Annotated in this window: 58 protein-coding genes (1 of these 58 running past the window's edge); 24 read left to right on the forward strand and 34 right to left on the reverse strand. The window is 67.5% G+C overall.

Features of this window, described 5'->3' with window-relative positions; genetic code table 11:
- Window positions 1-220: 220 nt before the first annotated feature.
- Together LFM09_RS45195 and LFM09_RS45200 are read right to left on the reverse strand one after the other, a co-directional pair.
- A complete protein-coding gene (locus LFM09_RS45195) occupies window positions 221-2,056 on the reverse strand; it encodes an ABC transporter ATP-binding protein (RefSeq protein WP_414102809.1) in 1,836 nt (611 codons plus the stop codon).
- On the reverse strand, window positions 2,053-3,750 hold the full coding sequence (locus tag LFM09_RS45200) for an ABC transporter ATP-binding protein (RefSeq protein WP_414102810.1): 1,698 nt from the start codon (window positions 3,748-3,750) through the stop codon (window positions 2,053-2,055). The genes LFM09_RS45195 and LFM09_RS45200 overlap by 4 nt, the downstream gene beginning before the upstream one ends.
- Before the next feature lie 200 nt (window positions 3,751-3,950).
- On the opposite strand from LFM09_RS45200, the gene LFM09_RS45205 reads away from it, so the two are divergent.
- Window positions 3,951-4,175, forward strand: coding sequence for a hypothetical protein (locus LFM09_RS45205; protein WP_414102811.1), 225 nt, complete (start codon window positions 3,951-3,953; stop codon window positions 4,173-4,175).
- Here LFM09_RS45205 and LFM09_RS45210 read toward each other — a convergent pair.
- The 8 genes from LFM09_RS45210 to LFM09_RS45245 form a co-directional block, all read right to left on the reverse strand.
- Window positions 4,165-4,584, reverse strand: coding sequence for a hypothetical protein (locus LFM09_RS45210; RefSeq protein WP_414102812.1), 420 nt, complete (start codon window positions 4,582-4,584; stop codon window positions 4,165-4,167). The genes LFM09_RS45205 and LFM09_RS45210 overlap by 11 nt on opposite strands.
- Window positions 4,550-4,969 (reverse strand): hypothetical protein, encoded by a 420-nt coding sequence (locus LFM09_RS45215; RefSeq protein WP_414102813.1) that lies wholly within the window; start codon window positions 4,967-4,969, stop codon window positions 4,550-4,552. Before LFM09_RS45215 ends, LFM09_RS45210 begins: the two co-directional genes overlap by 35 nt.
- A gap of 56 nt (window positions 4,970-5,025) precedes the next feature.
- The gene (locus LFM09_RS45220) at window positions 5,026-5,439 is read right to left on the reverse strand and encodes a hypothetical protein (RefSeq protein ID WP_414102814.1); all 414 of its coding nucleotides are present in this window, start codon (window positions 5,437-5,439) and stop codon (window positions 5,026-5,028) included.
- Window positions 5,439-5,852 (reverse strand): hypothetical protein, encoded by a 414-nt coding sequence (locus LFM09_RS45225; protein WP_414102815.1) that lies wholly within the window; start codon window positions 5,850-5,852, stop codon window positions 5,439-5,441. Before LFM09_RS45225 ends, LFM09_RS45220 begins: the two co-directional genes overlap by 1 nt.
- A gap of 64 nt (window positions 5,853-5,916) precedes the next feature.
- The gene (locus LFM09_RS45230; RefSeq protein WP_414102816.1) at window positions 5,917-6,252 is read right to left on the reverse strand and encodes a hypothetical protein; all 336 of its coding nucleotides are present in this window, start codon (window positions 6,250-6,252) and stop codon (window positions 5,917-5,919) included.
- Window positions 6,253-6,268: 16 nt separating this feature from the next.
- Window positions 6,269-7,219, reverse strand: a complete 951-nt coding sequence (sepH, locus tag LFM09_RS45235) for a septation protein SepH (protein ID WP_414102817.1) — start codon at window positions 7,217-7,219, stop codon at window positions 6,269-6,271.
- 101 nt (window positions 7,220-7,320) lie between these two features.
- On the reverse strand, window positions 7,321-8,475 hold the full coding sequence (locus tag LFM09_RS45240; RefSeq protein ID WP_414102818.1) for a sensor histidine kinase: 1,155 nt from the start codon (window positions 8,473-8,475) through the stop codon (window positions 7,321-7,323).
- A complete protein-coding gene (locus LFM09_RS45245) occupies window positions 8,472-9,131 on the reverse strand; it encodes a response regulator transcription factor (RefSeq protein WP_414102819.1) in 660 nt (219 codons plus the stop codon). The genes LFM09_RS45240 and LFM09_RS45245 overlap by 4 nt, the downstream gene beginning before the upstream one ends.
- 89 nt (window positions 9,132-9,220) lie before the next feature.
- On the opposite strand from LFM09_RS45245, the gene LFM09_RS45250 reads away from it, so the two are divergent.
- Genes LFM09_RS45250 through LFM09_RS45265 form a run of 4 tightly spaced genes read left to right on the forward strand, consistent with a single transcriptional unit; the run spans window position 9,221 to window position 12,556 of the window.
- Window positions 9,221-9,718, forward strand: coding sequence for a hypothetical protein (locus LFM09_RS45250; protein ID WP_414102820.1), 498 nt, complete (start codon window positions 9,221-9,223; stop codon window positions 9,716-9,718).
- Entirely contained in the window at window positions 9,715-10,767 is a 1,053-nt protein-coding gene (locus LFM09_RS45255) for a peptidoglycan-binding protein (protein ID WP_414102821.1), read from the forward strand. The genes LFM09_RS45250 and LFM09_RS45255 overlap by 4 nt, the downstream gene beginning before the upstream one ends.
- Window positions 10,764-11,414 carry an ABC transporter ATP-binding protein gene (locus LFM09_RS45260; protein WP_414102822.1) on the forward strand — a complete coding sequence of 217 codons (651 nt, stop codon included), beginning with the start codon at window positions 10,764-10,766 and terminating at the stop codon, window positions 11,412-11,414. The genes LFM09_RS45255 and LFM09_RS45260 overlap by 4 nt, the downstream gene beginning before the upstream one ends.
- 29 nt (window positions 11,415-11,443) lie before the next feature.
- Complete coding sequence (locus LFM09_RS45265) at window positions 11,444-12,556, forward strand: ABC transporter permease (protein WP_414102878.1); 1,113 nt, start codon at window positions 11,444-11,446, stop codon at window positions 12,554-12,556.
- A gap of 50 nt (window positions 12,557-12,606) precedes the next feature.
- Here the strand turns inward: LFM09_RS45265 and serC are convergent, their stop codons facing one another.
- The 6 genes from serC to LFM09_RS45295 form a co-directional block, all read right to left on the reverse strand.
- Window positions 12,607-13,734, reverse strand: a complete 1,128-nt coding sequence (serC, locus tag LFM09_RS45270; RefSeq protein WP_414102823.1) for a phosphoserine transaminase — start codon at window positions 13,732-13,734, stop codon at window positions 12,607-12,609.
- Between the two features lie 279 nt (window positions 13,735-14,013).
- Entirely contained in the window at window positions 14,014-14,898 is an 885-nt protein-coding gene (locus tag LFM09_RS45275) for a hypothetical protein (protein WP_414102824.1), read from the reverse strand.
- A 164-nt stretch (window positions 14,899-15,062) separates the two neighbouring features.
- Entirely contained in the window at window positions 15,063-15,665 is a 603-nt protein-coding gene (locus tag LFM09_RS45280; RefSeq protein WP_414102825.1) for a response regulator, read from the reverse strand.
- Window positions 15,662-16,717: a sensor histidine kinase gene (locus LFM09_RS45285; protein ID WP_414102826.1), complete on the reverse strand. Its 1,056-nt coding sequence runs from the start codon at window positions 16,715-16,717 to the stop codon at window positions 15,662-15,664. The genes LFM09_RS45280 and LFM09_RS45285 overlap by 4 nt, the downstream gene beginning before the upstream one ends.
- Entirely contained in the window at window positions 16,696-17,493 is a 798-nt protein-coding gene (locus LFM09_RS45290; protein WP_414102827.1) for an ABC transporter permease, read from the reverse strand. The genes LFM09_RS45285 and LFM09_RS45290 overlap by 22 nt, the downstream gene beginning before the upstream one ends.
- Window positions 17,490-18,314 (reverse strand): ABC transporter ATP-binding protein, encoded by an 825-nt coding sequence (locus LFM09_RS45295; protein WP_414102828.1) that lies wholly within the window; start codon window positions 18,312-18,314, stop codon window positions 17,490-17,492. The genes LFM09_RS45290 and LFM09_RS45295 overlap by 4 nt, the downstream gene beginning before the upstream one ends.
- 144 nt (window positions 18,315-18,458) lie before the next feature.
- Here LFM09_RS45295 and LFM09_RS45300 point away from each other — a divergent pair, with 144 nt between their 5' ends.
- From LFM09_RS45300 to LFM09_RS45335, 8 genes are all read left to right on the forward strand, one after another.
- Window positions 18,459-19,058 (forward strand): urease subunit gamma, encoded by a 600-nt coding sequence (locus LFM09_RS45300; RefSeq protein WP_414102829.1) that lies wholly within the window; start codon window positions 18,459-18,461, stop codon window positions 19,056-19,058.
- A complete protein-coding gene (locus LFM09_RS45305; protein ID WP_414102830.1) occupies window positions 19,055-20,737 on the forward strand; it encodes an urease subunit alpha in 1,683 nt (560 codons plus the stop codon). Before LFM09_RS45300 ends, LFM09_RS45305 begins: the two co-directional genes overlap by 4 nt.
- Window positions 20,734-21,345 (forward strand): urease accessory protein UreF, encoded by a 612-nt coding sequence (locus LFM09_RS45310; protein WP_414102879.1) that lies wholly within the window; start codon window positions 20,734-20,736, stop codon window positions 21,343-21,345. The genes LFM09_RS45305 and LFM09_RS45310 overlap by 4 nt, the downstream gene beginning before the upstream one ends.
- Window positions 21,335-21,970, forward strand: a complete 636-nt coding sequence (gene ureG, locus LFM09_RS45315; protein ID WP_414102831.1) for an urease accessory protein UreG — start codon at window positions 21,335-21,337, stop codon at window positions 21,968-21,970. Before LFM09_RS45310 ends, ureG begins: the two co-directional genes overlap by 11 nt.
- A 10-nt stretch (window positions 21,971-21,980) precedes the next feature.
- Entirely contained in the window at window positions 21,981-22,682 is a 702-nt protein-coding gene (locus tag LFM09_RS45320; protein ID WP_414102832.1) for an urease accessory protein UreD, read from the forward strand.
- 155 nt (window positions 22,683-22,837) lie between these two features.
- Complete coding sequence (gene pdxH, locus LFM09_RS45325) at window positions 22,838-23,494, forward strand: pyridoxamine 5'-phosphate oxidase (RefSeq protein ID WP_414102833.1); 657 nt, start codon at window positions 22,838-22,840, stop codon at window positions 23,492-23,494.
- Window positions 23,495-23,878: 384 nt separating this feature from the next.
- Complete coding sequence (asnB, locus tag LFM09_RS45330; RefSeq protein ID WP_414102834.1) at window positions 23,879-25,813, forward strand: asparagine synthase (glutamine-hydrolyzing); 1,935 nt, start codon at window positions 23,879-23,881, stop codon at window positions 25,811-25,813.
- A 57-nt stretch (window positions 25,814-25,870) separates the two neighbouring features.
- Entirely contained in the window at window positions 25,871-27,133 is a 1,263-nt protein-coding gene (locus LFM09_RS45335; protein ID WP_414102835.1) for an MFS transporter, read from the forward strand.
- Here the strand turns inward: LFM09_RS45335 and LFM09_RS45340 are convergent.
- On the reverse strand, window positions 27,117-27,914 hold the full coding sequence (locus tag LFM09_RS45340) for a hypothetical protein (protein ID WP_414102836.1): 798 nt from the start codon (window positions 27,912-27,914) through the stop codon (window positions 27,117-27,119). The genes LFM09_RS45335 and LFM09_RS45340 overlap by 17 nt on opposite strands.
- 125 nt (window positions 27,915-28,039) lie before the next feature.
- Between LFM09_RS45340 and LFM09_RS45345 the strand changes: the two genes are divergently transcribed.
- On the forward strand, window positions 28,040-29,434 hold the full coding sequence (locus LFM09_RS45345; protein WP_414102837.1) for an APC family permease: 1,395 nt from the start codon (window positions 28,040-28,042) through the stop codon (window positions 29,432-29,434).
- Window positions 29,435-29,513: 79 nt separating this feature from the next.
- On the opposite strand, the gene LFM09_RS45350 is transcribed toward LFM09_RS45345, so the two are convergent.
- The gene (locus tag LFM09_RS45350) at window positions 29,514-30,293 is read right to left on the reverse strand and encodes an MBL fold metallo-hydrolase (RefSeq protein WP_414102838.1); all 780 of its coding nucleotides are present in this window, start codon (window positions 30,291-30,293) and stop codon (window positions 29,514-29,516) included.
- A gap of 38 nt (window positions 30,294-30,331) precedes the next feature.
- Here LFM09_RS45350 and LFM09_RS45355 point away from each other — a divergent pair, with 38 nt between their 5' ends.
- Window positions 30,332-31,225, forward strand: coding sequence for an aldose 1-epimerase family protein (locus tag LFM09_RS45355; RefSeq protein WP_414102839.1), 894 nt, complete (start codon window positions 30,332-30,334; stop codon window positions 31,223-31,225).
- Between the two features lie 249 nt (window positions 31,226-31,474).
- The gene (locus LFM09_RS45360) at window positions 31,475-32,686 is read left to right on the forward strand and encodes an amidohydrolase (RefSeq protein WP_414102840.1); all 1,212 of its coding nucleotides are present in this window, start codon (window positions 31,475-31,477) and stop codon (window positions 32,684-32,686) included.
- On the opposite strand, the gene LFM09_RS45365 is transcribed toward LFM09_RS45360, so the two are convergent.
- Complete coding sequence (locus tag LFM09_RS45365; protein ID WP_414102841.1) at window positions 32,683-33,822, reverse strand: acyl-CoA dehydrogenase family protein; 1,140 nt, start codon at window positions 33,820-33,822, stop codon at window positions 32,683-32,685. The genes LFM09_RS45360 and LFM09_RS45365 overlap by 4 nt on opposite strands.
- An 82-nt stretch (window positions 33,823-33,904) precedes the next feature.
- On the opposite strand from LFM09_RS45365, the gene LFM09_RS45370 reads away from it, so the two are divergent.
- From LFM09_RS45370 to LFM09_RS45385, 4 genes are all read left to right on the forward strand, one after another.
- A complete protein-coding gene (locus LFM09_RS45370) occupies window positions 33,905-34,495 on the forward strand; it encodes a TetR/AcrR family transcriptional regulator (RefSeq protein WP_414102843.1) in 591 nt (196 codons plus the stop codon).
- A 6-nt stretch (window positions 34,496-34,501) separates the two neighbouring features.
- A complete protein-coding gene (locus LFM09_RS45375; protein WP_414102844.1) occupies window positions 34,502-35,446 on the forward strand; it encodes a carbohydrate kinase family protein in 945 nt (314 codons plus the stop codon).
- 222 nt (window positions 35,447-35,668) lie between these two features.
- Window positions 35,669-36,982, forward strand: coding sequence for a citrate synthase (locus tag LFM09_RS45380; protein WP_363781741.1), 1,314 nt, complete (start codon window positions 35,669-35,671; stop codon window positions 36,980-36,982).
- Window positions 36,983-37,043: 61 nt separating this feature from the next.
- Window positions 37,044-38,288 (forward strand): cryptochrome/photolyase family protein, encoded by a 1,245-nt coding sequence (locus LFM09_RS45385; protein WP_414102880.1) that lies wholly within the window; start codon window positions 37,044-37,046, stop codon window positions 38,286-38,288.
- Here LFM09_RS45385 and LFM09_RS45390 read toward each other — a convergent pair.
- Genes LFM09_RS45390 through LFM09_RS45400 form a run of 3 tightly spaced genes read right to left on the reverse strand, consistent with a single transcriptional unit; the run spans window position 38,281 to window position 40,787 of the window.
- Entirely contained in the window at window positions 38,281-38,697 is a 417-nt protein-coding gene (locus tag LFM09_RS45390; RefSeq protein WP_414102845.1) for a hypothetical protein, read from the reverse strand. The genes LFM09_RS45385 and LFM09_RS45390 overlap by 8 nt on opposite strands.
- A gap of 3 nt (window positions 38,698-38,700) precedes the next feature.
- Window positions 38,701-39,882 (reverse strand): ABC transporter permease, encoded by a 1,182-nt coding sequence (locus tag LFM09_RS45395; protein ID WP_414102846.1) that lies wholly within the window; start codon window positions 39,880-39,882, stop codon window positions 38,701-38,703.
- Entirely contained in the window at window positions 39,879-40,787 is a 909-nt protein-coding gene (locus LFM09_RS45400; protein ID WP_414102848.1) for an ABC transporter ATP-binding protein, read from the reverse strand. Before LFM09_RS45400 ends, LFM09_RS45395 begins: the two co-directional genes overlap by 4 nt.
- A gap of 129 nt (window positions 40,788-40,916) precedes the next feature.
- Here LFM09_RS45400 and LFM09_RS45405 point away from each other — a divergent pair, with 129 nt between their 5' ends.
- Genes LFM09_RS45405 through LFM09_RS45415 form a run of 3 tightly spaced genes read left to right on the forward strand, consistent with a single transcriptional unit; the run spans window position 40,917 to window position 43,401 of the window.
- Window positions 40,917-41,369 carry a YbaB/EbfC family nucleoid-associated protein gene (locus LFM09_RS45405; RefSeq protein WP_414102849.1) on the forward strand — a complete coding sequence of 151 codons (453 nt, stop codon included), beginning with the start codon at window positions 40,917-40,919 and terminating at the stop codon, window positions 41,367-41,369.
- 20 nt (window positions 41,370-41,389) lie between these two features.
- Window positions 41,390-41,695: a type VII secretion target gene (locus LFM09_RS45410; protein WP_414102850.1), complete on the forward strand. Its 306-nt coding sequence runs from the start codon at window positions 41,390-41,392 to the stop codon at window positions 41,693-41,695.
- Window positions 41,692-43,401, forward strand: a complete 1,710-nt coding sequence (locus LFM09_RS45415) for a WXG100 family type VII secretion target (RefSeq protein ID WP_414102851.1) — start codon at window positions 41,692-41,694, stop codon at window positions 43,399-43,401. The genes LFM09_RS45410 and LFM09_RS45415 overlap by 4 nt, the downstream gene beginning before the upstream one ends.
- Window positions 43,402-43,481: 80 nt before the next feature.
- Here LFM09_RS45415 and LFM09_RS45420 read toward each other — a convergent pair whose 3' ends face one another.
- Both LFM09_RS45420 and LFM09_RS45425 read right to left on the reverse strand, forming a co-directional pair.
- On the reverse strand, window positions 43,482-44,867 hold the full coding sequence (locus LFM09_RS45420; RefSeq protein ID WP_414102852.1) for a glycerol-3-phosphate dehydrogenase/oxidase: 1,386 nt from the start codon (window positions 44,865-44,867) through the stop codon (window positions 43,482-43,484).
- Complete coding sequence (locus tag LFM09_RS45425; RefSeq protein WP_414102853.1) at window positions 44,864-45,439, reverse strand: TetR/AcrR family transcriptional regulator; 576 nt, start codon at window positions 45,437-45,439, stop codon at window positions 44,864-44,866. The genes LFM09_RS45420 and LFM09_RS45425 overlap by 4 nt, the downstream gene beginning before the upstream one ends.
- On the opposite strand from LFM09_RS45425, the gene LFM09_RS45430 reads away from it, so the two are divergent.
- On the forward strand, window positions 45,438-47,000 hold the full coding sequence (locus LFM09_RS45430) for an FAD-binding oxidoreductase (protein ID WP_414102854.1): 1,563 nt from the start codon (window positions 45,438-45,440) through the stop codon (window positions 46,998-47,000). The two genes, LFM09_RS45425 and LFM09_RS45430, sit on opposite strands and share 2 nt — an antisense overlap.
- A 124-nt stretch (window positions 47,001-47,124) precedes the next feature.
- Here LFM09_RS45430 and LFM09_RS45435 read toward each other — a convergent pair whose 3' ends face one another.
- From LFM09_RS45435 to LFM09_RS45480, 10 genes are all read right to left on the reverse strand, one after another.
- The gene (locus LFM09_RS45435) at window positions 47,125-48,138 is read right to left on the reverse strand and encodes an NADP-dependent oxidoreductase (RefSeq protein ID WP_414102855.1); all 1,014 of its coding nucleotides are present in this window, start codon (window positions 48,136-48,138) and stop codon (window positions 47,125-47,127) included.
- A gap of 83 nt (window positions 48,139-48,221) precedes the next feature.
- Window positions 48,222-48,755 (reverse strand): GNAT family N-acetyltransferase, encoded by a 534-nt coding sequence (locus tag LFM09_RS45440; protein WP_414102856.1) that lies wholly within the window; start codon window positions 48,753-48,755, stop codon window positions 48,222-48,224.
- A gap of 180 nt (window positions 48,756-48,935) precedes the next feature.
- On the reverse strand, window positions 48,936-49,367 hold the full coding sequence (locus tag LFM09_RS45445; RefSeq protein ID WP_414102857.1) for a hypothetical protein: 432 nt from the start codon (window positions 49,365-49,367) through the stop codon (window positions 48,936-48,938).
- Between the two features lie 5 nt (window positions 49,368-49,372).
- Entirely contained in the window at window positions 49,373-52,189 is a 2,817-nt protein-coding gene (locus tag LFM09_RS45450) for an FtsK/SpoIIIE domain-containing protein (protein WP_414102858.1), read from the reverse strand.
- Window positions 52,189-52,440, reverse strand: coding sequence for a hypothetical protein (locus LFM09_RS45455; RefSeq protein ID WP_414102859.1), 252 nt, complete (start codon window positions 52,438-52,440; stop codon window positions 52,189-52,191). Before LFM09_RS45455 ends, LFM09_RS45450 begins: the two co-directional genes overlap by 1 nt.
- Window positions 52,440-52,700 (reverse strand): hypothetical protein, encoded by a 261-nt coding sequence (locus LFM09_RS45460; protein WP_414102860.1) that lies wholly within the window; start codon window positions 52,698-52,700, stop codon window positions 52,440-52,442. The genes LFM09_RS45455 and LFM09_RS45460 overlap by 1 nt, the downstream gene beginning before the upstream one ends.
- A 239-nt stretch (window positions 52,701-52,939) precedes the next feature.
- Window positions 52,940-53,371: a hypothetical protein gene (locus tag LFM09_RS45465; RefSeq protein WP_414102861.1), complete on the reverse strand. Its 432-nt coding sequence runs from the start codon at window positions 53,369-53,371 to the stop codon at window positions 52,940-52,942.
- Window positions 53,372-53,390: 19 nt separating this feature from the next.
- The gene (locus LFM09_RS45470) at window positions 53,391-53,864 is read right to left on the reverse strand and encodes an alpha/beta hydrolase (protein ID WP_414102862.1); all 474 of its coding nucleotides are present in this window, start codon (window positions 53,862-53,864) and stop codon (window positions 53,391-53,393) included.
- Window positions 53,865-54,440: a DUF4232 domain-containing protein gene (locus tag LFM09_RS45475; protein ID WP_414102864.1), complete on the reverse strand. Its 576-nt coding sequence runs from the start codon at window positions 54,438-54,440 to the stop codon at window positions 53,865-53,867.
- A 65-nt stretch (window positions 54,441-54,505) separates the two neighbouring features.
- Window positions 54,506-55,160: the 3' portion of a gamma-glutamylcyclotransferase gene (locus LFM09_RS45480; RefSeq protein ID WP_414102865.1), read on the reverse strand. The gene runs 215 nt beyond the window's last position; the window shows 655 of its 870 coding nt (coding positions 216-870); its start codon lies off the right edge, out of view; it ends in the stop codon at window positions 54,506-54,508.

The raw sequence follows: 55,160 nt of genomic DNA on the forward strand, positions 1-55,160 counted from the left end.
AGCGGCGATGACGCAACCAAAGCCCGTCTAAGGACCCGCCCAGCCGCCCACGCAAGGCGACCACCCGCACGCAAGGCGACCACCCCGCTGGAACCGGCGGCCAACCTGCGCAAGCCGACCCGAACGCCCGGAAACGGACCCCAGGGCCACCCCACCCAGGAACCAAGCATGAGGTCGCGTTCGCGCCAGATCCCCATTGGCGCGAACGCGACCTGCAGGCCTAGGCGAGCGAGTCGCGCCAGGCCGTGTGCAGAGCGGCGAACCGCCCGCGCTCACCGATCAGCTCCTCAGGAGAGCCGTCTTCCACCACAATGCCACCATCCAGCACCAGCACGCGGTCCGCGATCAAGACCGTCGACAACCGGTGAGCGATGATGAACGCCGTCCGGTCAGCCAAAACCGTCTCCAACGCGGCCTGAACCGCACGCTCGGTGGGCACATCCAGCGACGACGTGGCCTCATCAAGCACCAACACCGCCGGATCAGCCAGGAACGCCCGCGCAAACGCGACCATCTGCCGTTGCCCGGCGGACAACCGCCCACCCCGCTTGCGCACGTCCGTGTCATAGCCATCCGGCAGGGCAGCGATGAACTCGTGCGCACCGACCTCGGCGGCCGCAGCTTCGACCTCGGAACGCGAAGCAGACGGACGACCCAGGGCGATGTTGTCCGCCACCGACCCGGAGAACAGGAAGTTCTCCTGCGTCACCATCACCACGGCCTTCCGCAGCTCGACGTCCGCCACGGAACGCAGGTCGACCCCGTCCAGCAGAACCGAGCCCGCTGCCGGGTCGTAGAACCGGGCGACCAGCTTCGCCAGCGTGGTCTTGCCGGCACCGGTGGCACCGACCAGGGCCACGGTCTGACCCGCCGGCACGTCCAGCGAGAAGCGTGGCAGCACCAGGCGCGAGGTTCCGGGGTACTGGAACGACACCTCGGCAAAACGCACCGAACCACGGGCGTGTGGCAACGCCACCGGCGCGGAAGGTTCCGGCACCGAGGGCTCCTCCTCCAGGACGCCCGAGATCTTCTCCAGGGCGGCCGTGGCTGAGGAGTACGAGTTCGCGAACATCGCCAGCTCGTCGAACGGGTCGTAGAAGCGGCGCAGGTAGAGCGTGAACGCCGCCAGCACGCCCAGTTCCATGGCGCCCGACGTCACTCGGAACGCGCCCCAGGCCAGGACCACGGCCAGGGACACGTTGCCGATCGTGCGGATCGAGGCCACGAACATCGCCATCACGCCCAGGGCGTCGGTGTTCGCGTCGCGGAACTGGGCGTTGAAGCCCTTCATGATCTGCTCGTTGCGGGGCTGGCGGCGGAACGCCTGGACCGCGCGGATGCCGTTCATGGACTCGACGAACTGGACGATGATCTTGGCGATGGCGCCTCGGGTGCCGCGGTAGGCCTCCATCGAGCGGCGGCGGAACCAGCGCCAGATGAAGTACAGCGGTACGAAGCCCGCCACCACGACCGTTGCGAGCGGGGCGTCGAGCCAGATCAGGATCACCGCGATGCCCGCCACCGACAGGGCGGCGTTGAACAGGCTGTCGAGGCCCTCTTCCAGAAGATCCTGGAGAGCGTCGACGTCGCTGGTCAGGCGGGCGATGACCTTGCCGGACGTGTACTTCTCGTGGAAGCCGACCGACAACGTCTGCGAGTGGCGGAAGATCCGGCCGCGCAGGTCCAGGAGCAGGTCCTGGCCCACTCGGCCGGAGATCCGCAGGAACGCCCAGCGCAGGAACGTCGTCAGCACCGCGCAGACCGCGTAGCCGGCGACGCACCACAGCAGGATCGACGCGCCGCCGTCCAGCGCGGCCGGGATGCCCTGGTCGATCGCGGCGGCGATCAGCAGCGGGCCCGCGAGGTTCGCGAGGTTGCCGCCGACCACCGCGGCGATCGCCAGAGACGTGCGGCCCAGGTGCGGGCGCAGCAGCGAGCCCAGGAGCTTGCGCGAGCGAGCCTGCAGGCGCAGGCCCGTTCGGTGCGAGAGCTCCTCGATCTCCTCGGCGGCGACGCCGCGCCATTCTTCTTCTTGCACCACAACCTGATCACTCACGACGCCACCTCCTCTTCAAGCACTTCAGCGTCCATACTGGACAGCAGGCGCCGATATTCTTCGTTGGTCTCCAACAACTTCCGGTGCAGGCCGATCGCGGCGATCTTGCCGTCGACCAGCATCGCGACGCGGTCGGCGAGCTGCACGGTCGACGGGCGGTGTGCCACGACCAGCGCCGTCACGCCGTGCAGCACGCGGCGCAGTGCGGCTTCCACCTCGGCCTCGGTGTGCACGTCCAGCGCGGACAGCGGGTCGTCCAGCACCAGCACCGCCGGGCGACCCACGACCGCGCGGGCCAGTGCCAGCCGTTGCCGCTGACCGCCCGAGAGCGAAAGGCCCTGCTCGCCGATGCGGGTCGCGAGACCCCACGGCAGCGCGTCGACGAACTCCTCGGCCTTGGCCACCCGCAACGCCTCGCGCACCGCCGCCTCGGAGACGTCCGGCACGCCCAGGCCCACGTTCTCGGTGACCGACGCCGAGAACAGCACCGGTTCCTCGAACGCCGTGCCGACCACCGTCCGCAGGTCCTCCAGCGACAGGTCCCGCACATCGACGCCGTCGATCGTGACGCGGCCACCGGTCACGTCGGCCAGCCGCGGCACCAGCGCGGTCAGCGTCGTCTTGCCCGAGCCGGTCGCACCGACCAGCGCCACGGTCTCGCCGGGACGCAGGTCGAGGTCGATGCCGGAGAGCACCTCGCGGCCGTCCTCGAACGCGAACCGCACGCCCTCGAACCGGACGTGTCCGCGCATCGGCTTCGGCAGCGCGACCGGCGCCACCGGGTCGGTGATCGTCACCTGGGCGTCGATGACCTCCCAGTACCGCTCCAGCGCGGAGGCCGTCTGGTTCGTCTCCGCCAGCAACCAACCGATGGAGTCGATCGGCCAGCGCAGGTACGCGCTCACCGCGACGGCCGCGACCAGCGTGCCGATCGTCATCGACCCGTTCACGATGCCGATCCCGCCGACGCCGAGCATGCCCGCGATCGCGAGCTCGGGCAGCACGATCAGCACCGCCCACAGCGCCGCCAGGATCGAGATCTTGTTCAGCTCGGTGGTCCGCAGTTCGCGGGCCTGTGCCAGGAACCTCTTCGACAGTTCAGGCCCCCGGCCGAACGCTTTGAGCACCCGGATGCCGAGCACCGACTCCTCGACCGTCGTGGTCAGGTCGCCGGCCTGGTCCTGCGCCCTGCGCGCCACCACCTTGAACTTCGCCTCGAAGAAGTACGAGATGACGATCAGCGGAAGCGCGCCGCACAGCGACACGATCAGCAGCCACGGCGACAGCGCCGCGATGATGCCCAGCCCGATCACGACGACCAGGGTGTTCACGATCAGGAAGTACGACGCGAACGCCACGAACCGCCGCACTGTCGTGAGGTCGTTCGTCGCGCGGGACAGCAGCTGACCGGACTGCCACCGGTCGTGGAACGACACCGGCAGCCGCTGCAGGTGCTGGTACAGGTCGAACCGCATACGCGCCTCGACCTCGGCCGCGGGCCTGGCCACGACCTTGCGCCGCAGGTAGAACAGGACGGCTTCGCCGATCCCGAGCAGCGTCACGCCCGCGATCAGCCACGGCAGGGCCGAGATCTCCTTGCTCTGAATAGGTCCGTCGACGATGCGCTGCGTCACGAGCGGGATGCCGAGACCACACAGCATCGCGAGCATCGTCGCAGCGAGCACGACAGTCATCCGTGCGCGGTGGGGCCGCACGTACGGCCACAACCTCCGCAAGGTCCTGATTGTCGAGTTACGTTGATCGCTCACGCGATGAGCCCCCTCTTGGTCGCCCTCCAAAGTACGAAGGACCACCGACAGTCAGCATCCGGTTTTTCTCCCCACCGGAGCCTGCTGGCTCGACTTAGGTCGAGGTCAAGGGCACGATGACCACCATGACGCGGTTTCTGCGAACTGAGCAGACGATGGCGTTTCCACACGGACGGCTCATCGCCACGCGCGAGGGAGCGACCTACGTGCTGGCCCCCGACGGCTGGGACCACCTGGCCGGCCCGAGGCCGCGGCACGCCATGTTCGTCTCCCGCGAGGAGGCCGAGGACTGGTGCGAACGGGAGGGCTGGGACTTGCACCTGCTCGACCAGGTACCCGTCATCTCCTGAACGTGAAGAGCGCGACCAGCCCGTAGGCGACGGCCGCGAGCAACGCCTCGGCGTGGTGCCGGTTGGTGAACCACCCGAGGACGGGTTCGTGCAGCTTGAAGTACAGGCCGAGCCCCAGCAGGATCGGCCCGAGCAGGATGATCGGCCACACCGGCCGCACCCCGAAGACCCACAGGATCGGCCCCGCCACCAGCAGCGACGACACCAGCGCGAGCGGCAGCCCGATCAGCACGAGCAGCAGGAACGCCGACATCGGCTTGCTGTCGAGCCACGTCTTCAGGAAGCCGGACTCGTACGCCCACGTCCACGCGAGCACCAGCCCCGCCCCGACGGCCATCGACAGGACGACCCGGAACAACAGCCGGCGTCCCGTGCTACCCGTCTTGCCCGCGGTGCTCTGTTCGGTCACGCCGCCCACGGTAACCAGCGCTCACCACGGCAGCCAAGGCATACCCGGCAGCCCCCGCCGCGGCCAGCCCGACGAGGGCGTCCTGCAACGTCGGTGAACGGCGCATTCCGATCGCCACGAAGCCGAGGACGACCAGCAGTCCGGTCGTCACCAGCAACCCCGCGACCGCGGTGGGCCAGGAAGGGGTGAACCGGGCCAGTCTCAGCAGCCCCCAGGCCACCAACGCCCAGAGGACCCACAGCACCGGAGCCACGACCGTGAACCGGCCCCACGCGCAGCCGACCCCCTCAGGGCTCTGGCAGGCGAGGTCCCCCGCCGGGTGGATCGTCGCGACCCACGCCGCCGCGCACGATGCCCCGATCACGGCGGCTGTGACTGCCCTCATACCGAGCCCCATGCGCAGATCATCGCGGCGGAACGACCGGGGGTCCATGAGCAGAACTACTCGGCCGCGAGGCCACGAGCAGTGCTCGGGCGGCCCCTGAACAGCGCGCCGACCACAAAGGCGACGCACGGAAGGATCAAGTATCCGATCGCGACGAAATCGGGCTCGTCGAGCGCCACGACGTCGATCCGGACGTGGACGAGGACCAGGAACGACACGAACCACAGCAAGCTGCCGATCCCTGCGGCCGGCCACACGTAGCCGGACCGCGTCAGCCGGAACCCGAGGTGGATCAGCACAGCAGCGACGAGCAGCCAGCACGCGAAGATCGGTCCGATCATCCACGGGAAGCTGGCACCGCAGCCCGTACGGCCGGGACCACCGGTGCACAGGTTCGTGAACTCGGTCAGCGTCAGCAGAAAGCCCCGGCCGGCCAGGGCTCCCACGCCGGCTGCGACGAGTGTTCGCATCAACATGCGCGCCGCCGGCCCGTGCACAGAGCGGCAACCGCGAAGGCCGCGCACGGAAGGATCACGTAGGCCGTCGCCATGAAGTCGTGCACGTCCGCCTGAACCATGTTGTCGACGTGGAACATCCGGACGTAGATGAGGGCCAGGAACAGCACGAACCACAGCCCGCCACCGATCCCGATCACCCACCACCAGCGCTCGGCCCGCGTCACACGGAACCCCGCGTAGATCAACACCCCGGCGACGACCAGCCAGAACGAGAAGATCGGCCCGAACGTCAGTGAGAACCCGCCACCGCATCCGGTGCGGAAGGGCCCGCCGTTGCACCACCGCGTGAACACCGAAAGCGTCAGCAGAAACCCTCCGCCGACCACCGTTCCCACAACGGCTCCGACGGCCGTGCGCATCAGCATGCGCAAAGAGCTACCTGATCAAGCCCTCGACGAAGCGGATCTGCACGAACCCTCCACAGCACCTTCACCTGGTGAGCACGGCGATCAACGCGTAAAGGCCGGCGAACACGAGGAAGCCGACAGGGGAGAGCTGCAGGAGGAAGACCATGGCCACGACGGCCATGAGGGTCGCGGGCACGGCCACCAGCCCTGCCCGCGACACACCCAGGAAACGCAACGCCAGCCATCCCAGCACCGCACCCACGACCGCGAAGACCGGCACGGTCATCACGAAGGTGCCGAGACAGCCCCACTCGTCGTCCGTGCAGACGACCTCGTTCGAGATGAGGTGGAACACTCCCCACCAGGCCAGCCCGAGGAGTGCGCCCACTCCGGCAGCCAGCGCGACACGACGTCCCACGGGGTCAGCCGTTCAGTCAGCGGTTCGACCGCACGCCCAGTAAAACGTCCTCCCACGAAGGGACGATGGGGTGGTTCTTCTTCCCCCGCTTCGGAGGAGGGTCCTTGCGCACCGGCTTCTCCGCGGCGGGTTCCTGCTCCTTCTTCACCGGTGGTGGCGGTGGTGCGGGAGCGGGCTCCGGCTCCTGCAGCTTCTCCTGAACCGGCTTCGGTGCGGGCTTCTCGGCCACCACCGGAGCTGGAGCTGGAGCAGGCGCGGGCGCCGGAGGTGCGGGAGCCTGCACGGGCTCCTCCACCACCGGTGCGGGTGCGGCCACCGGAGTCGCCTCCAGTGCCTGCCGCGCCAGCTGCGTCACCGGGCGCACCGTGCGGAGCGTCCGGTTCGGGTTCGGGTCCATGAGGTCGACCGCGGCGTCGTCCAGCGCCGTCACCGTGCCGCCCTGCGCACCGGGGTGGAAGTGCCAGTGCGCGCGGTTCTCCGAGCGTCCGGTCTTCCAGAACAGCTGCACGATCCAGCGGCCGTCGTCGCCGCGCCACGCGTCCCACGCGGTGTCGGAGAGGTCGTGCCCGCGCAGTCCGAACGAGTGCGCGACGACCTCACCGAGCGTCTGCACGTCCGGGCCGTCCTCGCGGACCGGGTGCGCGCGCTGGGCCAGGTCGGCCGTGCGCGACCGCTCCAGGAGCACGGGGTACGCGAACCGCTCGATCCGGTGCGTGGGCATGCCCGCGGCGGCCGCGACCTGGTCGATCGACTCACCGGCGCGGATGCGGGCCTGGATCTCACGTGGCCGCATGAGGGCCTCGCCCGACTCGATCTGCATCTGGCCGAGGCGCGCGAGATCACCGCGCAGGGCCGCCCGAAGGCGCTCGTCGGCGGGGAGCGTGAAGCGCTCGCCGCGGTTTTCGGGGTCCTCGAGGATGACGGACTTGCCGTCCTCGTCGAGCCCGATGACTCGCAGCGCTCGCATCGTGGCCTCCCTGAATTTGCACCTCGCCAGCAGACAACGTTAGGACAACGAGCCTTCCAGGAGCGGGAGGCGCGCCGATATCTCTACGTGATCTTGCCAGTTCACGAGGGCTGTCGCACGCCCGTTTCCGGAAGGTTCACCTGGACCACCAGGCCTCCTCCCCCGTTCGGACGAGCCTTCACCGACCCCTGATGGGCCTTCGCGACGGACTGCACGATCGACAGACCCAGACCGGATCCGGCGGTCCCGGTGCGGTCGCGCAGCCGCCGGAACGGTTCGAAGAGCCCCGGCACGGCCTCTGCGGGCACGGTCGGCCCGGTGTTCGACACGACGAGTTCTCGATCAAGGCGGACGGACACCGTTCCGCCAGGTTTGTTGTAGAGCACGGCGTTGCGCAGCAGGTTCCCGATGAGCTGAGCCAGCAGCACCGGGTCGCCCTCGACCAGATAGGGCCGCACCGACACGTCGAAGGTGACTTCCTTCGACGCCGCGAGCGACGCGCACGACTCGACCTCGTCGTCGATCACCTCGTCCAGCCACACCAGCTCCCGCACCGCCAGTCCGCGGTCACTGCGAGCGAGCAGCAACAACCCGTCGATGAGCTTTTCGCTGCGCTCGTTCGTGTCGAGCAGATGCGCTCCGAGACGTCTGGTCTCCTCCGTCGCGCCGGGGTCGGCCAGCGCCACCTCGATCAACGTCCGCTGCACGGCCAACGGCGTGCGCAGCTCGTGTGAAGCGTTTGCGACGAACCGCTTCTGGCTGTCGAACGACGACGCGAGCCGGTCGAGCATCCCGTCGAACGTGTCCGCGAGCTCCTTCAGCTCGTCCGGCGGCCCCTCCAGCTCGATGCGCTGGTCCAGCCGGGTCGCCTCCAGCCGGTGCGCGGTCGTGGTGATCTCGTGCAACGGCGCCAGCACCCGCCCGGCCACGACCCAGCCGAGCCAGACGGCGAGCACCGCGGCCACCAGCAGCGCGATGATCGACTGCCACAGGACGGTGTTCATCGTGTCTGCTTTGACCTGATCCGCGGTGAACACCAGGGTGTCGGCGGGCAGCTGGGACGCCTCGACCGCGTCGACCCTCGCGAAATCGCCGTACGGGGACATCTCCGTCGTCGGTATCGCCCGTGCGACGGCCATCCCGTCGCTCAGCGGCGAGAAGTCGGCGAGCAGCCAGTAGTTGAGCCCGATCAGCGCGATGCCCGCGATCAGGAACACCCCGGCGTACCAGGCCGTCAGCCTGGTCCGGAGCTTCACGAGCCGAACCGGTAGCCGGCGCCGGGCACGGTCTCGATGACCTGCGGCGTGCCGAGCTTGCGGCGCAGCGTCATCACCGCCACCCGCACGGCGTTGGTGAACGGGTCGGCGTGCTCGTCCCAGGCCTTCTCCAGCAGCTCCTCTGCGCTCACGACGTTGCCCTCCGCCCGCATCAGCACCTCCAGCACCGCGAACTCCTTGGGCGAGAGCGGCAGGAACCTCCCGTCGCGCGTCGCCTGGTGCCGGGGCAGGTCCAGGGTGACCCCTGCCCGTTCGAGCACCGGTGGCAAGGCCGGTCTGGCCCGGCGGCCCAGCGCCTGCACGCGCGCCACCAGTTCCGCGAACGCGAACGGCTTGGTCAGGTAGTCGTCGGCGCCGAGCCCGAGCCCGGCCACCCGATCGTCCACGTCGGCCGCCGCCGTCAGCATCAGCACCCGTGCCTCGCCACCGGTCGCGTGCACCGCCTTGCACACCTCGTCACCGTGCACGAGGGGCAGATCCCGGTCGAGGACGACGACGTCGTACGCGTGCACCCCTACCCGCTCCAACGCCGCCTCGCCGTCGTAGCAGACGTCCACCGCCATCGAGAACCTGCGCAGCCCTTCGGCGATCGTGTCCGCGAGCAGCTGTTCGTCCTCGACCACCAGCACACGCATGACACCTATCTTCCGCGAATCGGGGATAAGCGCCGGATAAAGGCTTTCGCTTAACGCCGTCGAATGACCGGCTCCGTAGACCTGTCGTCGTGAAATCCACCATCGCAGTGCTGCTGGCCCTGCTCATGGCGCTCACCGCCTGCGGGTCCAAAGAGCAGCCGAACAACGCCGGTGCAGAGACCAAGGAAGACCCGATCAAGTTCGCCCAGTGCATGCGGGAGAACGGGGTCAACATGCCGGACCCGAAGGAGGGAGAGGGCGGCAGCATGATCTTCGAGGCCTCGCCCGCTGATGAAGGCGGCGTTGGTCAGATCGACGAGGAGAAGATGAACGCCGCGCACGAGGCCTGCAAGAAGTACCTCAAGAACGGCGGCAAGTACGAGCCGCCCTCGCCGGAGCAGCAGGACAAGCTGCGTCAGCAGGCGAAGTGCATGCGGGACAAGGGTTACAACTGGCCAGACCCGAACTTCGACGGTGGCGGCGCGGTCGAGACGCTGGAGCTGCCCAACCTGGACGACGAGAAGGTCAAGCAGGACATGAAGGACTGCGGCCTCGGCGAGTTCGGCGTGGCGAGGTCGGTGGGATGAAGCGCAGGGTGAACAGGAAGATCGTCATCGCCGCGCTCGTCGCGGCGGTGGTGCTCGGCACCGGCGGTGTCGTGGTGCTCACGAGAATCGCGTCCAACCAGGCCAACGCGGCGCCGTTGCAGAACGCCCCGTCGAAGACCGCGCCGGTGAAGAAGACGAACCTGGCCGACCAGCAGTCGGTGAACGGCCAGCTCGGCTTCGGCGTGGAACGAGGCCTGGCCTCGCGGAAAAGTGGCACCATCACCGGGCTGCCGAACCCGGGGTCCGTCATCGAGCAGGGCAAACCGGTGTTCTGGGCGGATGCCAAGCCTGTGCCGCTGTTCTACGGCACGCTGCCGCTCTACCGCGATCTGGAAGCGGGCATGTCGAACGGCCCTGACGTCAAAGTCGTGGAGGAGAACCTCGCCGCACTGGGATTCAAGGACTTCGGCGCCCCCGACGAGAAGTTCACCTCTTACACGGCCTCCGCGCTGAAGAAGTGGCAGAAGGCGAACGGCCTGGAGCAGAACGGAAAGCTCGGTCAGGGTGACGTGATCATCCAGCCCGGCGCGATCCGCGTGTCGGCGCTGACCGGCCAGCTCGGCGCACCCGCCGGCGGCGACCTGATGAAGGTCACCGGCACCGAACGAGCGGTGACCGTCGAGCTGGACACGGCCAAGCAGCGCCTGGCGAAGCAGGGCGACAAGGTCGAGCTGTCGATCGTCGGCGGCAAGCCGACCACCGGCACCATCGCCGGCATCAGCCGCAACGCCGGCGACCCGAACCAGGGCCAGAAGCCGAAGATCGTGCTGACGATCTCCGTCGACGACCCCAAGGCCGCGGAAGGCCTGGAGACCGCCAACGTCACGGCGCTCTTCACGGTGTCCAAGAAGCAGAACGTGCTCGCGGTCCCGATCGGCGCGCTGCTCGCGTTGAACGAGGGCGGCTACGGCGTGGTCACCGAGGACGGCAAGACCATCCCGGTCACCGTCGGGATCTTCGCCAAGGGCCAGGTCGAGGTGCAGGGCGACGGACTGCGCGAGGGCATGAAGGTGGTGACCACCGAGTGATCACCGTCGACCACGCGAGCCGGACGTATCCCGGTGGTGTGCAGGCGTTGCGCGACGTCTCCCTGACCGTCGGGGGCGGGGAGATGCTCGCGATCGTGGGTCCGTCCGGCTCGGGGAAGTCGACGCTGCTGCACCTGATGGGCACGCTCGACAAGCCGACCACCGGCAAGGTCGAGATCGACGGCAACGACATCTCCACGTTGTCGGACAACGCTTTGTCGGCGCTGCGGGCGCGCACGATCGGGTTCGTGTTCCAGCAGTTCTTCCTCACCGAAGGGCTGTCCGCGATCGAGAACGTGGCCTCCGGGCTCGTCTACGCCGGCGTGCCGCGCTCGAAGCGGCGGTCGATGGCGATGTCCGCTTTGGACAGGGTCGGACTGCTGCACCGCTCGCTGCACAAGCCGCACGAGCTGTCCGGCGGTGAACGTCAGCGGGTCGCGATCGCGCGGGCCGTGGTGAACACGCCCGGCATCCTGCTGGCGGACGAGCCGACCGGAAATCTCGACACCCAGAACGGCGCGGGTGTGCTGGAGTTGTTGGAAAGCCTCAACTCCGACGGCACGACGGTCGTGCTGATCACGCACGACCGGGACATCGCGGCGTGGGCGCCGCGCCGCGTCGAAGTCCGCGACGGGGTGATCGTGTGATCGACCTCCTCCGCCTCGGGTTCTTCGGCATGCGGACCCGCCCGATCCGCGCCGTGCTGTCCGCGCTGGGCATCGCGATCGGCATCGCCGCCGTGGTCGCGGTGGTCGGAATTCCCTCCTCCAGCGCCGCCGCGTTGAAGGAGAAGATGTCCAAGCTGGGCACGAACCTGCTGACCGCGGCGCCCGGCGAGGACTACTTCGGCCAGGACGCGAAACTGCCGGAGACGGCGGTGCCGATGGCCAAGCGGATCGGCGCGGTGTCGGCCGCCAGCGGCACCGGCAAGATCTCGGCGAACGCCCGCAAGAACGACATGGTGCCGTCGAGCGACACGCTCGGGCTGCAGGTGCAGGCGGCGGAGAAGGACCTGCTCAAGGTGCTGAACGCCGAGGTCCGCGCGGGCCGGTGGCTGTCGCCTGGCGAGAAGTCGGTGGTGCTCGGGGGCACCGCGGCGTCCCGCCTGGGCGTCGACAAGCCCGGCGTGCAGCTGTGGATCGACGGTCAGTGGTTCACCGTGATCGGCATCCTCGGCCCGTTGCCGCTGTCGCCAGAGATCGACAGGTCCGTGCTGATCGGCTGGGAGGCGGCGAAGGAGGCGTTCGGCTTCGAGGGCCACGCCAACACCGTCTACGTGCGCACGACCGAGGACCAGGTCGACAACGTCCGCAAGCTCCTCGGCCCGACGCTGAACCCGCAGAAGTCCAACGAGGTCAAGGTCTCCAGGCCGTCCGAGGCACTGGAGGCGCAGCAGCTGGCGGAGAGCTCCTACAACGCGCTGTTCCTGGGATTGGGCGGAGTCGCGTTGTTGGTAGGAGGCGTCGGCGTGGCGAACACGATGGTGATCTCGGTGCTGGAACGCCGGCGGGAGATCGGTCTGCGGCGGGCGCTCGGGGCGACCCGGCGGCAGATCAGGTGGCAGTTCCTCACCGAGTCGGTGTTGCTGTCCGGCCTCGGCGGGCTGGTCGGCGTGATCGTCGGAATCGCGGTCACGGCCGGATATTCGATCAGCCAGAACTGGCCGGCGGCACTGCCCTGGCCCGCCCTGCTCGGGGGAGTGGGCGCGGCCATCGCCATCGGCGCCATCGCCGGCGTTTATCCAGCGGTGCGGGCGGCCCGTCAGTCGCCCACGGAAGCACTTGCCTGAATGCCTTGGGGTGCACCGAGAACTCGTTCGGTGCACCCCAAGTGCGCTGTCTACAGCTGGCCGACGACCCAGTCGATGGCCTGCGTGAGGATCGTGACGTCGTTCGGCTCGATGGCCGGGAACATCGCGACCCGCAGCTGGTTCTTGCCGAGCTTGCGGTACGGTTCCACGTCAACGATCCCGTTGGCGCGCAACACCTTCGCCACAGTGGCGGCGTCCACCTCGTCGGAGAAGTTGATCGTGCCGACGACCTGCGAACGGTCAGCGGCCTTCTCCACGTACGGCGTGGTGTAGGCGGTCTTCTCGGCCCACGAGTACAGCCGGTCGCTGCTGTCCTTCGTACGCGCGACCGACCAGTCGAGGCCACCGTTGCCGTTGATCCAGTCGATCTGGTGCGCCAGCAGGAACAGCGTGGCGACCGACGGCGTGTTGTACGTCTGGTCCTTGGTGGAGTTGTCGAGCGCGGTCGGCAGCGACAGGAACTCCGGCACCCAGCGGTCCTTGAGCTCCTCGACGCGCTCGAGCGCCTTGGGCGACATCAGCGCGAGCCACAGCCCGCCGTCGCTCGCGAACGACTTCTGCGGCGCGAAGTAGTAGACGTCGAAGTCCTCGGCCTTGACCGGCAGACCACCGGCACCGGACGTGGCGTCGATCGCGATGAGCGCTTGGTCGGAACCCTCCGGGCGGAGGACGGGCATCGCCACACCGGTCGAGGTCTCGTTCTGCGCCCAGCCGACCAGGTCAGCGCCCTCGGCGTAGAACAGCTCGGGCGCGGTGCCCGGCTCGGCCTTGGTGACCAGCGAGTCCTTCAGGAACGGCGCGGTCTGCGTGACCTTCGCGAACTTGGAGGAGAACTCACCGTTGGTGAAGTGCTGCGCGGTCTCCCGCACCAGCCCGAAGCTGGCCGCGTCCCAGAACGCCGTCGTGCCACCGTTGCCGAGCACGACCTCGTACCCGTCCGGCAGCTGGAAGAGCTCACGCAGTCCGGAACGAACACGGCCGACGAGGTTCTTGACGGGCTTCTGCCGGTGCGAGGTGCCGAGCAGCGCAGCACCCTCGGACGCGAGAGCCGCAACGGCCTCGGGACGCACCTTGGACGGCCCGCAGCCGAAGCGGCCGTCAGACGGCTTGAGCTCGGCGGGAAGCACCAACGAGGTCGGATCGGCGGTCTGGGTCATGTGGTCACGCCTCCGGGGCGGATCGACGAGCTGTAGGGACCTGACCGGCGCCGTTGCCGGAGTTCACAGTGTTGCAGGCGGGTAGCCGCAAGGTGTCAGCCGGGTGTCGTGGGTCACGTGGGCCCGACGACACCGAGTTGATCATGACAGCAGAGTTCTGTTACGGTCCGTGCTCTCTCGGCCACCTGTGATCACGGAGGGTAATTTCAGTGTTGCGGATGTGTGCTGGTATGGGCGGGAACAGTGGCACCACGGATGAGGACGACTGATCCGCTGCCCTCAGAGGTGTGAGGCCGCCCGCTGTTCTTTCTTGAGCTCGAGCCGAATGCCGGCGCGGTGCCGGACAGGTGGGTCGAACAGCTCCATGGTGATCGTTCGCCTGTTCGTGTCGTCCTGGCCCTTCTGCAGGTCGTAACCCTTGTCGAGTTGCCCGATCGGCTCCAGGTACACATCGGTGCCCTCGGGCAGAACGATCCGGTGCACGGCGTGCGTGACCGGTTGGGCGAACATGAGGGTGAACTCGTCCGGCGCCCCCTCTGCGAGCGGCAGGCATTTTCTCGGCCAATCCAGCTCGACGACGAACGAGATTTCCGAGTCCACCCGAGGTGGCTCGTGAAAGTGAATCACCGCTGCCAGCGTGCCATCTTTGGGCCAGGACAGCGTTTTGTGCAGAGTGGTGCCCGGGGAGCCGTCGACGAGCAGGTTGCGCACCGTCATCCTGACCTGGCGCCGATATTTCGTCGGCTGCGGCCAGCCGCAGCCGAACTTCATGCGGACGAACAGCAGATCGGTTCCCAGGGGCCGGAGCTTGACCGTCAAGCTCGTGCGTGCGTCGCCGCGATCGCCGATGACGGTGGTCTCCTTCCATTCGAGAATCTGATAGCCGGGCCGCGTTTTGTCCAGTTGGTTGCAGTAGCGCGACAGCAACTCCTGCTGCGTCGCAAGTTCTCGTCGGTCGCCGCGACGGCTCGTCACCAGCGCGATTCCGGCGATCGTGACTAGCAGGACCGCGGCAACCAGGGCGCCCGACTTGATCGCTGTACTGCCGAGGATCGCTCCCAGGAGCACGGCGAACGACATGATGCCCACCACGGCCTGGGCAACGGCGGGCGCACCACGACTGTGGAGAAATTCCTCCAGGAAAAGAATCGTGTCTCGCAGCACCTGTCCCCCCGACTGATGTTGCGAACAGCGTCGACGACTGCCCGTGATAGTCGAATGAACAGATTGTTGCGCCGATGCCCGGTTCGTCGGAGTGCGGCACTCGAATGGCCGCCGGGCTCAGTGGTTCTTTCACCGCTGTGCACTAATGTCGTGACGCCGGGGTGTTACTGCAACATGCCGCGATCCATCGCGGTGGTGACCGCAGCCGTCCGATCGGATACCCCCAGCTTGTTGAACACCCTCAGCAGGTGAGTCTTCACGGTCGCCTCCGAAATGAACAGCGTCCGTCCGATCTCGACGTTCGACATGCCCTTCGCGACCAGCTTCAACACCTCCGCCTCGCGCGCGGACAACGGCGGCGTGCGCACCTGCCCGACGACCTTGGCGACCATCGACGGCGCCAGCACGGTCTCCCCGCGCGCCGCCGCCCGGATCGCCGCGATGAGGTCCTCGGTCGTGGAGTCCTTCAGCAGATAGCCGGACGCGCCGGCCTCGACCGCGCGAAGAATGTCCGAATCGGTCTCGTACGTGGTCAGAACCAGCACCCGCGGCCCGGTCCCGACGATCTTCGCGGTCGCCGCGACGCCGTCCATCTCGGGCATTCGCAGGTCCATCAGCACGACGTCCGGCTTCAAGGCAGCGGCCTGCGAGATGGCCTCGGCGCCCGACCCCGCGTCGCCCACGACCTCCAGGTCGTCGGCCACGAGCATTCCGCGCAGGCCCTGACGCACCACCGGGTGGTCGTCCACCAGCAGAATCCTGATCACAGCGGCACCTCCACCAGCACGGACGCCCCCTCGTCGGACGACAGCGAGAGCGTCCCACCCACCTGTTCCAGCCGGGCACGCATGCCCCGCAGACCGAAGCCCTCCGGTGCGTCGCCGAAGCCGCGGCCGTCGTCGCGCACCTCCAGGGAGACGTCGTCGGAGTCGAACCTCATCACGACGTCCACCCGAGAGGCTCCCGAATGCCGCGCGACGTTGTGCAGCGCTTCCTGGGCGGTCCGGAGCAGCACCACCTCCACCGAGGTCGCCAACGGCACGGCGTTTCCGATCACCCGGAACGACGACGGCAGCGAGACCCCGGAGACCAAGCGCCGCAACGCGTCCTCCAGTGAGGAACCGTCCAAAGGCGACGGTGCGTTGGACGCCACCAGAGCCCTGGCCTCACGCAGGTTCTCCCGTGCGGTCTGCAGGGCGAGCGAGACGTTGGGCTCCGCGCCCTGCAGCAGCGTGATGATCGACGTGTAGCCCTGTGCCAAGGTGTCGTGGATCTCTGCGGCCCATCGGGCCCGCTCGGCCTCCAGGGTCAGCGCCTCGATGCGTTGCAGCAGCTCGCCGCGTTGTTCGTTCTGCTGCGCGATCCGGCTGATCGCCCAGCCGAACGCCTGGGAGAAGCCGATGATCAGCAGCGCGCCCGGCCACGGCAGCGCGGGTACGGCGCCCGCTGCCCAGGTCAGGATCTGCGGTGTGAACACGAACACCGCCATCGGGAAGAAGGCCCACGCGACCGGCAGCACCATGTAGAGCTGCGGGACCAGGCCGAACAGGGCGAAGGTGGCGCTGCCGCTGAACCAGACCGCCGGCGCGAACGTGGCGAGCGAGCCCGCCGCGTAGACGAAGCCCTGCCAGTCGTCCTTCCCGCGCCGGACCAGCTTCCGGCCGTAGAACAGGAACCACAGGCCGTTCAAGCACAACAACCCCGCCGCCAAGACACGGTCGGCGAGGGTGTTGTTGTCGATCAGGATGAGTACGAGCGCGGTCGCCTGGGTGATCGCGAAGAGCACGTACCAGGTGATCAGCGACTGGTGTTTGTCCACTTGAAGGTCCTGCTGACCAGCACCAGGCCCGCGATCGTCCACGCTCCGAGCACCAGCGCGATCTTGCCGAGCTCCCATGATCCCGCCGCCTCCATGACCGCGTAGCCGTCGTCCAGTGCGAACACCGACCGGAAACCCTGACACACCCACTTCAGCGGGAAGATCGAACCCACCGTGCGCAGCGACTCCGGCAGCGCCGACTGCATGAGGAACACGCCGGAGAGGAACTGCAGCACGATGTACGGCAGGTTCAGCACGCCGGCGGCGTTGCGGGTCGACTTGGCGATCGAGCTCAACGCCACACCCAGCAGCGAGCAGGAGATCACGCCGAGCGTGAACACCCAGGCGAACGTCAGCCACTTGTCGAGGCTGGAAGGCAGCTCCACGTCGAACCGGAGCACGGCGACGACGAGCAGCAGCACCGCTTCGAAGAGGCTCGACACGAAGACCAGGACGATCTTGCCGATGAAGTAGGACGTGAACGGCATCGGCGTGCCGCGCAGGCGCTTCAGCGTGCCGTCCTCGCGGTCGGCCACGACGCTCATGCCGAGTCCGACGAACGACGTCGAGATGATGCCGGCGCCGATCATGCTGGCCGCGAACATCTGGGCGACCGCGGCCTCCTGCACGTAGACCGTGCCGAGCAGCAGCATCAGGATCGCGGGCAGCGACACCGTGAAGATGAGGTTTTCCTTCTGCCGGAAGAACTCCCGGAGCTCGGTCGCACCCCTCGAGAGACCGAGCGACAGGGTTGAAGGCAGCGTTGCGGTGGTCACGCGATCAGCTCCAGGTAGACGTCTTCCAGCGACGGGCGGGTGACGGTGAGTTCGGACAGCTCGCCTTGCCGGGACAGCTCGGCGATCACCTTGGTGGGCTCGGAAGTGCGGACTTCCTGGTAGCCGTGGTCGGACATCCAGCGCACGGTCGCGTCGGCGTGTGCGCGGCCGCCGAGCGTCTGCGGCGTGCCCTCGGCGACGATCCGGCCGCCCGCGAGCACGGCCACGCGGTCCGCGAGCGCCTCGGCCTCGTCCAGGTAGTGCGTGGTCAGCAGGATCGTGGTGCCCTCCGCGGACAACGACTTGATCAGGCCCCAGAACTGCCGGCGTGCCTCCGGGTCGAAGCCCGTGGTCGGCTCATCCAGGAACACGAGCTCCGGCCGGCCGACGATGCCCAGCGCCACGTCCAGCCGGCGCCGCTGACCACCGGACAACGTGCCGGCGCGTGACTTCGCCTTCTCGGTCAGCCCGACGAGCTCGATCACCTCGTCCGGGTCGCGCGGGTCGGCGTAGTACTTCGCGTAGTGCCGCACGGCCTCGTTGACCGTGAGGTTCGCGGCGTCGCTCGCGCTCTGCAGCACGATGCCGATCTTCGAGCGCCACAACCGGTCCGCCTCGGCCGGGTCACCGCCCAGCACGCTCACCTCGCCGGCATCCCGGTCGCGGTGCCCCTCCATGATCTCCACGGCCGTCGTCTTGCCGGCGCCGTTCGGCCCGAGGACCGCGAACACCTCGCCCCGTGCGACGTCGAGGTCCACCCCTGCCACCGCCTGGTGGTCCTTGTAGGCCTTGCGGAGGCCCCTCACTCGAATCGCGTTCATGGGGAAAATCCTGCGGTTTCGAGGGGGTCTGGCGGGACGACCGCACCGCTGACCCCGGTTGTCAACCGATCGGTGGACACGTGGCCGTGTTTCGGCCGTGTTTCCACTCCGCGATAGCGCGCTTTCACGTGTTAGAACAATCGGGTGCATCTCACGCCGCATGAACGCGACAAGCTCCTCGTGCACGTCGCCGCCGACGTGGCCCGCCGCCGGCTCGAACGCGGCGTGCTCCTGAACTACCCCGAGGCCGTCGCGTTGATCACCGACCACGTGCTGGAGGGCGCGCGGGACGGCCGCACGGTCAGCGAGCTGATGGAGAGCGGCCGCACGGTGCTGGCACCGGAGCAGGTCATGCGCGGGGTGCCGGAGATGATCGACTCGGTGCAGGCGGAGGCGACGTTCCCGGACGGGACGAAGCTCGTCACGGTGCACCACCCGATCGCGCCTTCCGCCGGTCCGGCGCCGGGTGAGGTGATCGTCGGCTCCGAGCCGGTCGAGCTGAACCCCGGACGACCGCGGATCACCCTCGTCGTCGTGAACGTCGCCGACCGGCCCGTTCAGGTCGGATCGCACTTCCACTTCGCGTCGGTGAACACCGGTCTGGAGTTCGACCGGGAGGCCGCGTTCGGCTACCGGCTGGACATCCCGGCGGGCACGGCGACGCGCTTCGAACCGGGCGTCGAGCGCGAGGTCACGCTGGTTCCGTTGGCAGGCTTGAGGATTGTCCGGGGGTTGCAGCGATGATCGACCGCGAGCGTTATGCCGAGCTGCTCGGTCCGACCGTCGGCGACCGGATCCGGCTCGCCGACACCGACCTGTTCATCGAGGTCACCGAGGACCTGGCGCGCGGCGCCGGTTCGGGTGACGAGGTGATCTTCGGCGGTGGCAAGGTGATCCGCGAGTCGATGGGCCAGGGGATCGCGACCCGTGCCGAGGGTGCTCCCGACCTGGTCATCACGGGTGCGGTGATCCTCGACCACTGGGGTGTCGTCAAGGCCGACGTCGGCGTGCGGGACGGCCGGATCGTCGCGATCGGCAAGGCCGGCAACCCGGACACGATGGACGGCGTCCACCCGTCGCTGGTCATCGGGCCGTCGACGGAGATCCTGTCCGGCAACGGGAAGATCCTGACCGCGGGCGGCATCGACTGCCACGTGCACTTCATCTGCCCGCAGATCGTGGACGAGGCGTTGGCGTCCGGGCTCACGACGCTGATCGGTGGCGGCACCGGCCCGGCGGAGGGCACGAAGGCCACGACCGTGACGCCCGGCGCCTGGTACCTCGACCGCATGCTGACGTCGATGGACCACATGCCGATCAACGTTCTGTTGCTGGGCAAGGGGAACACGGTCTCGGAGGAGGGCCTGCGCGAGCAGCTCGTCGGTGGTGCGGGCGGGTTCAAGCTGCACGAGGACTGGGGCACGACGCCTGCCGCGATCGACGCGTGTCTGCGCGTGGCGGACGAGTCGGGTGTGCAGGTCGCGATCCACACGGACACGTTGAACGAGGCCGGTTTCCTGGAGTCCACTGTGGACGCCATCGCCGGTCGGTCGATCAACGCCTACCACTCGGAGGGAGCCGGCGGCGGGCACGCGCCGGACATCATCCGGGTGGTCTCGCTGCCGAACGTGCTGCCGTCGTCGACGAACCCGACGCGCCCGCACACCGTCAACACGCTCGAAGAACACCTCGACATGCTGATGGTGTGCCACCACCTCAACCCGTCGGTGCCGGAGGACCTGGCGTTCGCGGAGTCGCGGATCCGGCCGACCACGATCGCGGCCGAGGACCTGCTGCACGACCTGGGCGCGATCTCGATGATCAGCTCGGACTCCCAGGCGATGGGGCGGGTCGGCGAGGTGATCATCCGGACCTGGCAGACCGCGCACGTGATGTCGTCGCGGCGGTCTCTCGACGCGAACCTGCGAGCTCAGCGCTATGTCGCGAAGTACACGATCAACCCCGCTGTGGCGCACGGGATCGCCTCGGAGGTCGGCTCGGTCGAGGTCGGCAAGCTGGCCGACCTCGTGTTGTGGGAGCCCAAGTTCTTCGGGGTGCGGCCGTCGGTGGTGTTGAAGGGCGGCTTCATCGCGTGGGGCGCGATGGGGGACGCCAACGCCTCGATCCCGACGCCGCAACCGGTGTGGGCGCGGCCGATGTTCGGTGCCACGGCCGGGGCGGCTTCTTCCGTCTTCTTCGTTGCGCCCGAGGCGATCGAGGCCGGGATCGCTGATCGGTACGCGCGGCGGGTGTTGCCGGTTTCTTCGACGCGATCGGTGACGAAGGCCGACATGGTGCTGAACGACGCGATGCCGGACGTGCGGGTCGATCCGGACAGCTTCGCGGTGCACGTGGACGGTTCACTGGTCGAGCCTTCGCCGGTGGCTGAGTTGCCGATGGCCCAGCGGTACTTCCTGTTCTGATGCTGACCGCGCTGATCCTCTCCGACTCCCGGTTCCCGGGCGGCGGACACGTGCACTCCGGTGGACTGGAGGAGGCTGCCGCGCGTGGGCTTGTCGTTGACGAACCGTCGCTGAAGTCGTTCCTGCACGGGCGTTTGCTCACCGCTGGGCTGCTGTCGGCCGGGTTCGCGGCCGCGGCGGCTCGCGGTGAGGACCTGGAGATGCTGGACGCGGAACTGGACGCGCGGACGCCCTCGCCGGCTCAGCGCGAGGCCTCGCGGGCGCAGGGGCGTGGGATGTTGCGGGCGGCTCGGCGGGCGTGGCCGTCCGCGCGGCTGGACGCTTTGAGTGCGTCTCCGCACCAGCCGTTGGTGATCGGCGTGCTGGTCGATGATCCGTACGAAGCGGCGCTGACCTGCGCTTATCTGTCCGTGAGCGGGCCGGCGTCCGCGGCGGTGCGGTTGCTGGGACTGGACCCGTTCGGGGTCAACGCGATCGTGGCTTCCCTCGGTGTCGAGGAAGTCGCTGCGCGGGCGTGCAAGGAACTGCCCGCGCTCGGTTCACCTGCCTTGGATCTTCTTGCCGAGGCACATGTTCGACGTGAAGGGGTGCGTCTCTTTGGGAGCTAACCACGGGCCCGACCCGCACGACCACCACCACGGTTCCGCGCCGCGGATCGGCATCGGCGGTCCGGTCGGCAGCGGTAAGACGGCGTTGACGGCCGCGCTGTGCCGCGCGTTGGGGGCGCAGCTGGAGCTGGCGGTCGTCACCAACGACATCTACACGACCGAGGACGCGGACTTCCTGCGTCGCGCGGGTGTGCTGGACCCGGCACGGATCGAGGCAGTGCAGACGGGGTGCTGCCCGCACACCGCGATCCGCGACGACATCACGGCGAACCTGGACGCGGTCGAGCGGCTGGAGCACAAGTTCCCCGCGCTGGACCTGGTGATCATCGAGAGCGGCGGGGACAACCTGACCGCGGTGTTCTCCCGCGGGCTGGTCGACAAGCAGATCTTCGTCGTGGACGTCGCGGGTGGCGACAAGGTGCCGCGCAAGGGCGGTCCCGGGGTGACGACCGCGGACCTGCTGGTCATCAACAAGGTGGATCTGGCGCCGTTCGTGGGCGCGGACATGGACGTGATGATCTCCGACGCGCACCGGATGCGTGGAGAGTTGCCGGTCATCGCGCAGTCGTTGGTGGAGACGCCGGAAGCGCCCGAGGTGGCCAAGTGGGTGCTGGCTCAGCTGTGAAGGCACCTCGATGAAAGCCGCGGCGCGGTTGGTCGTCTCGCTGGACTCGCACGGCAACTCCGTCGTGCGGGTCCTGCGGTCGCAGTCGCCGCTCGTGCTGGTGCCTGCTCGGCGGGTCGGGCCGGTCGCTTTGGTGCACCTGGTGAGTTCGGTGACGTCTCCGCTCGGTGGAGACTCGCTTGAGTTGACGGTTGAGGTCGGGCCTGGAGCGTCACTTGATCTACGCGGAGTGGCGGCGACGCTGATGCTGCCGGGTCCGACCGGTTTGCCGTCTTCTTCTGTGGTGCGATTCTTGGTGGAGGGCACTGTTCGGTATCTGCCAGAGCCGACGGTGGTGACTTCTCGCGCGCACCACACCGCAGTGGTGGAGGTCGAATTGGACGGTCACGCAGAGTTGTCGTTGCGCGAGGTTCTGGTGCTTGGTCGGGCGGGGGAGAGCGCCGGCGCCCTGTCCACGTCGGTGCGCGCAACCCGTTGTGGCAGGCCGTTGTTGCATCAGCAGCTGGTGGTCGGGTCAGCTGCTGTCGACTCGTCGCCGGCCGGGTTGGCCGGGAAGCGGGTCGTTGGCACGTCGTTGATGTTGGACGCGGTGCCGCGGCCCTCGGACGGCGGTGAGTGGTGGAACGTCGTTCCGTTGGCAGCGGGCGGAACCCTTGCCACCGCACTGGGTGATGACGTGGTCACGGTCACACGTGTGCTCGATGCCATCTGACTCGATCACGTGCTCGATCCAGAACTGTTCTTTGCACGGACAGTCACCGTTCAGGTGGTGGTCATCACCGCGCAGGCGGTTTCGGGATCCGTTCGCCGTGCGTATGGTCGCGGGTCCAGGGACCACGAGTTCTGCCGCTGCTTGGAGGTTCGCCGATGACGGAGATCACGAACATCGCGCTACCGGCGATGCGCGTGTCATACGAGCAGGGCTCGCTGAGCGAGTCGGAGCTTGCCGCCACCTGGCACGAACAGCTCCAGCTGTGGCTGGATCAGGCTTCTGGTGCGGGTCTGCCGGAGCCGAACGCGATGGTGCTCGCGACCACCGACACCAAGGGGCGGCCGTCCTCGCGGACGGTGCTTCTCAAGGGGCTTGACGCTCGTGGAGTGGTGTTCTACACCAACTACACGTCTAACAAGTCTCACGACCTGATGGCTACGCGGTATGCGTCTGCCACCTTCCCGTGGTTCGCGATGCAGCGTCAGGTGCACGTGCGGGGGACTGTGGAGAAGGTTGGGCCCGTTGAGACTGCCGAGTACTGGAACTCTCGGCCTCGTGGGTCGCAGATCGGGGCCTGGGCTTCGCCGCAGTCGCGGGTGGTGACTGGGCGGTCCACTTTGGATTCGGCGCTGCACAAGATTGAGCGGCAGTTTGCTGATACGGAGAAGATTCCTGTGCCGCCGCACTGGGGTGGGTGGCGGATTCGGCCTGAAGAGGTTGAGTTCTGGCAGGGGCGGCGGGATCGGATGCATGATCGGTTGCGGTTCCGCGATGGGCGGGATGGGTGGACTTTGGAGCGAGTAGCTCCGTAGGTCCTGAGACTTTTGCGGATGGGGCGTCTTCCTGTGGGCGGGAGGGCGCCCCTTTTGCGTGTTCGCGCGTGGTCCGTAGCGTTCCCCGGCTTGCGGGCGGCGCGTTCGCGTTGCGAGATGCGACCGGGCGGGATGGTCGCCTTGCGGGCGGCGACCTTGCGTTGCGTGCCTCCCCCGGGGGCTCTGCCCCCAGACCCCCGGCAATCTGATCAGGGGTTAGCGCCGCTTGCGGGTTGATGGCACGCCCGTCGCGTGAGGGCGGCTTGCTCACCCCGCGCTGAACCTGACCTGGGGGTTGCGCGTCCTTCAGGCTGCGGGAAGTGCCCGGTTCGTCCAGGGCATACTGGGATTTCAGCCACAGCTAGCTACGAGGTGCGGATTCACGTGTGCGGAGTGCTCGGACTCATCTGTTCTACCGAGGCCGCTGCGGCCTCCGCGCGTGGCTCTGTGGCTGCGGCGTTGCGTTGCCAGCGGCATCGTGGGCCCGATGAGCAGGACACTTGGGCTGATGCCGAGGTCGTCTACGGATTCAACCGGCTCGGGTTCATCGACCTTGAGCACTCCCACCAGCCGTTGGTCTGGGGGCCGCCGGAGAACCCGACGCGGTACACGTTGAACTTCAACGGCGAGATCTACAACTACAAGGAGCTGCGGGCTGAGCTGGCGCGGGAGTTCGGCGCTCAGTTCAAGACGCAGGGTGACGGTGAGTCCATCGTTGCCGGGTACCACTACCTCGGTGCGGACTGGGTCAAGCGGCTGCGCGGGATGTTCGCGTTCATGATTTGGGACGCGCAGGAGCGGGTTGTCTTCGGAGCGCGGGATCCGTTCGGGATCAAGCCGTTGTACTGGGCCGCTGGGCCTGGTGGGGTGGCGTTCTCGTCCGAGAAGAAGTCGTTGTTGCAGCTGACTGGGGTGCTCGGCATCAGTCAGGAGCTGGATCAGACGGCGTTGCAGCACTACTTGGTGTTGCAGTACGTGCCGGAGCCCGAGTCGTTGCACAAGGCGATTCGGCGGGTTGAGTCCGGGACGTCGTTCAGGGTGTCGCCGGGTGGGCAGGTGCTGTTCAACCGGTACTTCAAGCCCGTGTTCGCGCCGAAGCCGGTCAACGGGGCGCATGAGGCTGAGGCGCTGCACGAGCGGATTGCCGAGGTCATGCGGGACTCGGTGGCCAAGCACATGATTTCGGACCCGGACGTGACGGTTGGGGCGTTCCTGTCGGGTGGCATTGACTCCACGGCGACGGCGACGCTGGCCAAGTTGCACAACCCGAACCTGATCGCCTTTACCAGCGGGTTTGATCGGGAGGGGTACTCCGAGGTCGATGTTGCCGCTGAGACTGCGGCGGCTATCGGGGTGCGGCATGTCGTCAGGACTGTGTCGCCGGACGAGATGATGGAAGAGCTGCCGCTGATCATCTGGTACCTGGATGACCCGGTGGCGGATCCGGCGTTGGTGCCGTTGTGGTTCATCGCTCGTGAAGCTCGGAAGTACGTCAAGGCTGTGTTGTCCGGGGAGGGTGCGGACGAGCTGTTCGGCGGGTACGTGATCTACCACGAGCCGTTGTCGTTGTCGCCCTTCGAGAAGGTGCCCGGGGGCGTCCGGAAGTTGATGGGCGCCGTGTCGAAGAGCATTCCTGAGGGTGTGCGCGGCAAGGACTTGTTGAGGCGCGGGTCGCTCAAGTTGGAGGAGCGGTACTACGGGAACGCTCGCAACTTCAGTGACGCGCAGGTGCGCGCGGTGTTCCCCGGGTATGTGGAGGGCATCGGGTTCCAGGACGTCACGGCGCCCTGGTACCGGGAGTCTGAGGGCTGGGATCCGGTGGCGCGGATGCAGCACATCGACCTGTACACGTGGTTGCGCGGGGACATCCTGGTCAAGGCGGACAAGGTGACCATGGCCAACTCGATCGAGTTGCGGGTGCCGTTCCTCGACCCCGAGGTGTTCCGGGTTGCGGCCGAGGTGCCGTTGGACCAGAAGCTGACTGAAGGTACGACGAAGTTCGCGCTGCGCAAGGCGTTGGCGAAGATCATTCCAGCGCACGTGTTGAACAGGCCCAAGCTCGGGTTCCCGGTGCCCATTCGGCACTGGTTGCGGGCTGAGATGTACGACTGGGCTCGCGGGATCATCGCGGACTCGCAGACCGGGCACCTGTTGGACAAGAACGCGGTGCTGGACCTGCTGGCCGAGCACAAGTCGGAGCAGTTCGACCGGAGCCGGCAGCTGTGGTCGGTGTTGTGCTTCATGATCTGGCACGGGATCTTCGTCGAGGGGCGGATCAGCCCGAAGGTGCCGGAGCCGGTGTACCCCGTTCGCCTCTGACGTGGTGTTGGCGACACATTTGCGTAAAGGACTTGTTAGTTGTCATAGGCTAACCATGTGGCCACCCTGGGGAGAAGCGCGCGCTCGACGTTCGTGATCGACACCCGGCCGTTGAAGATCGTCGCGTATCGCCGGTTGTGGCTGTCCACGATCGTGACGGCGGTGGGCTCTCAGCTCACCGCCGTTGCTGTGCCCAAGCAGGTTTTCGACCTCACCGGGTCGTCGGCGTGGGTGGGTATCGCCGCTGGTGTGGCGCTTGTGCCGCTGCTCGTGTTCGGGCTCTGGGGTGGTGCGATCGCGGACACCGTCGACCGGCGGAAGCTGCTGTTGGTCACCAACTCCGGTATCGCCGTGTCGTCGGTGCTGTTGTGGGTGCAGGCGGCGCTGAACGTCGGTTCGGTGTGGCTGGTGATCGCGCTGCTCGGGTTGCAGCAGGTGTTCTTCGCGGCCAACGCTCCGGCGCGGCAGGCCTCGATCGCGCGGTTGGTGCCGGCTGAGCTGTTGCCGGCGGCCGGGGCGCTGGGGTCGACGGTCATGCAGTTCGGGGCGGTGCTCGGGCCGTTGCTCGCTGGGGCGTTGATGCCCGTTGTCGGGTTGTCGACGTTGTACCTGGTCGATGCGATCGCGCTCGTCGTGACGGTGTACGCGGTGTGGCTGTTGCCCGCTATGCCGCCGCTGGACGGGGTGGTGCGGCGCGCGGGGCTCAAGGACGTGCTGGCCGGGTTCGTCTACCTCTGGGCGCAGAAGGTGCTGCTGGCGAGCATGTTGCTGGACATCATCGCGATGGTGTTCGGCATGCCGCGGGCGCTGTTCCCGGAGATGGCGCAGCACACGTTCGGCGACCCGCCCGGTGGTGGGTTCGCGCTGGGTGTGTTGTTCGCGGCGATTCCCGTTGGTGCGGTGCTGTGCGGGCTCACGTCCGGGTGGATCTCGAACGTCAGCAGGCACGGTGTCGCGGTGACGCTGGCAGTGGTGGCCTGGGGCATCGCGATCATGGGCTTCGGGCTGGCCGGGTCGTTGTGGGTCGCTGCGGCGTTCCTGGCGCTGGCCGGCGCCGCGGACATGGTGTCGATGGCGTTCCGCGGCGCGATTCTGCAGTCGGCTGCTACCGACGAGATGCGCGGGCGGATGCAGGGCGTGTTCATCGTCGTGGTGGCGGGTGGGCCGCGGATCGCGGACCTGTTGCACGGCACGGGTGGTGCGGCGTTCGGCACTGCGGCGGCGGTGACCGCGGGTGGCGTGCTGGTGATCGCGACGACGGTGGTCGCGGTGTTGTTGTTGCCGGCGATCTGGCGTTATCGGGTCAGTTCCGCGGGCTGATCTCGTTCTGCGCGGGCTCGGAGATCTTCACGTCGCTGCCCCAGTCGGAGAAGCGGGCCTCGTCGACGATCAGCGCGTTCTGGAACTGGGTGGAGAACTTGATCCGGATCGGCAGGCCGCTGCCGTCCAGTTCGACCTCGCCTGCCGAGTTCGTGACGTTCTGGTCGAGGGCGAGTTTGACCTCGTTGCGCAGGTTCTCGTCGGTGAGGGTGTTGTAGGCCTTCTGGTAGTCGACGGCGATCGAGTAGCGGACGCGGTCGCCGGTCTGTGCGATCAGCTTGAGCTCGCCGCCGGCCTTGATCACCGGCAGGTGGTAGGTCGTGAAGACGGCCTGCTGGTAGATCACGTCGTGGAAGCCGAGCATGGTGTTGGTGAAGTCGTCGTTGTCCTTGCGGTCGAGCTTCACCCACGGCTTGCCGGCCGGAAGGCCGAACACCGCCGGGAGTTTCACGAACGCGGTGTCCTTTGTGGTCGAGACGAACCGCAGTTCCTCGTCCTTGCCGCCGGTCTGCACGGGACGGGTGGTGGTCGCGTCGACGCTCGGCACGTCGCCCAGGCGGACCGAACCGTTCGCCGGGGCCGTGACGCCGCCGGAGGTCGGCGGGGCGATGGTGAAGCGGTAGGTCTTCTTCTCCTCGACGGACTTGGTCACGGCGGCGACGAGGCTCGGGACGTCCTGGTACTGGGTCGGCGTCGGCTGGGCCGGTGGCGGTGCCGACGTGCAGGCGGTCAGCGCGGCTGCCGCGACGGTGGCGACGAGCAGCGGTGCCGTGCGCTTCATTCGAACCCCCAGCGTGAGGACATCGTGGACATCGTGGACCAAGATCGCGAAATTGTTACACCATATGGGTGAGGTCAGCGTCACTTCGTGCCCGTAGCCAGGCAAAACGGGCAGAATCCTTGTGCATGGCTGAAGCGACTCCACAAACGGAGCAACCGGAACTGCATCGGGCCATCGGTCCGAAGCTCCTGTTGTTCTTCGTCGTCGGCGACATCCTCGGTACCGGCATCTACGCGCTCACCGGCAACGTTGCCGGCAAGATCGGCGGCGCACTCTGGCTGCCCTTCCTGCTCGCGTTCGTGGTGGCGTTCCTGACCGCGTTCAGCTACCTCGAACTCGTCGGGAAGTATCCCAAGGCGGCCGGTGCGGCGCTCTACACGAACAGAGCGTTCAAGATCCACTTTTTGACGTTCATGGTCGCGTTCGCGGTCATGTGCTCTGGTATCACGTCGGCGTCGTCCGCTGCACTCGCGTTCGGCCGCACCTACCTGCGGCAGTTGCTGGTGGAGTTCTTCGACGTCGCGCTGGCGCCGGAGTCGCTGGTGATCACGGGCATCGCGATCGTCTTCATCGCGGCACTGGCGATCATCAACTTCCGCGGAGTGTCCGAGTCGGTCAAGGCCAACGTGGTCCTGACCTGCATCGAGCTGTCCGGTCTGGTCATCATCATCGCGATCGGCGCGTACGCGATCGCGGTCGGCGACGGCGAGCCGTCGCGGTTGACCGAGATCCACGTGCCGTCGGGTTCCAACATCATGCTCGCGGTCACTTCGGCGACGGCGCTCGCGTTCTTCGCGATGGTCGGGTTCGAGGACTCGGTGAACATGGCGGAGGAGTGCCGCGACCCGGTTCGGATCTTCCCGCGCGCGATGCTGATCGGCATGGCCGTGGCGGCGACGATCTACGTGCTGGTCGCGATCACGTCGTCGTTGCTCATCCCGTCCGAGGAGCTCGCGAAGGCGGGCAGCAGCGCGTTGCTGAGGGTCGTCACCGTTGGCGCGCCCGGCTTCCCGCTGTGGATCTTCGCGTTGATCGGTCTGCTGGCCGTCATCAACTCGGCGCTGATCAACATGCTGATGGCGTCGCGGTTGTTGTACGGCATGGCGAACGAGCGGATCATCCCGAGCTTCTTCGGCACGGTGCACCCGTTCCGCCGCACGCCGTGGATCTCGATCGTCTTCACGACCGGCGTCGCGGTGATCCTGGTGTCGACCGCGGACATCGGCAAGCTCGGCGGCACCACGTCGTTGCTGCTGCTGATCGTCTTCACGATCGTCAACGTCGCGTGTTTGGTGCTGCGTAAGGAAAAGGCCGAGCACAAGCACTTCCGGGCGCCGACGTGGGCTCCGGTGCTCGGCGCGATCACCTGCGGGTACCTCGCGTTCCCGGTGCTGTCCGGCCGGCCGTGGGACGACTACAAGATCGCGGGCTGGTTGTTGCTGGCCGGTCTGGTGCTCTGGGGCATCAACCGCGTGCTGCACGGCAAGGTGGAGATCCACCCGGAGAAGCTGGGCAAGTAGGTTTCCGCGTTTCAGGGACCGGTCGGGCTCTCCCGGCCGGTCCCTTCGTGTTCGTGCCGGCCCTTGCCCGTTCGGTCAGTCAGGCCAGCCTGGCCAGTTCCACCGGGTCGTGGGCGCAGAAGATCTCGACCTCGCCGCGCGTCTTGAGTTCCTTCAGGCGTTCTACATTGGACAGACGCTGCTCGCGGATCGTCTCGGTCTGCCGAGCGGTGAGCTTCAGCGCGAAGATGTTGCTGGGCGGGGTCTCGATCTCGCCGCGGTAGAAGTACGCGTCACCGGCGTGCAGCAGCCAGCCGTCGGCGGAGTTGACGGCGATGCCGGTGTGGCCGCGGGTGTGACCGATCAGCGGCACCATCAGGATGTCGTCGGGCAGGCCCGGGATGTTCTTCACGGCCTGGAACCCGAACCAGTCCTCACCCTCGGCCTTGTGCGTCTCGAAGGTGACGCCCTCGCGCTGAGCCTCCGGGAAGCGCATGCGTTCCTTGGCGGACTTGTTCGGGTTGGTGGCGGCGGCGAGCTCGGTGTCCAGGACGTGGACCGTGGCGTTCGGGAAGTCCCGCAGGCCGCCGGCGTGGTCCATGTCGAGGTGGGTGAGCAGGATGTGCCGGACGTCCTCAGCGCCGTAGCCGCGCTTCTCGACCTGGAAGATCGCGGTCTCGTTGATGTCGAGCAGCGGCTTGAGCAGCTTGCGGCTCAGCGGGTCGAGGGTGCCCTTGGGGTTGCTCACCTCGTGCGTGCCGAAGCCGGTGTCGACCAGGACGAGGCCCTGGTCGGTCTCGATCAGCAGGCAGTGCGCCACGATGCCGCCCGCTACCAGGGGCGGGCGCATGGTGCCGCAGTTGAGGTGATGAACCTTCATGGGCAAATCCTTCCGTTGGCCCCGTAGGCTTCAGCCTCATGTTGGGGATCTCGTACGAGGGTGCCACCGCTGTGATCACGACTGTAGGCGCAGGCCTGCGGTCATTCGAAGTGGACGGCGTTCCGTATGTGGAGACATTCGGGGCCGATGAGAAGCCTCCGATGAGTGCTGGGGCCGTGCTGGTGCCGTGGCCCAACCGGACGGCTGGGGCGTCCTGGGTGCTGGATGGGGTTGTTCAGCAGCTTGAGGTCACTGAACCCGCTCGGGGGAATGCTATTCACGGGCTGGTTCGGCGGCGGCCCTGGGCTGTGTTGGAGCACACCGGGTCGTTGGTTTCGTTGCGGACCTTGATTGAGCCTCAGGCTGGGTGGCCTGCCGCTTTGGACGTCACTGTTTCTTATGCGTTGGATGATCGTGGGCTCACGGTTACGCATGGGGTTACGAACGTGGGGGATGTTGCCACTCCGTTCGGGGTGGGGACTCATCCTTATCCTCGGGCTGGGAATGCCGCTACGGATTCGTGCACGTTGACGTTGGCTGCTACTACGGTGTTGCCGTTGGATGTTGAGCGGATGGTTCCCTCTGGGGAGGCTCGGTCGGTTGAGGGGACCGAGTTCGACTTCCGGGAGGGGCGGGGGCTTGGTGGGGTTTCGCTGGATACGCCCTTTGGAGGGTGTGAGCCTGGGGGCGATGGGCTGATTCGGCACTCGCTGGTGGATGATGGTGATGGGTCCGGGGTTGAGGTTTGGGCTGATCCGGCGTTTCGGTGGGTTCAGGTTTATACGCCGGATTCTTATCCTGGGCGGGGGCGGGCTGTGGCCGTTGAGCCCATGACTTGTCCGCCGGATGCTTTGAATTCTGGGGTGGATTTGATTTGGGTTGCCCCTGGGGAGTCTTGGGGGGCTCGGTGGGGGATTCGGCCGTTGGGCTGATTTTAGGGTCGCTTGGTCCGTAGGTGGTTTCTTTGCGGGCGGCGACCGTGCGTTGCGTGCTTCCCCTGGGGGCGGCGCCCCCAGACCCCCGGCAATCTGATCAGGGGGTCAGCGCCGCGGGCGGGTTGATGGCACGCCTGTTGCGTTGGGCGGCCGCCGGGCCCGCTTGCTCAGAGCGGGGTGGCGCTCGCCTTCGGCATCGCGATCCGGGGTGGCCGACACCCTGCTTAACCGTTAGCGTTGCTAACCATGAACATCGCGATCACCGGGGGCTACGTCGTGCCGGTCGACGGGGAACCCGTCGAAGGTGGAACTGTCCTGATCCAGGACGGGAAGATCGTTGCGGTTGGCGCTGACGTCGACATCCCTGACGGGGTTGAGGTTGTCGATGCCGACGGGGCCTGGGTTCTGCCCGGCTTTGTCGAGGCGCACGGGCACATCGGCGTCCATGAAGAGGCTGAAGGCTGGGCCGGGCAGGACACCAACGAGATGACCGACCCCGTTGGGGCTCGGATGCGGGCGTTGGATGCGATCAACCCTGCCGACCTCGGCTTTGCTGACGCGTTGAGTGGCGGGGTTACCACTGCGGTGATCAAGCCCGGGTCGGGGAACCCGATCGGTGGGCAGACGGTCGCTGTGAAGTGTTGGGGGCGGACCGTTGACGAGATGCTCGTCAAGGAGCCGGTGAGCGTTAAGAGTGCGCTTGGGGAGAACCCGAAGCGGGTGTACGGGGACAAGAACAAGTTGCCGTCCACGCGGCAAGGGGTTGCTGCGGTCATCCGGGACGAGTTGACCAAGGCGCAGGACTACGTTGCCAAGAAGGCCGAGGCTGAGGCTGACGGGAAGGCCTTCGAGCGCAACAACACGCAGGAGATCCTTGCCCAGGTGTTGTCCGGGGAGTTGCCGTGGTGTCAGCACGCGCACCGGGCGGATGACATCGCCACGGCGATTCGGTTGTCGGAGGAGTTCGGGTACAAGCTCATCCTGAACCACGGGACCGAGGGGCACCTGATTGCTGATCTCATTGCGGAGAAGCAGATTCCGGTGATCATCGGGCCGTTGTTCACGGCTCGGTCCAAAGTGGAGCTGCGGAACAGGGGGTTGCGGAACCCCGGGATTCTGGCGCGGGCCGGGGTTGAGTTGGCGATCACCACGGACCATCCCGTTGTGCCGATTCACTTCCTGGTGCACCAGGCCACGTTGGCGGTGAAGGAAGGGTTGGACAGCGAGGTTGCGCTCCAGTCGATCACGACCAACCCTGCGCGGATCATGGGGTTGGACGATCGGGTTGGGGCGTTGAAGCCCGGGTTGGACGGGGATGTGGTGATCTGGTCCGGGGATCCGTTGGACGTGATGAGCCGTGCCCTGCACGTTTTTGTGCAGGGGCGGGAGGTTTACACGTTTGATGAGCGCAAGGGGGAAGGGGTCGTGGCTGACCCCTTCTACCGCGAGAGCGTTTAGCGCAGGCCCCTGCCGATGACGAGGCGCTGGATCTGGTTGGTGCCTTCGAAGATCTGCAGGACCTTGGCTTCGCGCATGTAGCGCTCCACCGGGAAGTCGCGGGTGTAGCCCGCGCCGCCGAGGACCTGGACGGCGTCGGTCGTCACCTTCATCGCCGCGTCGGTGGCGATGAGTTTGGCGATCGACGCCTGCTGGCGGAACGGGCGGCCGCGGTCGCGCAGGCGGGCGGCGTGCAGGTAGGTGGCGCGGGCGGATTCGACTGCTGCTGCCATGTCGGCCAGCAGGAATTCCAGGCCCTGGAACTCGATGATCGGGCGGCCGAACTGGGTTCGGGTCTTGGCGTAGGCGACTGCCTCGTCGAGGGCTGCTTGGGCCAGGCCCACTGCGCAGGCGGCGATGCCGAGACGGCCGGAGTCCAAAGCGGACAGTGCGATTTTCAGGCCGTCGCCCTCGTCGCCGATCAGGCGGTCGGTGCTGAAGCGGACGTCGTCGAACGAGAGTTGGGCGGTGATGGAGCCCGTCAGGCCCATCTTGCGTTCGGGGGTGGCTGCGGTGAGGCCTGGGGTGTCGCCGGGGGACAGGAAGCAGGAGATGCCTCGGCCGCCGTCGGGGGACGTTCGGGCCATGAGGGTGTAGAAGTCGGCTGCGCCGGCGTGGGTGATCCACGCCTTGGTGCCGTTCACGACGTAGTCGGAGCCCTGGCGGACTGCTCGGGTCGACATGGCGGCTGGGTCGGAGCCTGCCTGGACCTCGGAGAGGGCGTAACCGCCCAGCAGCTCGCCTTCGAGCATTTCGGGGAGCCAGCGGTCCTGCTGTTCGCGGGTGCCGAAGGTGGCCAGGCCGTAGCAGGACATGACATGCACGGAGAGGCCCACTGCGACGGTCATCCAGGCTGAGGCGACCTCTTCGAGGGCCTGGAGGTACACCTCGTAGGGCTGGGCGCCGCCGCCGAAGTCTTCTGAGTACGGGAGGCCCAGGAGGCCGGAGCGGCCCAGCAGGCGGAACGCCTCTCGGGGGAACTTCTCGTTCTCCTCGGCGTCCGCTGCGTGTGGCTTCAGCTCGTCCCGCGCGATCTCCTTGACCAGCGCGATCAGGTCTTCGGCCTCTTGGGTGGGGAGCAGCCGCTCGGCGGGCATCGTCGACCTCCGGTGTGTACTGGTAACTGTACTGTAGGACGTACGCCAGTACAGTTACCAGTGAGTGTGGCAGGGTCGTCACATGACGCGGGCTCTCACGCAGCGGCAGGCCGAGCTGCTCACCCGGTTGGAAGCTCTCTTCCTCACGGAGGGCTTCGGTCATCTCACGCTGGATGACATCGCGGGCAGGTTGCACTGCTCGAAATCGACGCTGTACGCGCTCGCCGGCAGCAAGGAGCAGCTGGCCGTGCGGGTGGTCGGGCGGTACTTCAAGGGGGCCGCTGAGCGCATCGAGAAGCGCATCGCGGGCCTCAACGACGTGCGCAAACGCATCGGCAGCTACCTCGCGGGGGCCGCTGAGGAGCTCAACAAGGCCTCGGCGGCGTTCATCGCGGACGTGTCGGACTTCCCGCCCACGAGGGCCACCTACGAGCGCAACGCGCGGGCTGCGGCCGAGCGCATCAAGGCGTTCATCCAGGACGGGGTCGAGCTGCACGTGTTCCGGGAGGTGCACGCGACGCTCTTCGCCGAGATGGCCGGGTTGCTGATCGAGAGCATCCAGACGGGGGTCCTCACGAAACGGGCGGGCGTTTCGGACGCTGAGGCGTTCACCGCTCTGGGCGAATTGTTGTTGGATGGGCTTCAGAGGACGGGTGCTTCCCCGAAGGAGTAGAACGCAGTGATCGTGGTTGCTGGTGAGGCACTTGTCGACATGGTGCCGGTGGGGGACGACGAGCTGACGCCGCTCGCGCCGAAGCTCGGTGGCGGGCCGTACAACGTCGCGGTGGCGTTGGGGCGGCTGGACGTGCCCACGAGCTTCCTGTCGCGGGTGTCGGAGGATCACTTCGGGGAGCAGCTGATCAAGCGGCTGCACGCGTCGAAGGTGGGGACGGAGCTCGTGCAGCGCGGGCCCGAGAACACCACGCTCGCGGTCGTCGGGCTCGCGGACGACGGGTCGGCGCGCTACTCGTTCTACGTCGAGGGCACGGCCGATCGGCTCGTCGAAGACCCGGGCCCGCTGCCCTCCGAAGCGAAAGCTGTCTCGTTCGGGACATTGAGTCTCGTGCTGGAGCCCGGTGCGTCGGTCTACGAGAAGGTCTTGCGGCGCGAGAGCAAGCGCTTGCTCACCGCGCTCGACCCCAACATCCGGGCAGGGCTGATCGAGGATCCGGGCGCTTACCGGGCGCGGTTCCGCTCGTGGCTGCCCGATGTCGGCCTGCTGAAGGTGTCGGTCGAGGATGCCAAGTGGCTCGCCGAAGACGGTGACACCTCTTGGGACGTGATCGAGATCGCAAGGACGTGGATTTCACAGGGGCCGGCCGCCGTGGTGCTCACCAAAGGTGGCGACGGTCTGTCAGTGATCACTGCCACGGGGCAGGTCGACGTGCCACCCGTGAAGGTGGACGTGGTCGACACGATCGGGGCGGGCGACACGGTGCAAGGCGCCCTGCTCGCGTGGCTGCACGACCACGACGCGCTGAGCGTGGAGAAGGTGCGTGCACTCTCAACCGATGAATGGACCGCGGCATTGACCTACGCCGGTGCCGCGGCCGCGATCACATGTTCCCGGGCGGGTGCCGAACCGCCCTTTGCGAGCGAACTCACCGCTGCGTTGGGTGGATAAAACCGAGGAACGGACTACCGTGAGGTAGCCGCGCTAGAAACTGGCATTACGGATGTGATGCCGGTCCCATCTCACAGAATCGGTTCACACCGCTGCTGCGAGGCGGGCCTTCCGCCGACTAGCGTGAGTGAACTTGAAACTCAGATCCCAACGGGGTGGTCCGAGACGACGGCAGACCGCGCGGTCTGTCGCCACCCCGTCCGAGCGTTGAGAGGGACTTGAATGCCCGACGCGACGACTGCGCCGAACGACACCCAGACCGTCGCGCTGCGCCACGGGGGCGGAGAGCTCGAGATGAAGGTGGTGCGGGCGTCCGAAGGCGCGTCCGGCATCGAACTCGGCAAACTGCTGTCGACGACCGGTCTGGTAACCCTGGACACCGGTTTCGTCAACACGGCCTCCTGCTCCTCCGAGATCACCTACATCGACGGTGACGCCGGCATTCTGCGTTACCGCGGGTACCCGATCGAGCAGTTGGCCCAGCGTTCGAACTTCATCGAGGTCAGCTACCTGCTCATCTACGGCGAGCTGCCCACCCAGGCTCAGCTGGACGACTTCTCGTCCAAGATCAGCAGGCACACGCTGCTGCACGAGGACCTCAAGCGCTTCTTCGACGGCTTCCCGCGTGACGCGCACCCGATGCCGGTGCTGTCCTCCGCGGTGTCGGCGCTGTCGACCTTCTACCAGGACTCGCTGTCGCCGTTCGACGCGAACCAGGTGGAGATCTCCACGATCCGCCTGCTCGCCAAGCTGCCGACGATCGCGGCCTACGCGTACAAGAAGTCGGTCGGCCAGCCGTTCCTCTACCCGGACAACTCGCTTGGCCTGGTGGAGAACTTCCTGCGCATGACCTTCGGCTTCCCGGCCGAGGCCTACGACCTCGACCCGGACCTGGTCCGCGCGCTGGACCTGCTGTTCATCCTGCACGCCGACCACGAGCAGAACTGCTCCACGTCGACCGTGCGCCTGGTCGGCTCGTCCGAGGCGAACCTCTTCGCGTCCATCTCCGCGGGCATCAACGCCCTGTTCGGCCCGCTGCACGGCGGCGCGAACAGCGCGGTGCTGGAGATGCTCGAGAAGATCAAGGCCGACGGCGGCGACGTGAAGTCGTTCGTCAACAAGGTCAAGAACAAGGAGGACGGCGTCCGCCTGATGGGCTTCGGCCACCGGGTCTACAAGAACTACGACCCGCGTGCCGCGATCATCAAGAAGACCGCCGACGAGATCCTCAACAAGCTCGGCGCCGACGACCAGCTGCTCGACATCGCGAAGCAGCTGGAAGAGGCCGCGCTGAGCGACGAGTACTTCATCTCCCGCAAGCTCTACCCGAACGTGGACTTCTACACGGGTCTGATCTACCGGGCGATGGGCTTCCCGACGAAGTTCTTCACCGTGCTGTTCGCGCTCGGCCGGCTCCCCGGCTGGATCGCGCACTGGCGCGAGATGATCAACGACCCGGCCACGAAGATCGGCCGCCCGCGGCAGATCTACACCGGTCCGACGGAGCGCGACTTCATCGCGATGGAGAACCGCTGACGCTAGATCGTTCGTTGGAAGGCGCGCCCGTTCTGCGGGCGCGCCTTTCGCTTTGTAGCGTCTGGGGGTGAGCTCTCCCTCTGTTGTCTGGTTCCGCCGAGATCTGCGAACGTCCGATCATCCGGCCATTCTCGCCGCCGCGGAAAGGTCATCTCGCGCACTCGCGTTGTTCGTTCTCGACGACAGGCTGCTGAAACCTTCAGGGCAGCCGCGAATCGATTTCCTGCACCGATGTTTGCACGCGTTGAACGACGAACTCGGCGGCCGCCTGATGGTCGTCCACGGTGATCCGGTGAAGGCGGTTCCGCGGATCGCGCGCGAGATCGGTGCGAGCAGCGTCCACATCTCCGCGGACTGCGCGCCCTACGGCCGGCGCCGTGACGAGGCCGTCGAGGAAGCGTTGGGGGACATCGAACTCGTCCGCTCCGGCTCGCCCTACGCCGTCACGCCCGGCCGGGTGCGCAAGCAGGACGGCACGCCGTTCAAGGTCTTCACGCCGTTCCGCAACGCCTGGCTGGACCACGGCTGGCGCAAGCCCGCGGACACCGATGCGTCCACTGTGGACTGGATCGACCCGCAGCGCAGCACGAAACTCCCTGCCATCAAGGAGAAACTCCCCGACGCGCTCAAGCTGTGGGAGGAGTTCCGCGATGAACGGCTGGAGGACTACGACACCACTCGCGACCGTCCGGACCTCGACGCGACGAGCCGGCTGTCGGCGTTCCTGAGGTTCGGCGTCCTGCACCCCAGGACGTTGCTGCAGGACTGCGACGGCACGTTCCGCAGCGAGCTGGCCTGGCGTGAGTTCTACGCGGATGTGTTGTGGCACAAGCCCGAGACCGCACGGGAGAACTACGACCGCAAGTTCGACCGGATGCAGCACGACAACGACGAGGAGCTCTTCGAGGCCTGGAAACAGGGCCGCACGGGCTTCCCGATCGTCGACGCCGGGATGCGTCAGCTGCTGCAGGAAGGCTTCATGCACAACCGGGTGCGCATGATCGTGGCCAGCTTCCTGGTGAAGGACCTGCACCTGCCGTGGTGGTGGGGTGCGCGGCACTTCATGAACCACCTGATCGACGGCGATCTCGCGTCGAACCAGCACAACTGGCAGTGGGTCGCGGGCTGCGGCACGGACGCGGCGCCGTTCTTCCGCATCTTCAACCCGACGACGCAGGCCAAGAAGTTCGACCCGGACGGTGCGTACGTCAAGAAGTACGCGCCGGACTCGCACACCCTGGAGCCGGTCGTCGACCACGCGGTCGAGCGGAAGATCGCACTGGATCGCTACCAGGCCATCAAGTGAGCGTCACGCGGGCGTGCTGGACGTAGGTCGCCGCCTGCCGGTAGGTGATGGCGTTGTTGTGCGCGTCGACCCAGTCCTGGAACTCGGCGTGCTTGTTGAGCCGGCTCTGCAGCGAGTCGAGGCCGTCGATCACCGCGTCGACGGCCTCGCGGTCGTGCTCGGAGACCAGGAGCGGTTGCGGCCGCGGTCCGGCACGGTCGTCGAAGAAGGCGCGGTCGAAGGCGACATGGCGGCAGGCGGCGACGAACGCGTCGAGTGCCGCTTCGACCGCCGGCCGGGTCTGGCTCTGGTCGACCGAGGAGCGCAGGGCCACCAGTTGGTCGAGCATCTGCATGGTCTTGTCGCACAACTCGTCCGCGTAGGCGTCGACGCGGCGGCGCAGCAGCTCCCGTGCTCTGTCCGGGTCCATGCCTCAGGCCCGGAGGGCTTCGCGGAGCTTGACGCGGGCGCCGGTTCGCAGCACGGCGTTCGCGTAGACCTTGCCGCCCAGCCACGTGATCGCCGCGATGGCCGCCAGCGCGAACACGATCGCGAGCAGCACCTGCCAGGCCGGAGCGACGCCCAGTGCCATCCGGCCCGGCATCAGGATCGGGGCGAACGGCGGCAGCAACGACAGCACGGTGACCGTGGGGCCGGAAGGGCTGCCGATCATCAGGTTGATGCCGGCCACGAACGCCACGATGATCGTCATGCTGATCGGCGTCAGCACCGACTGGAGCTCCTCCTGCCGGGAGACCAGGGAGGCCGCGGCCGCGAACACGGTGGCGTACAAGAAGAAGCCGAGCAGGTACCACAGAACGCCGGTCAGCAGGGCCGTGCCGCCGACAGCGCCCACGTCGATCACGTCGAACGCCGACGACAGCACCAGGCCGACCGTGGAGATCACCAGAAGCTGCAGCAGGCCGACCGCGCCGAGCCCGATCACCTTGCCCAGCAACAACTGCCACGGCCGCACGGTGGCGAGCAGGATCTCGACGACTCGGCTGGACTTCTCCTCGACCACGCCCTGCGCGACCATCGTGCCGTAGACCAGCAGTGAGTAGTACAGCAGCGCGGCCACGATCAACCCGATCGCGAGGCGCTGACCTCGTTGCGGGTCAACGGGTTCCAGTGCGGTGACGTCCACTTTGACGTTCGCCAGGTTCTGGGCCACCTGCTGCGGGTTGATGCCAGCCTCGGCCAGCTGCGCGACCAGGACCTGTTGCTGCAGCACGTCGTTCAGCGCGGTCGCGAGCACCTCGTCGCCGGAGCCCTTGACGATCATCTTCAGCTCCGGCGGCGCGCCGGTCACCAGTGCGTCCAGTGAGCCGTCGCGGACCTGCTGCTCGGCGCTTTCCATGGTCGTGACGTCGCGGGTCTCGACGTCGATGCCGAACGCCTTCGCCTTCTGCCGCAACGGATCCGCGAGCTGCGTCGCCTGGCCGCTCAGACCGACGACGCTGCGCTGCTGGTCGTCGAACAGCACGGACTGCAGAACGACGTAGCCCGCCAGCACGGCGATGATCACCGCGGTGCCGATCAGGAACGACCTGGTGCGCACCTTCGTCACGAACTCGCGCTTGGCCACCAACGAGACCGCTCGGGTCGGCGTCATGCGCTCCTCGCCTCGGTGTTCACCACGTTGCGGAAGAGCTCGGTGAGCGTCGGCCGCTGACGGGAGAACTCGTGCACCGGCCCGGCCGCCAGCGCGGCCTGCAGGACGATCTGGTCGTCGACGTCGTCAGCGAGCTCCAGCACGCAGCGCGTCCCGTTCTTCTCGATCACCCGCACACCGTCCAGCGTGACAGTCCAGTCGGTCGTTGGCGACTCAACCACCAGCCGCGACGTTCCGCCGGAACGCAGCTCCTCGACCGTGCCGACCGCGACCATCGTGCCCTCGCTGACGATGCCGACCCGGTCGCAGAGGCGTTCGACCAGGTCGAGCTGGTGACTGGAGAACACCACCGGCACGCCCGCGGAGGCCTTCTCGCGCAGCACGTGGCTCATGACGTCCACCGCGACCGGGTCGAGGCCGGAGAACGGCTCGTCGAGCACCAGGACGTCCGGCTCGTGCACCAGCGCGGCGGCGAGCTGCACGCGTTGCTGGTTGCCGAGGCTCAGGCGCTGCACCTCGTCCGTGCGGCGGTCGCGCAGGCCGAGGCGCGCGATCCAGTTCTCCGCGCTCTTGTGCGCCTCGTTGGTGGTCATGCCGTGCAGCTCGGCGAGGTAGACGAGCTGGTCGAGCACCTTCATCCGCGGGTAGAGGCCGCGCTCCTCCGGCATGTACCCGATGCGGCGGCGGGTGTCCAGGTCGATGGCTCTGCCGTTCCACCGCACCTCGCCGGAGTCGGCCGCGAGCACGCCCAGCGCGATGCGCATGGTCGTGGTCTTCCCGGCGCCGTTGCTGCCGACGAACCCGAAGAGCTCGCCCGCGCGCACGTCGAAAGACATGTCCCGCAGGGCCACGACCTCCCCGTAGCGCTTGGAGACCGCGTCGATCTCCAGCACCCCCTCAGGCACGGTGCACCCCTTCGTTGGTCCGGATGGCGGTAATCGGACTCAAAGTATCGGTGAGCAGGGAACGAGTGAAACGATACGGGCGTCTACGGCGAATCGAACGAACGACCAATTCACTCAACGGGGGTGACCATGGAGCCCATCGACCCGGATCAGTGGCTCAAGACGTACGGGGCCAAGATCGAGCAGGCGAAGCAGCAGGCTGAGCAGGCTGTCGGCCAGCTCGGAGGCGTGGGTGGGAGCGCAAGCTCGCCGGACGGCCTGATCACGGTGACTGTCAACGCCACCGGCGTGCTGACCGACCTCCAGATCAGGCCGGAGGCCCGCGGTATGGACCCCCGCGAGATCGCCACGGCGGTGCTCGCCGCCTCCACCAAGGCCCAGCGTGAAGCATCCGGCCGCGTCGTGCAGATCATGGGCGAGTTCGTCGGCGAGAGCCCCGCGCTCGACTTCGTGAAGGCGCAGATGCCGAACGGATACGCGGGCGACGGAACCGACGAGGAAGAACCGAAGTCGGAGTTGGAGCGCAAGGACCTTCGGCCCGACGACGAGTACTTCACCAACCCGCCCGACGTCATGGCCTGAGTGCAGGAGGGGGTTAGAGCATGCAGCAGTTCAACATCGATCTCGACGAGCTGAGAACCCACGCCGCGAACGTGGACCGGCTCACCGAGCGGTTGCGCAAGGCCACCGAGACGTGCGACCCGGGCTCGCTCACCACCGAGGCCTTCGGCGTCTTCTGCGGATTCCTGGCCCAGTTCATCCTCGAGAAGGCCGGCCTCGGGCAGGACGCGCTCGGCAAGGCCGCCGGCTCGCTGATGGACATGGCGGACGGGCTCAAGGAGACCGTGCAGCAGTACGAGCAGGTCGACGTCGACAACATGTTCGGCTTCAAGGGAGGCCGGGGATGAACGCCCCAGCGCAGTCCAAGGGCCAGGACCCTCAGCAGCTGATCAGCAACATCTCGAACACCTACTCGGCCATCGAGCGCGGCGACTGGGTCAACGCGGGTCTGGGCATGGCCAACACGGCCATGGGCATGATCGGCGCGTCGGGCAACCCGCTGAGCGGCTTCCTCGCGGCGGGCTTCAGCTGGGCGATCCAGCACGTCGACTTCCTGCGCGAGCCGTTCGACATGCTGCTGGGCAGCCCGGAGTCCATCTCCAAGATGGCGCAGACGTACCGGTCCGCCGGCCAGCAGGTGCAGAGCATCGCGACCGAGTACGAACGCATCTGCGTCTCGCAGACCCGTGAGTGGCAGGGCAGGGCGGCCGACGCCTACCGCGCGGCGGCCAAGAAGCACGCGGACGGCATGGAGTCGCTCTCCAAGGCCACCCACGGCATCGCCGCTGCGGTCGAGGGCGCCGGCAAGCTCGTCGCCGACGTCCGCAAGCAGATCATGGACCTGATCAGCCAGGCCGTCGCCGACATGGTCATGAAGATCATCCAGTGGCTGGCGGCGTCGATCCTCACCTTCGGCGCGGCCATCGCGGGTGCGATCGCGGACATCGTCACCATGGCGTGCAACTACGCGAAGAAGCTGGCGGACTTCCTGCAGAAGCTGCTCGGCTCCGTGAAGAAGCTGATGGACCTGATCAAGCAGGTCTCGTCGATCGCGAAGATGGCCGAGCAGATCATCGACGCGATCTCCTCGATGGCGCACGGCGGCGCGGGCGGTGGCGGCGGTGGCGTCGTCCGGCCGTCCCAGGGCGGCCTCGGCGGCATCACGGCCGGACAGCTCGACCAGGCCCACCAGGGCGCTGGCGGAACGTTCACCAGCGGCGCCGGCGGCGGCTACACGCCCGGTGGCGGTGGATCGGGTGCGGGCCCCCAGGTCACACCCGTCTACACGCCTCCCGGCTCGACCGTGCCCTCCGGCTACACACCGGGTGGCCCTGGTGGTGGCGCCGGTGGTGGCCAGGTGGCGCCGGTCTACCGCCCGCCCGGTGGCGGTGCGGCGCCGGTCTACCCGCCGCCCGGCGGCAACGTGCATCCCGGCGGTGGCTCCGGCGGGCAGGTCAGCCCCGGCTACACCCCGCCCGGCTCTGGCTCTGGTTCGGGTGCCGGTAACGGTCCTGGTCGCTGGGTTCCCGGGCACTGGGAGCCGGACACGACCACGGCGGCCGGTGGCGCGACCAAGCCTCCGTCGTTCGGTGCTACGCCGACCACGTCGAACGCCGACTGGTACCGCCCGTCCGTCACTGACCACAGCGCTGCCGCGTCGTCGTCTTCGTCCGGTGGTGGCGCCGGTGGTGGCGGTGGCGGCGGCATCCCGAAGGGCATGGGCGGCGGCGGTGGCGGCGGCATGCCCGCCTTCGGCGGTGGCCCCGCCGGTGGTGGCGGCGCCGGTGGTACCGCGGCCACGCAGTTCGGTGGCGCGGCCGGTGTCATGCCGGCCGGTGGCGGTGCTGCTCCTGCCGGCGGTGGTGGTGGTGCTGCCGGTGGCGGCGCGCACGGTCCCGGTGGCGCTGCCGGCGGCGGCATGATGGGCGGCGCTCCGATGGCCGGTGCCGGTGGCCAGCAGGGTGGTTCGAACGAGCACAAGCGGAAGGTGCGGATCGAGGGCGAGGCGCTCGTCGACCCGCCCAAGGCCGCGAAGCCGGTCATCGGCGAGTAACCCTCGCTGAGGTCCTTGCGCTGAGGGCGTCTGCAAGTACCGCCAACTTCAGGTTGGTAGTACTTGCAGACGCCCTTTCGTCATACGGCGGCGAGGAGTTTGGCGATCTCCGGGGCGGCCTTCTCTCGGTCCTGCGGGACCAGGCCGATGCGGGTGCGCCGGTCCAGGATGTCGTCGACGTCCAGCGCGCCCTCGTGCTTGATGGCGTGCACGATGTCGGCTTCCGTCACGCCTGGTGCGATCGGTGTGGTCGGTTGCGGGCGGTCGTCGACCAGACGGATGTCCTTGGTGCGACAGGGGATCTGCGTCAGGTTCGTCGCGTTCACCGCGTCCGCCGCCATCTTGCGGTAGGTCGTGAGCTTGCCGCCGACGATCGTGATCACGCCGTTCGGGGCTTTCAGGACGGCGTGGTGGCGGGACAGATCTGCGGTCTGCCCCTCGGCTTGGAGGAGCGGACGCAGGCCGGCGTAGCTGCCGATGACGTCGTCGCGCGTCAGGGTTCGTTGCAGGAACCCTGATGCGGTCTTGAGCAGGAAGTCCACATCGGACTCCGGGACCTGGGGAACGTCGGGGATCTCGTCCACGGGTTCGTCGGTGAGGCCCAGGTAGGCGCGGCCGTTCGCCTGGGGGAGCAGGAATGCGTAGCGGTTTCGTTCGCCGGGGACCGGGATCGTCAGCGCGGTTCCGGCGATACCAACGGTTTTAGCGTCCACGACCAGGTGCGAGCCCCTGGACGGCTTGAGGTTCACGGGCGCGAGCGTGCCGGCCCAGACGCCGGTCGCGTTGATCACCGCTTTGGCCTTGATGGTGAACGTGGTGCCGGTGAGGGTGTCCTGAGCCTCGGCGCCATCGCCTTGCAGCGTCAGGACTTTCGCGCGCGTGATGATCCGGGCACCGTGGCCGGCGGCGGTCCTGGCGAGAGCGACGACCAGGCGGGCGTCGTCGACAAGCTGGCCGTCGTAGCTCAGGAGTCCACCGGTGAGGTGGTCCGGGTTCAGTCCGGGGACCAGCGCCAGCGCCTCGTGCTTGGGCACGCGGCGAGGCCTGGGCAGGATGTTCGCCGGAGTGCCGGCGGTGATGCGCAGGGCGTTGCCTGCTTTCAGCCCGGCCATCACGAAGTGGTTCGCGTTGGCGTGCAACGGGAACAGCATCGGCAACGTGCGGGTGAGGTGCGGAGCGGTCCTGGTCATCAGGATGCCGCGCTCCACCGCGCTCTCGTGGGCGAGCTTGACGTCGCCCTTCGCCAGGTAGCGCAGGCCGCCGTGCACGAGCTTGCTCGACCAGCGCGAGGTCCCGAACGCCAGGTCGTGGGCTTCCAGCAGCACGGTCTTCAGGCCGCGGGAGGCCGCGTCCAACGCGACACCCGTGCCGGTGACGCCGCCACCGATCACCAGTACGTCGGCGACTTCTTCTTGTGCTGCTTGGAGATCTTGTTGCCTGCGGGCGGCGTTCAGGGAGGTGTTCACGGGCGCAGCGCTCCGTCCAGCTGTTTGGCCAGCTCGTCGAGCAGCGAGGTGAAGTCGAGGCCGGAGGTGGCCGGTCTGGTGCTCAGCACCATCGACTGGGTGCTGAGCAGGACGACGCGGGCCTGGGTCTTCGCGTCGCCGAACCGGATCGAGCCGTCGACGTGGCCGGCTTCGATCTGGCCGATGAGGAACTGCTCGACCAGCCGCTGTGTGCTGCCCAGGCGGTCGGTCAGGTAGGGGAGCATCAGCTCGGCGTCGAGCTGGAGCACGCGTTGCATCAGCGGGTTGGCCGACAGTGCCCGGATGGCCTCGGTGGAGCGTTGGACGAGCTGCTCGCGGGCGTTGCCGCGGCCTGCCGTCTGCTCGACCTGTTCGAGCAGGGCAGCGAACTCCCGGGTCATCAGGGCGCGCACCAGGTGGTCCACGTCCGGGTAGCGGCGGTAGAGGGTCATGCGGCTCACGCCGGCGCGTTTTGCCACGTCGGTGAGGGTGGTCCGGCGTACTCCCACCTCCAGAACACACTCACGGGTGGCGTCGAGCAGCGCGTCGTGGGTGTGACGTTGAGACGTCATGTGTCACACTGTAGCAGTGACCAGGGCGCGATGGACCACTGAGACTGTGCCGCTTCCTCCCCATGCGTTGGCTTGGCTGAGTCAGCGGGTTGGGCTGGGGGAGCCGTTCGAGGAGGTGCCGGTGTCGGCGCCTGAGTCGGCGTTGTCCGCGGACGCGTTCACGGCGTTGGAGGCCGTTGCGTCGATCAGTGCCGACCCCGCCGATCGGCTGGGGCGTGCTGGTGGGTTGTCGTACCTGGACTTGTTGCGGCGGCGTGGGCACGGCACGCCTGCGGTGCCGGACGCTGTCGTGCAGCCCGCTACCCCGGATGAGGTCGTCGAGGTTCTGAAGGTGTGCGTCGAACACGACGTCGCCGTGGTGCCGTTTGGCGGGGGCACTTCTGTGGTGGGTGGGGTTGAGGCCCTGCGTGGTGAGAAGTCTGCGGTTGTGGCGCTGGACCTGGGTGGCCTTGGGGCACTGGTTTCTGTTGACCCCGTGTCTCGGGTGGCGGTGTTGCAGGCTGGGGTGACTGGGCCTGAGGCTGAGAGGTTGTTGGGGGAGCACGGGTTCACGCTTGGGCATGTGCCTCAGTCGTTTGAGCGGGCCACGATCGGTGGGTTTGCTGCTACCCGGTCGGCTGGGCAGGCTTCGTCCGGGTATGGGCGGTTCGAGGACATGGTCGAGTCCGTGCGGGTGGCCACTCCTGTCGGGGAGTGGGTTGTTGGGGCTGCTCCTGCTTCTGCTGCTGGGCCTGACTTGAAGCAGCTGGTGTTGGGCAGTGAAGGGCTGTTCGGGGTCATTACCGAGGTGTCCGTGCGGGTTCGGCCCAAGCCGTACGGGCCTCGGTATGAGGGGTTTGTCGTTGACGGGTGGGAGGCCGGCGTTGATCTCGTTCGGACTCTTGCTCAGGACGGGGTGCTGGCTGATGTGACTCGTCTGTCCGATGTGGACGAGACCGAGGTGGCGTTGGAGTTGGCTGGGTCCAAGGCTGCTGCCTTGAAGAAGTACTTGCGGTTCCGGGGTGTTAAGGCGCCTTGCCTGGTGATTCTTGGTTGGGAGTGCAGGTCTCGGTCAGCGACGATGAGTTCGTTGAGTGGTAAGAAGGTTGTTCGGCTTGGGCGGGCTATGGGGGCCGCTTGGGTGCATGGGCGGTTCAACGGGCCTCGGCAGCGGGATGCGCTGTTGGACGCTGGCGTGTGTGTTGAGACGCTGGAGACTGCCACGCATTGGGCTCGGGTCTCTGAGCTGCGTGATGCTGTGCGTTCCGCGTTGACGGCTGAGCTCGGGAACCCCGTGGTGATGTGCCACGTCTCGCATGCTTATGAGACTGGGGCCTCGTTGTACTTCACCGTGTTGGTGCCTCGGGATTTGGCTGATCCTGTCGGGCAGTGGGAGCGGGCCAAGGTTGCTGCTTCTGAGGTGATTTCGTCGATGGGGACGATTACGCATCACCATGCTGTCGGGCGGGATCATCAGCCCTGGTTGGAGAAGGAGATCGGGGCGGTTGGGGTTGAGGTGTTGCGGGCTGTTAAGGATCGGCTGGATCCGACTGGGATTTTGAATCCTGGCAAGCTGATTTAGGGACGCTGGCTGACCCGCCGGTTGCGTAGGTCGTCCCCCGGTTGCGCAAGGGCGGCTCGCCTTCGGCTTCGCCATGCGAAAGGGCCACCGCGCGGTGTGCGCAGTGGCCCTTTTTGGGTGTGGATCAGAACTTCACGAGCATCTTGCCGGTGTTGTCGCCGCGCAGCATGCCCAGGAAGGCGGAAGGTGCCTGCTTTGCGCCGCCCTCGATGATGGTCTCGGAGTACTTGAGCTCGCCGGAGGCGATCCAGGCTGCGACCTCGGCCACGAACTGCTGCTGCAGGGCCTTGTGGTCGCCGACCAGCATGCCGCGGAGCGTGAGGCGCTTGGCCAGGATCTGGATCATGTTGCTCGGGCCCGCGGGCTTCTCGGACTCGTTGTACTGGGAGATGGCACCGCACATGGTGATGCGGCCGTTGATGTTCAGGGACTCGATGGCGGCTTCGAGGTGCTCGCCGCCGACGTTGTCGAAGTAGACGTCGATGCCGTTGGGGGCGGCTGCGGCGAGTTGCTCGGCGACCGGGCCGTCCTTGTAGTTGAAGGCCGCGTCGAAGCCGAGCTCCTCGGTCAGGTACTTGACCTTGTCGGCGGAGCCTGCCGAGCCGATGACTCGGGTGGCGCCCTTCAGGCGGGCGATCTGGCCCACGATCTGTCCGACGGCTCCTGCGGCGCCGGAGACGAAGACGGTGTCGCCCGGCTTGAATTCTGCGGTGGCCAGGAGGCCTGCGTAGGCGGTCAGGCCCGGCATGCCCAGGACGCCCAGGTAGGCGGAGAGCGGGGCCACGGTGCCGTCGACCTTGACCACGTGCTTGGCGTCGACTGCGGCGTACTCGCGCCAGCCCAGGCCGTGGAGGACGTTGTCGCCCACGGAGAGGCCCTCGACGCCTGCGCCGACGGCGACGACTTCACCGACCGCGCCGCCGTCCAGAGGGGCGCCCACCTGGAACGGGGGGACGTAGGACTTGACGTCGTTCATGCGGCCTCGCATGTACGGGTCGACGCTCATGACCACGTTGCGGACCAGGATCTGGCCTTCGGCTGGAGTGGGGATCTCGACCTCGGCGATCTCGAAGTTCTCCTCGGTCGGCCAGCCGGTGGGGCGGGAGGCGAGGCGGACTTCGAGTGCGGTGCTGGTCATGGTCGAACCATCTCCATCCTGGAAATTGCGGATCAGTTATCCGTTTCAACAGTGTTCTGCTGAGGACTGTTCCAGGATGTGACCTAGGACGCAGGGAGGAGGGTGGTGACGTCTCGGTAGGTGAAGCCGAGTTTGCGGTACAGGGCGATGGCGGGGGCGTTGTAGTTCTCCACGAAGAGGGCGCAGGTGCCGTACAGGGAGAGGAGGGAGGAAGCTACGAACTGGCAGACGCGGTGGCCCAGGCCCTGGCCTGCGTGGGAGGGGTGGACGGCTACGCCCATCATGAAACCCACGTCGATTGAGGACCACGCTTCGGCTGCTGTTGCCACCAGGGTTGAGCCGTTGTGGACTCCGGCCCAACGTTGGACTCCCTGCTCGCCTGGCCACGCCCAGGAGTCCGGGTTGGCGGCTTGCAGGAGGGGCCGGACGTCGTCCAGGTGGGAGAGCCAGGAGACGTCTGGGGGTAGGTCCAGCGTGCCGGAGCGGTCCATCCAGCCGAAAGGTTTGTCCTCGACCCACGGCGTGGGCATCAGCGAGGCGACGTCTGCGGCCAGTGAGCGGGACATCAGTGGGCGCAGGTTCACGCCTCGGCCGTGGGCGGCCAGTAGTGAGGCCACGCCTTCTGGTGGGCCGGAGAGGACTAACCGGCGGCGGCGGGTCAGGGCGGGGGCGTGTACGGCTACGGCGCCTCGGTGTTCCCAGGCTGCACCGCCGCACGACAAGGCTTGGGAAGCCCACCTGACCAAGGGATCGGGGCAGGCTTCCAGGACGTCGGCGGTGGTGCGTAAGCGGCGCACTCAGTCCTTCTGTTTGCGGCGCAACAAGGTTCGCTTTGCCAAGGAGTCTTCCAGGCCCTGGTAGGCGAGGTCCATCGCGCGGTTGTACTCGCCTTGGGGGCGTTGGGGGACGGACTCGTCCGGGAGCGGGAACGTGACCATTTGCAGCCAGCGCTCGTTCCAGAGTTGTTCTACTGCCTGCTCCCAGTGCAGGGCCGCGCCCATGCGGACCACTCGTTCGCGGTCGCGGACCTCGGCGATCTGCTGCTGGGTCGACGCGATTCGCTCTGCCAGTTCGGCGCAGCGGACCTCGTCCAGTTTGCGCTGGCGGGCTGCTGCGTCCGTGGCGATGGCGATGATCTCCTTGTAGCGCTCGACAGCGGAGACCGGCGGCACCTCGATCACCTCCTCGCTCTGGCGTTGAGCCGGCACCGACTCGAACATGGTCGTCATCGGGTTCATGACACCTCACCTGTGTCGAACGGGATGATCACCTGCGGTCGCGAGTGCTCGAACCTGTCGAAGAACAGGCCTCGGCGTGGCCTCGGTGACCACGCCATGACCTGTTCTGGCCCGAGCGACAGCAGCTCCTTGCCCTGGACGTCGAACGCCACCCAGGCGCCGATGTCGTCGTAGACACCCGGCGGAAGACTGTTCTTGAGACGTTGCACGCCGCGCCACCAGCCGAGCACGTGGGTGCGGTTTTCTGGGCCGTGCTTGAGGACCGTGCGCAGACTGTCCAAACCGGACGACCGCGTCGTCGGATCCTTTTGTTCCAGCAACGTGTGTGCTGCGTCCACGCCGTACAGCACCAGGTAGTGCGGCGACGGCGGGGTGTCCGACGTGCCGGTGTTCAGCGACTGCAGGCGGGCCGCGGTGCGGTCCAGCAGTTCGCGGATGCCGTCGATGCCGATCACCGAAGCATCATGGCCGTCGGAGCTCAGGCGTTTCGCCAGATGCAACGCTTCCGGCATGGCCTCGTCCACCAGGCAGGCGAGGCTGAACGCCGCCTCGACGGACTCGTGTTGCCTGCCCAGTGACGCGGCCGCTCCGCCGAGCACTGCGGCCGCGTCCTGGACCACGGAGCCGATCACCGCGATGTTGCGGCCCGGGGTGCGGGCGAAGCGAACACGTGCCGCGCTGCCCGCGACGTCGATGACCTGTCCTAGCAGAACGGTAGGCGATGCGTCGCCGGGCCGCAGGTCGAGGAAGTCCGGCAGGGCGTCGAGCAGCGGGACCTTGCTGCCGTCGAACAGACCTGGCGCCTGGCCTGGCTCGCGGCGCCACAGCTCGTTCTGCAGGAAGTCCATCGTGCCCTTGGACGTGGAGTCCGGGATGCGGCAGATCTCGTTGCCCGGCTTGACACCCGACTCGTGGTTGATCACGGTGTGCCAGCGCGGGAGCTCCACGGCGGCGTCGTTCGCGGGCTCGGCCAGCACGCGGCGGGCCTTCGGCAGTGCGATGCGGACGGTGAACTGCTCGAAGATCGCCGACTTGCCCCAGAAACCCTCGATGCCCGAGACGTCCTGTGACGAGAGCACGAGGTGGATGCCCTGCGAACGACCGCGCCTGGCCACGTCCTCCAGCAGCTGGGTCGCGGCGGCGGTGACCTGGTCGCGTTCGCCGAAGAGGTACTGGAACTCGTCGATCACCGCGACGATCCGCGGCCAGCGGCCGGACGGGTCCTCGGCGCGCAGGTGTTCGAGCTTGGTGACCTCGTGCTGCTTGGCCGCGTCCGCGCGGCGGCGCATCTCGTCGGACAGGAACCGCAGCAGCGCGACGCCGAACTCGCGGTCGGTGTTGACGTTCACGCCGACCAGGCGCGCGTGCGGCAGCCACGACGGGTCCTTGCGGCCCGGCGCGAACTGCGCGAACGACACGCCTTCCTTGAAGTCCAGCAGGTACAGCTCCAACTCGTCCGGCGAGTACCGCGCGCACAACGAGCCGAGCATCGCGTAGAGGAAGTTCGTCTTGCCGGAACCCGAAGGTCCGCCGATCAACGCGTGCGGCGAGGTGTCGCCGAGCTGGACGCAGACCGGTTCGCCGTCGTCGAACCCAACGGGCGCAACGACTCCCGCCGCCGAGTTCTCCGTCCACGGCCGTTCGGGCAGCAGATCGCCGAACGTGCTCATGCGCGTCCGCCGCTCCTCGCGCTTGTCCGCGATGGCGGCACAGGCGCGCGGCACGAGAGTCCGCGGCAGAGGCGGATCCAGCGTCACCGTCACGTGCTTGCCGGTCATCGTGCACGTCGCGGTGCCGTCGCCGCGCAACGCGACCGTCTCGACCGGCGAGTTGATCGTGATCGGGATGTCCACGATGAACAGCTGCACGCCGCACGCCAAACCGTTGCGCGCCACGCGTTGCAGCTGCTGCTGGTGTTCTTCCTTCAACGCCTTGCGGTTGCCGAACAGCACGGCGATCCGCCACGGCTCGGTGCGCCGGCCCTCACCACTGACCGAACGCACGGTCAGGTGGCCGTCGACCAGGACCTTCGTGTGCACCTGCCGGATGTGCTCGGACAGCTCGTCCAGCAGCTCGTGCAGCCGCGCGGGGTCGTGCACCGTCAGCAGGTTCGCGCGGGTCAACGGGTAAAGCCCCGGCAACGAGCCGGTCAGCTGCCCGACGTCCCACACGTGGACGTGCACGAGTCCTGGCTGGAAGTGGCTCAGGACCCGCAGCAGCAGGTTCTCCACCAGGGTGTCCGCCAGCTGGCGACTGTCCGAAGTGGACGAGATGTGCAGGTGTGCCTGGTCCAGCAGCGGAACCGCCACCGGGAACGGCCGTTCGTCCGGTGCGGACGTCACCACGCCCGTGCCGATCCGCCACAGCTCCGGCACCACGCTGCCGTCGTGCGTGCCCGGCGTGCCGAGCCACGACTCGTGCGGCCACGACGCCGGCCCGGCCGCGACCGTGTTCACCAGCGCGGTCAACTGGTCGGGGCCGGACGTCGTCCACTCGTGGTACGACTGCTGCCAGTCGTGCTTGATCTGGGCGAGACGTTCGTCGAACTGAGCCATCGACAGCGGAGCCTGGCGAGGGTTTCTCCCGCGCTTCTCGTCCACTGTCAGGAACGAGGTCACGTTCGTGAGCGCGACATCGCGAAGGGCCTTGTCGACCCCCATGCCGCGCACGGTGAATTCGAACATGTCCTTCGCGTGCTCCGTGGCGAGCGCACGGTGCTCACGCGCCACGGAGCCCAGCGCAGCGGAAACGGCGCGCTGGAACTCCGCGAAGGCTTCCTCGATCCTCCGTCGTCGATCGTCCCGCCTGCTCATCACAGCTCCACGGTGAGTCGTTGGATGCGCTCTAGGGTTCCCACCATCAGTTCCAGCTGATCGGGGAATCTTTCCTTCGCACGCACGAACTCCGGTGGAAGCAGCGACTCGTGGTGGTTCTCGCTCGAGTCGGCCAGGGTGGCCACGGCCTCGTCGAGGCTCTCCTGGGCGCTGCGCACACTCCGGTACGCCTCACGCAGGATCTCGCTCGCCTGCTCGAGCGCGGCACGAACCTCGGCGATGGATGCCATCAAAGCCTGCTGTTGATGCCCTCGGCCCCGGAAATGCCGGCGCCGAGGTAGTTCTGCAGCTCGCTCACGCCGGACACGACCTGGGCGAACTGGGCGTTCGTCGTCTCGACGTCCGCCTGCACAGAACCCTGCGTGACCGATGTCAGCAGCTGCTGCGCGTCCTCGGCGAGATCAGCCGCCTGCTGAAGGGCCTTCTGGCTTTCGCTGGCCTTGTCGATCGCCTGGGCGATCGCGTTGCGGACCTCTTCGATGCTGGCCATGTCGGCTCCCGAACCCTCCCGGCACAGGGTGGCAAGCAACCACCCTCAGTAGAGATTGTGCCCAGATTTTCACAGTTGAGACCGAAGATCGGCTAACCGGGTGGATGCCTGAATCCACTCGAACGGGCCTTGATTTAATGATCAGTTAGGCGCGCTCCTGGCCCCTTGACTACCCGTGTAGTGACCCTCACAAAGCCGCCTACAGCCCGTTGTGTCCACTTACCGACCAGCCGGGTGAATCAAGACGGCCTTGCGGGTGAGTTGTCACGCGGAGTGCCTGCACCGAACGGGTCATCTCCGGCCCAGGCCTCGACCATGACGCGCTCGGCGCCCGGCACGAGTCCGTTGATCAGCTCCGGGTCGTCCAGCACCGTCCACGCCGTCGGCGGCTCACAGGCCACGCGAGGCGTCGGGAACGCATCACCCAGCCCGCGCACGAAGGTGCGAACCGTCCGCGCCAGCGCCGCGGACACGTTGTGGGTGGCCTTCTCCGTGCTGGGCTTCGAGATCACGACCGCCCAGCACCCAGGCTCCTCGTCGGAGCAGTCACGGGCGTCCAGGACCTGCGCCCCGGTACGGCTGATGAGCGCGTCGCACGCGGCCCGCGCCTGGTGCTCGTCGGCTGCCTCGACCACGACGGTGATCAGCAGCACGAGGTCGTCATCGTTCATGTCGGGACGAAGTCTGCCACTAGAGCTTCGCCACGAACTCAACGATCCGCGTCACGGCCTCACCGTCGGTCAGCAGACCGTCGACGACGTGCTCCTCGAACGCGGTTCCGCGGATCCTGTCCGTCCCCGCCCGCGTGTCCGAGATCGGCACGATCTCGTCGTCGGACCCGTGCAGCCACAACGTCGGCAGGTCGCCGAGGTGCGGCCCGAAGTTGACCTCGTCCATCAGGTCCGCGAGCTCGTCGGACGCCCCGTCCCACATGCCCAGCACCGGCGACACCAGCACCAGCGCGGCGAGCCCTGAATGTGTTTGGGCGTACCGAGCCGCGGCGGGCGCGCCGATGAAGTGTCCAATGAGGACGACCGGAACCGGCGAAGCCTCAACGGCGGCAGCGATGTCCTCGGTCACCGCGACCGGAACACCGGCGGTGCGCAGCGACAGGGCGATGCGCTCGCCGTGCGGCAGCACGGCGAGCCATCCGGGTGCTTCCATCTACGAAGCGTAGAACGCGCTGATCTCGATCCGGCCACCCGAACACACGGGGCCGAGCGTCCACGGCACGGTCAGCGGCACCGTCTCGTCCGGCGGGATGGCCGCGGCCTTCGACGGCTCCGGCTGGCACGGCCCCTCGACGGGCTCGTTGCCCGACGGCACGACACCCCAGTGCAGGTTCGCGACGGCCTTGCCGCCCGGCGCGAGCGTCAGCGCCTTCGGGCCGGGGTCCGCCATGCGCTCCAGCTTGGTCGGCAGCGCACCGGACCCGTTCTCCAGCTGGAAACCGCTGTAGCCGTTCAACGTGCACGGCATCGTGCCGCCGTTCGTGACGACGAACTTGCCGTACCGGTTGCCCGCGCCGGCGTCCGTCGGGTCGACCTGCCCCTTCAACACGGACGAGTCGCAGCGCTTCACAGCGGGTGCGGCCGCGCCGGAGTTGGCCGGCGCGGCAGTGGGGGTCGACGACGGCGTCGAGGTCGGCAGCGTCGGCGAGCCGTTGTCCGCGGTTCTGTCGCCGCAGGCCGTCACGCCAGCGAGCACCAGCAGTCCGCACGCGATCAACCGTCGAGTCATGGGTGCACCTCCTACCAGTGAGGATGTGCCCATTCACGAACTCGGCCACACAACGTGCCGGTAATTCACCTGATCTGGTTGACGTCCCAGCCGTCGGGCAGTTCGGACATGCCGTTGACTGCCGCGGTCCAGATGTACGTCCACGCGATCCGGCCGTCCGGCAGCACCACGCGCACGCGGCGGTAGTCCTCGCCCTCGTAGTCGTCGAGCACCGGCAGCGCGTCCTCCGGCGACTTGAGCCGCAGCACGAAGCCGGGCACGCCGAGGCCGGCGCCGGGACGCAGCGCCGGGTAGCCCAGGCCGGTGTCGAAGAGCGTGCCGGGCAGGTGGGTCTCCTCGGACGAGACGACGTGCGGCTCCATCAGGTGCCAAGCGCTTGCGCCCGGTTGGAGCGTGCCGTAGACGAACAGCAGCTCGGGCCAGTCGTCGGCGGACGGCACGCCGTGGACCTCGGTCACGTCCAGTCCGTCCGTCACGGCTGCCCTCTCTCCCAGCACGAGGGCGCGTCGCTGCGAGACGTCCTCGCAACGGACCATACGGCCGTTGAAGAGCACGGGCATCCGCTTCTTGGAGCCCGCGGTGTAGGCCAACACGCTGTCGATGACGCCGCCGTTGTAGAGCACCACACGGCCCGTGTGCAGGCGTACGAGGCGGTAGCGCAGTCCGCGGCCCTCGCAGCGGTCCAGGACGCGCAGCTGTTCGGGCGTGGCGAACCAGACG

This window comes from Lentzea alba, assembly GCF_047445655.1.
Lineage (GTDB): Bacteria > Actinomycetota > Actinomycetes > Mycobacteriales > Pseudonocardiaceae > Lentzea > Lentzea alba_A.

What these genes read in the sequence shown, in the direction of transcription:
- LFM09_RS45220 (WP_414102814.1), bottom strand. Translation starts at nt 5,439, where the DNA reads ATGCGAACACTCGTCGCAGCCGGCGTGGGAGCCCTGGCCGGCCGGGGC.
- LFM09_RS45355 (WP_414102839.1), top strand. Translation starts at nt 30,332, where the DNA reads ATGTTGGGGATCTCGTACGAGGGTGCCACCGCTGTGATCACGACTGTA.
- LFM09_RS45430 (WP_414102854.1), top strand. Translation starts at nt 45,438, where the DNA reads ATGTGTCACACTGTAGCAGTGACCAGGGCGCGATGGACCACTGAGACT.
- LFM09_RS45460 (WP_414102860.1), bottom strand. Translation starts at nt 52,700, where the DNA reads ATGGCCAGCATCGAAGAGGTCCGCAACGCGATCGCCCAGGCGATCGAC.
- LFM09_RS45225 (WP_414102815.1), bottom strand. Translation starts at nt 5,852, where the DNA reads ATGCTGATGCGCACGGCCGTCGGAGCCGTTGTGGGAACGGTGGTCGGC.
- LFM09_RS45265 (WP_414102878.1), top strand. Translation starts at nt 11,444, where the DNA reads ATGCGGACCCGCCCGATCCGCGCCGTGCTGTCCGCGCTGGGCATCGCG.
- sepH (WP_414102817.1), bottom strand. Translation starts at nt 7,219, where the DNA reads ATGCGAGCGCTGCGAGTCATCGGGCTCGACGAGGACGGCAAGTCCGTC.
- LFM09_RS45410 (WP_414102850.1), top strand. Translation starts at nt 41,390, where the DNA reads ATGCAGCAGTTCAACATCGATCTCGACGAGCTGAGAACCCACGCCGCG.
- LFM09_RS45380 (WP_363781741.1), top strand. Translation starts at nt 35,669, where the DNA reads ATGCCCGACGCGACGACTGCGCCGAACGACACCCAGACCGTCGCGCTG.
- LFM09_RS45365 (WP_414102841.1), bottom strand. Translation starts at nt 33,822, where the DNA reads ATGCCCGCCGAGCGGCTGCTCCCCACCCAAGAGGCCGAAGACCTGATC.
- pdxH (WP_414102833.1), top strand. Translation starts at nt 22,838, where the DNA reads ATGACGGAGATCACGAACATCGCGCTACCGGCGATGCGCGTGTCATAC.
- LFM09_RS45305 (WP_414102830.1), top strand. Translation starts at nt 19,055, where the DNA reads ATGATCGACCGCGAGCGTTATGCCGAGCTGCTCGGTCCGACCGTCGGC.
- serC (WP_414102823.1), bottom strand. Translation starts at nt 13,734, where the DNA reads ATGACCCAGACCGCCGATCCGACCTCGTTGGTGCTTCCCGCCGAGCTC.
- LFM09_RS45345 (WP_414102837.1), top strand. Translation starts at nt 28,040, where the DNA reads ATGGCTGAAGCGACTCCACAAACGGAGCAACCGGAACTGCATCGGGCC.
- LFM09_RS45465 (WP_414102861.1), bottom strand. Translation starts at nt 53,371, where the DNA reads ATGAACGATGACGACCTCGTGCTGCTGATCACCGTCGTGGTCGAGGCA.
- LFM09_RS45320 (WP_414102832.1), top strand. Translation starts at nt 21,981, where the DNA reads ATGAAAGCCGCGGCGCGGTTGGTCGTCTCGCTGGACTCGCACGGCAAC.
- LFM09_RS45350 (WP_414102838.1), bottom strand. Translation starts at nt 30,293, where the DNA reads ATGAAGGTTCATCACCTCAACTGCGGCACCATGCGCCCGCCCCTGGTA.
- LFM09_RS45370 (WP_414102843.1), top strand. Translation starts at nt 33,905, where the DNA reads ATGACGCGGGCTCTCACGCAGCGGCAGGCCGAGCTGCTCACCCGGTTG.
- LFM09_RS45475 (WP_414102864.1), bottom strand. Translation starts at nt 54,440, where the DNA reads ATGACTCGACGGTTGATCGCGTGCGGACTGCTGGTGCTCGCTGGCGTG.
- LFM09_RS45360 (WP_414102840.1), top strand. Translation starts at nt 31,475, where the DNA reads ATGAACATCGCGATCACCGGGGGCTACGTCGTGCCGGTCGACGGGGAA.
- LFM09_RS45470 (WP_414102862.1), bottom strand. Translation starts at nt 53,864, where the DNA reads ATGGAAGCACCCGGATGGCTCGCCGTGCTGCCGCACGGCGAGCGCATC.
- LFM09_RS45455 (WP_414102859.1), bottom strand. Translation starts at nt 52,440, where the DNA reads ATGGCATCCATCGCCGAGGTTCGTGCCGCGCTCGAGCAGGCGAGCGAG.
- LFM09_RS45245 (WP_414102819.1), bottom strand. Translation starts at nt 9,131, where the DNA reads ATGCGTGTGCTGGTGGTCGAGGACGAACAGCTGCTCGCGGACACGATC.
- LFM09_RS45425 (WP_414102853.1), bottom strand. Translation starts at nt 45,439, where the DNA reads ATGACGTCTCAACGTCACACCCACGACGCGCTGCTCGACGCCACCCGT.
- LFM09_RS45450 (WP_414102858.1), bottom strand. Translation starts at nt 52,189, where the DNA reads ATGAGCAGGCGGGACGATCGACGACGGAGGATCGAGGAAGCCTTCGCG.
- LFM09_RS45395 (WP_414102846.1), bottom strand. Translation starts at nt 39,882, where the DNA reads ATGACGCCGACCCGAGCGGTCTCGTTGGTGGCCAAGCGCGAGTTCGTG.
- LFM09_RS45215 (WP_414102813.1), bottom strand. Translation starts at nt 4,969, where the DNA reads ATGAGGGCAGTCACAGCCGCCGTGATCGGGGCATCGTGCGCGGCGGCG.
- LFM09_RS45435 (WP_414102855.1), bottom strand. Translation starts at nt 48,138, where the DNA reads ATGACCAGCACCGCACTCGAAGTCCGCCTCGCCTCCCGCCCCACCGGC.
- LFM09_RS45415 (WP_414102851.1), top strand. Translation starts at nt 41,692, where the DNA reads ATGAACGCCCCAGCGCAGTCCAAGGGCCAGGACCCTCAGCAGCTGATC.
- LFM09_RS45205 (WP_414102811.1), top strand. Translation starts at nt 3,951, where the DNA reads ATGACGCGGTTTCTGCGAACTGAGCAGACGATGGCGTTTCCACACGGA.
- LFM09_RS45295 (WP_414102828.1), bottom strand. Translation starts at nt 18,314, where the DNA reads ATGAACGCGATTCGAGTGAGGGGCCTCCGCAAGGCCTACAAGGACCAC.
- LFM09_RS45200 (WP_414102810.1), bottom strand. Translation starts at nt 3,750, where the DNA reads ATGACTGTCGTGCTCGCTGCGACGATGCTCGCGATGCTGTGTGGTCTC.
- LFM09_RS45340 (WP_414102836.1), bottom strand. Translation starts at nt 27,914, where the DNA reads ATGAAGCGCACGGCACCGCTGCTCGTCGCCACCGTCGCGGCAGCCGCG.
- LFM09_RS45405 (WP_414102849.1), top strand. Translation starts at nt 40,917, where the DNA reads ATGGAGCCCATCGACCCGGATCAGTGGCTCAAGACGTACGGGGCCAAG.
- LFM09_RS45255 (WP_414102821.1), top strand. Translation starts at nt 9,715, where the DNA reads ATGAAGCGCAGGGTGAACAGGAAGATCGTCATCGCCGCGCTCGTCGCG.
- LFM09_RS45445 (WP_414102857.1), bottom strand. Translation starts at nt 49,367, where the DNA reads ATGACGACCATGTTCGAGTCGGTGCCGGCTCAACGCCAGAGCGAGGAG.
- LFM09_RS45390 (WP_414102845.1), bottom strand. Translation starts at nt 38,697, where the DNA reads ATGGACCCGGACAGAGCACGGGAGCTGCTGCGCCGCCGCGTCGACGCC.